Genomic DNA, 57671 nt, shown 5'->3' on the forward strand with positions numbered 1-57671 from the left:
CCCCGCGGGTGCCGGCTCACCCGCGCAGGCCGGTGGTTGCGCCCTCCCGGGAGGGCGCAACCGGTCAGTCCAGTTCGTGTTCCGGTCCGCCGAAATCGGGGCTGGTGAAGTCCGGGCTGGTGAAGGTCGGCCGCGGCGCCGCCTTCGGCCCGTCGTCCGGGCTGGAGAAGTCCGGCCTGCTGTAGCCGATCTTCGGGATGCGGTTGGCCGACGGGTACGGGGTGCGGGCGGCGGGCGCGGCGCCGGGGTCGGCGAGCGCGTCCCGCAGGAACGGCAGAATGCCGCGTTCCAGCAGTGCGTGCCGCCAGGCCTCCCTGGCGCGCGCCACGTCCTCCGGCAGCTCCTCGCCCGGGTCCTCGGCGGCCAGGGACGTGGAGCCATTGCGCAGGGCGGTGATGAGGAGCCCGATGGCGGCGATCAGGATGGCGGCCGCGGTGACGGCCGCGAAGAACCAGCCCGCGCCGACCATCGTCCCCGCGAAGGTCGGCGGAGGGCTGAGCATCTTCAGGATGTAGCCGACCAGCAGGAATATCGCCGCGGCCGTGCCCGCCAGCACCGGTGCCAGAACGGTGACGACGGCTCCTATGCCGGCGCCCGACTGGCGGGGGTCGACGGCGCCGGTCCCCAGGTACGGGTCCTGGTCCGGATCGTCGGCCGTGGCGGCCCGCAGATCCTCGCGGGCCTTCACATAGTGCTCATACTCGGTGGCGGCCGTGGCGGTGATCAGGGCCGTGGCGGCTATCGCCATGGTGCGCAGCTGCACCGGGTTGAGCCGTTCCCCGACTGCGGCCAGATCTGGTCGTTCATGGGCGTGACGCAGCGCGTCGTCGAGGATCCGCTCGTACTCGGGGCGGTCCTCGGTCAGCAGGTGCGGAGCGCTGTTCATGTGCATCCCCCGATGCTCCGTAGGGCCTGTATGCCCGATCGGACCGGGCAGTTGGGCGGAAACGGAGGAGAGCCTGCTACTGGTACGCCGATGGTAGAGCGCCCACGGCACAGGGTGACAGGGGGTTTCCGGAAATAGGCCCAGTGGTCGGCATGGTCAGGTCGTGGATGCGTCTTCCCCGAAGACCGTCAGTCATGCAGCGGCAGTTGGACGACCAGTAGCTTTCCGGCCATGGTCACTCCGCCGTCCATGGCGATGGCGAGTCCGTCCGCGTACACATGGGGACCGTCCACCCGCGGTCCGGCGTTGTCCTCGCCGTCCTCGGAGCCGACCTCGCCGAGCAGATACGGAATGGGGCTGTGACCATGGACGACGCGTCGGCCGCCGTAGGCAGCCATGAGCTCCTGGACGGCCTGCGGGCCCGATTCGTCGCGGAAGGCGAACCGCTTGGTGAGCTTGCGGAAGAGGTCCCAGCACTCATCGGCGTCGTTCCGGGTGAGAATGGCGTGCACCGTGTCGTTGACGTCCTCGATGGTGGAGCCGTAGTCGAGGTAGGCCGTCGTGTCCGAGTGCATCAGCAGGTGCCCGTCCTCCTCGACGACCGCGTCGAGCCGGGACATCCACTGGAGGTGGACGTCCTGGAGCCGTTCCATGTCGGACTTCTGCCCGCCGTTGAGCAGCCAGGCCGCCTGGAAGGTGGCGGTGCCGGCGCCGGAGTTCACCGGGGTGTCGCCGAACCGCTTGGCGCCGAGGAGCAGCAGCTCGTGGTTGCCCATCAGGGCCTTGCAGTAGCCGCCCGCGGCCGCGGCCTCGGCGGACAGCCGCATCACCAGGTCGATGACGCCGATTCCGTCGGGCCCCCGGTCGGTGAAGTCGCCGAGGAACCAGAGCCGTGCGTTGCCCGCGGACCAGTTGCCGTCGGCGTCGATCAGGTCCTGTTCGGCGAGGGCCGCGTGCAGCTCGTCCAGATAGCCGTGGACGTCGCCGACCACGTACAGCGGTCCGAGCTCCGGATCCGTGGCCGGCCGGGGTTCGGGCACGGCCCGCACCTTGACCGTCTCGTCGACGCTGATCACCGGAAGGTCGCGTGCGGTGGGGGTGTACCCCTCCGGCGGCTCGCCCTCCGGGAAGGCAGCCCCCGGGTGCGGCGCCGCAGGCGGCACCGGGGACTGCGCATAGGGCGGTACGCGGAAGTCGCGCAACGTCGCCGTCCGCACCGCGGGTTCCTGACCGGCCCCCTGTGTCATCGACCCCTCCACCACCGTCGCGCCGCCGTACACCTGACGGGCCCTGCTGGTCGGGGTCGTCCGCGGTGTCGTGCGCCCATCATAGGAATGCGAAACGTGCTCTGTGACGCACCAGGGGTGGTGAATCCGAACGCACGCCGGGTTCGCCGGTCGATTAATCCCGATTGGTCTGATCAATCCCCTGCCGGAGAGCGCGGCGCGCTGACCGTGGTGCGGGGCGGACGGCGTTGCGAGGAGGTCCGGACGATGAGTTCCGTCGGTATCACCTGCTCCACAGGTCCGTCCTGGTCGACTCCTTCGATGGCGTCGATGAGCAGTTGTACGACCGCCGTGCCGATCCTGCGCGGTTTCAGCGAGAGTGTGGTGATGGGCGGCTCGGTCGTCGCGTAGACCATGGACTCGCTGCAGCAGACCAGCAGCAGGTCCTCCGGGACGCGCAGACCGTACCGGCGGGCCGCCGCGAGCAGATCGGTGCCATTGGGGTCGAAGAGCCCGTAGACGGCGTCCGGGCGGTCCGGACGGGCCAGCAGACGGTCGGCGGCCACCGCACCCGCGCACGGGTCGTGGGCGGGGTAGGACTCGTACACCGGATCCTGGCCCACCCGCTCGCACCAGTGGAGGTAGGCGGTGGTGGACAGCCGGGTGTACGTGTCGGTGGTGGTGCCGGTCAGCAGCCCGATGCGGCGGGCCCCGGCGGCGGCGAGATGGTCGAGGAGGTCGAGGACGGCGGCCCGGTGGTCGTTGTCGACCCAGGCGGTCACCGGGAGGGTTCCGGCCGGCCGGCCGTCGGACACGACGGGCAGACCCTGGCGGACCAGCTCGGTGACGACCGGGTCCTGGTCGGAGGGGTCGATGACGACGGTGCCGTCGAGCGCGACGTTCGACCAGACGTCGTGGCGTGAGGTGGCGGGCAGGATGACGAGGGCGTAGCCGCGGGCCAGCGCGGCGGAGGTGGCCGCTCTGGCCATCTCGGCGAAGTACGCGAATTCGGTGAAGGTGAAAGGTTCGTCCCCGTAGGTCGTCACGGTCAGGCCGATCAGGCCGGACTTGCCGGTACGGAGCGTTCGGGCCGCGGCGGAAGGGCGGTAGCCCAGGCGCTCGGCGACCTCGCGGACATGTCGGCGGGTGGCGTCCGGGAGCCTGCCCTTGCCGTTGAGCGCGTCGGAGACAGTCGTGATGGAGACTCCGGCGGCGGCGGCCACATCCCGGATGCCTGCTCGTCCCCGCCTGCCGCCGCGCCGGGGGGTCTCCGTCCGGCTCACCTGGTGCTTCCCTGCTGCTGTCATGGCGAGCCGATAGTAGGGCTCTGACAGGCAGTTGGTCCGATCGCATATGCAGGCGTTGACAGGCACGTTTCTGCATGATCGTTAAGCGTCAATAGCCTTGTGAACCAAGGACGTTGCCCGCCTGGACCATCGGGTGTCGGGTGTCGGAACGGAAGGGCCTGCCAAAGGGGTCATGTCTCGAAGAGGTCTCAACTCACCTCTTCGAGGGACGCGCGCCACGGAGTGAGCCACCGGCGCGCGCCAGGGCGAGGAGCGCTCCCCCTCATTCCGGGGCTCACCGGACGAATCCGCTGTCCTGCTGTTCGCAGCGGCGCCCAATCCTCATATGGTGAGCAGTATTGATGTGCACGGACGGTCGAGGAGGACCTGCGGTGAGCGAGACGAGCCCCAAGCTGCGCCCCGAACTGGACGGCGTTCCCGCCTATGTGCCGGGCAAGCCGGCCGCGGCGGGCGGACCGGTCGCCTTCAAGCTGTCCTCCAACGAGAATCCGTATCCGCCGCTGCCGGGGGTGATGGAGTCCGCGATGGCCGCGGTCGCGCATTTCAACCGCTACCCGGACATGGCGTGCACCGGCCTGATGAACGAGCTGTCCGACCGCTTCGGTGTGCCGGTCGCGCACCTGGCCACCGGAACCGGCTCGGTCGGGGTGGCGCAGCAGCTGCTGCAGGCCACATCGGGTCCGGGCGACGAGGTCATCTACGCCTGGCGCTCCTTCGAGGCGTACCCGATCATCACGCAGGTCAGCGGTGCGAAGTCGGTCAAGGTGCCCCTGACCGACGGTGAGGTGCACGACCTGGACGCGATGGCGGGGGCGATCACCGACCGGACCCGGATGATCTTCGTCTGCAATCCGAACAACCCGACCGGCACGGTGGTGCGCAGGGCGGAGCTGGAGCGGTTCCTCGACCGGGTGCCGAGCGATGTGCTCGTGGTGCTGGACGAGGCGTACAAGGAGTTCATCCGGGACACCGAGGTGCCTGACGGCATCGAGATCTACCGGGACCGGCCCAATGTGGCGGTGCTGCGGACGTTCTCCAAGGCCTACGGACTGGCCGGGCTGCGGGTCGGCTTCGCCGTGGCCCACGAGCCGGTGGCGGCCGCGCTGCGCAAGACCGCGGTGCCCTTCGGTGTCAGCCAGCTCGCCCAGGACGCGGCGGTGGCGTCGCTGCGCGCCGAGGACGAACTCCTGGGCCGGGTGGGGTCCTTGGTGTGTGAGCGGCAGCGCGTACAGGAGACGCTGCTGCGGCAGGGGTGGACGGTGCCGGAGTCCCAGGCGAACTTCGTCTGGTTGCGGCTGGGGGACCGTACCGCCGATTTCGCCGCGGTCTGCGAGAAGGCCGGTGTGGTGGTCCGGCCGTTCGCGGGCGAGGGCGTGCGGGTCACGATCGGCGAGGACGAGGCGAACGACCTGTTCCTGAAGGTGACGGAGTCGTACCGCAAGGAGCTGTAGCCCAGGAACCCGCCTGCCGGGCCCCGTATCTCGTTCGCGAGGTGCGGGGCCCGTTCGCGTATCCGGACCGGGAGGGGCGGGAGTGTGCCCGCTACGGGGGGAATGGTCGCTGAGTCCCGAAGGGGCACCCCCCCTTGCTGATCCCGAAAGTCTGTGCGCCATAATTGCTTGTGAATGTGAACGCGTTCACAAGCGTGTCCTGCTCCTCCCATGATCAGCCGGATTTAAAGGACAAACTGCCGGTGACACTACGGCGACGTAAGGAGAAGACGACGTGGAGCTAGCTCTGGCGCCGGAGACCCTGGCGCGATGGCAGTTCGGAACGACCACCGTCTACCACTTCCTCTTCGTTCCCCTGACGATCTCTCTCGCGGCGCTCACCGCCGGCCTGCAGACCGCCTGGGTGCGGACGAACAAGGAGAAGTACCTCAGGGCCACCAAGTTCTGGGGAAAGCTCTTCCTGATCAACATCGCCATGGGTGTCGTCACCGGCATCGTCCAGGAGTTCCAGTTCGGGATGAACTGGTCGGACTACTCGCGGTTTGTGGGGGACATCTTCGGCGCCCCGCTCGCGTTCGAGGCGCTGATCGCGTTCTTCTTCGAGTCCACCTTCATCGGCCTGTGGATCTTCGGCTGGGACAAGCTGCCGAAGAGAATCCACCTCGCCTGCATCTGGATGGTCTCGATCGGCACCATCCTCTCCGCGTACTTCATCCTGGCGGCCAATTCCTGGATGCAGCACCCGGTCGGCTACCGCATCAACAAGGAACGCGGACGCGCCGAGCTCACCGACTTCTGGCACGTGCTCACCCAGAACACCGCGCTCGCCCAGTTCTTCCACACCATCACGGCGGCCTTCCTGGTGGGCGGGGCGTTCATGGTCGGCATCGCCGCCTTCCACCTGGCACGCAAGAAGCACATCCCGGTGATGCGGACCTCGCTGCGGCTGGGACTGATCACCGTGGTGGTCGCCGGTCTGCTCACCGCCATCAGCGGTGACCAGCTGGGCAAGGTGATGTTCAAGCAGCAGCCGATGAAGATGGCGGCGGCCGAGGCGCTGTGGGACGGCCAGAACTCCGCCCCGTTCTCGATCTTCGCCTACGGAGATGTCAGCAAGGGCCACAACTCCGTCGAGATCTCGGTCCCCGGGATACTGTCCTTCCTCGCCGACGACAACTTCAACTCGTACGTCCCCGGCATCAACGACATCAACAAGGCCGAGCAGGAGAAGTACGGGCCCGGCGACTACCGTCCCAACATCCCGGTCGCCTTCTGGAGCTTCCGGTGGATGATCGGGTTCGGCATGGCGTCCTTCGCCCTCGGGATCCTCGGACTGTGGCTCACCCGGAAGAAGTTCATGCTTCCACCGGGGATGCGGACCGGTGAGGACGAGGTGCCGCACCTGGTCCTGTTCAAGAACAAGGCGCTCAGCCCCAAGCTCGCCCGGTGCTACTGGATCGTCGCGCTGTGGACCCTGCTCTTCCCGCTGATCGCCAACTCCTGGGGCTGGATCTTCACCGAGATGGGCCGTCAGCCCTGGGTCGTCTACGGAGTGCTGCAGACCCGCAACGCGGTCTCCCCCGGCGTCTCGCAGGGCGAGGTGCTCACCTCGATGATCCTCTTCACGCTGCTCTACGCGGCGCTCGCCGTGGTCGAGGTCAAGCTGCTCGTGAAGTACATCAAGGCCGGACCTCCGGAGCTCACGGACGACGAGCTGAACCCGCCCACCAGGATCGGCGGCGACCACGACGACGCCGACCGGCCCATGGCCTTCTCCTACTGAGAGCACAGGAGCCGAGAGATGGAACTCCACGACGTCTGGTTCGTGCTCATCGCCGTCCTCTGGACCGGCTACTTCTTCCTGGAGGGATTCGACTTCGGGATCGGGGTCCTGACCAAGCTGCTGGCCAGGGACCGCAAGGAACGGCGAGTCCTGATCAACACCATCGGGCCCGTCTGGGACGGCAACGAGGTCTGGCTCCTCAGTGCCGGCGGAGCGACGTTCGCCGCGTTTCCCGAGTGGTACGCCACGCTGTTCTCGGGCTTCTACCTGCCGCTGCTGATCATCCTGCTCTGCCTGATCGTGCGGGGCGTCGCCTTCGAGTACCGGGCGAAGCGGCCCGAGGAGAAGTGGCAGAACAACTGGGAGAACGCGATCTTCTGGACCTCGCTGATCCCGGCCCTGCTCTGGGGCGTGGCCTTCGGGAACATCGTGCGTGGCGTGAAGATCGACGCGGACATGGAGTACGTGGGCAACTTCTGGAACCTGCTCAACCCGTACTCGATCCTCGGCGGGCTGGTCACGCTCTCCCTCTTCACCTTCCACGGGACGGTGTTCGCGGGGCTCAAGACGGTCGGGGACATCCGGGTCAGGGCACGCAGGCTGGCCCTGAAGCTGGGTGCGGTCACCGCTGTGCTGGCGCTGGGCTTCCTGATCTGGACCCAGGCCGACCACGGTGACGGCTGGAGCCTGATCGCGATGATCATCGCTGTGGTGTCTCTGGTCGGGGCGATCGGAGCCGTCGCGGCCGGGCGGGAGGGCTGGTCCTTCGCCCTGTCCGGTGTGACCATCACGGCCGCGGTCGCCATGCTCTTCCTGACGCTCTTCCCGAACGTCATGCCGTCCTCGCTGAACGATGCCTGGAGCCTCACGGTCACCAACGCCTCGTCCACCCCGTACACGCTGAAGATCATGACCTGGTGCGCGGGGATCGCCACTCCCGTGGTGCTGCTGTACCAGGGCTGGACCTACTGGGTGTTCCGCAAGCGGATCGGTACGCACCACATCGCCGACGCGCACTGAACGCAGTGAGTGCCCTGACCGAGCCGAGCCCTCTGGGGTGTTTCACGTGAAACCGATCGATCCGCGCCTGCTCCGTCACGCCCGTGCCACGCGCCTCTTCCTGGTGGCTGTGGTGGTACTCGGAGTGGCCGGGGCGGCGCTGGTCATCGCCCAGGCCATGCTCGTCGCCGAAGTGGTGGTGGGCGGTTTCGAGGACGGGCTCACCGGTTCGGGGCTGCGTACCCCGCTCATCCTTCTCGCCGGGGTCGCACTCGGCCGGGCCCTGGTCTCCTGGCTCACCGAGCTGGCCGCCTACCGGGCCGGTGCGGCCGTCAAGTCGGAGCTGCGCGGACGGCTGCTCGACCGGGCGGCGGCGCTGGGTCCGGAGTGGCTGAGCGGGCAGCGCACCGGTTCGCTGGTGACGCTCGCCACCCGGGGGATCGACGCCCTCGACGACTACTTCGCGCGCTATCTGCCGCAGCTCGGGCTCGCGGTGGTGGTGCCGGTGGCAGTCCTCGCCAGGGTGGTCACGGAGGACTGGATCTCGGCGGCGATCATCGTCGTCACCCTGCCGCTCATTCCGCTCTTCATGATCCTGATCGGCTGGGCGACCCAGTCGCGGATGGACCGTCAGTGGCGGCTGCTCTCGCGGCTCTCCGGGCACTTCCTGGACGTGGTCGCCGGGCTGCCGACCCTGAAGGTCTTCGGCCGGGCCAAAACGCAGGCCGAGTCCATCCGCACCATCACCTCGCAGTACCGGCAGGCGACCCTGCGCACGCTGCGGATCGCCTTCCTGTCGTCCTTCGCCCTGGAGCTGCTGGCGACGCTCTCGGTGGCACTTGTCGCCGTCACCATCGGCATGCGGCTCGTGCACGGCGAGCTCGACCTCTACACCGGTCTCGTGGTGCTGATCCTGGCGCCGGAGGCCTACCTGCCGCTGCGGCAGGTAGGGGCGCAGTACCACGCCGCCGCCGAGGGCCTCGCGGCCGCCGAGGAGATCTTCTCGGTCCTGGAGACGGAACCGCCCCCGGGCGGTACGCAGGATGTCCCCCAGACGCTGCGGCTGGCGCTGGAAGGCGTGACCGTCCGGCACGCCGGGCGCACCGAGCCCTCGCTCGCCGCAGCCTCACTGGTGGTGGACGAGGGCGAGACCGTTGCCCTGGTCGGCCCCAGCGGTGTCGGCAAGTCCACCCTGCTCAACGTGGTGCTGGGGTTCGCCGTACCCGCCGAGGGGCGGGTGCGGGTCGGCGGTACCGATCTCGCCGCCCTCTCCCCCGAACGCTGGCGTGAGCGGATCGCCTGGGTGCCGCAGCACCCGCACCTCTTCGCCGGCACGATCGCGGAGAACGTACGGCTGGCCCGGCCCGAGGCGGACGACCGTGCGGTGACGGCCGCGCTGCGCGACGCGGGGGCGTACGACTTCGTGGCGGAGCTGCCGGAGGGCATCGGCACCCTCCTCGGCGAGGACGGTGCGGGCCTCTCCGCCGGGCAGCGGCAGCGTCTGGCACTCGCCCGCGCCTTCCTCGCCGACCGGCCGGTGCTGCTGCTCGACGAACCGACCGCGAGCCTGGACGGCGAGACGGAGGCGGGCATCGTCGAGGCGGTACGCAGACTGGCGGTGGGCCGGACGGTGCTGCTGGTGGTGCACCGGCCGGCGCTCCTGTCGGTCGCCGACCGTGTGGTGACGCTGGAGCCGGTGACGACGTCCGGGCCGGCGGAGCCCGCGGCCTCCGCCGTGGTGCCGCGGCCGGCGAGCGCACCCGATGACCTCACCGGCGGCGGGGCGGTGCGGGAGCCCGAGGTACTGCGCGAGACCGTGCCCCGGACGGGACACGTGCTGACCCGGGTCAGGGAGTCCGCCGGCGCACAGCGCGGCAGGCTCGCGCTCGCGCTGCTGCTGGGCAGCCTCGCACTGGGTTCCGCGGTCGGTCTGATGGCCGTCTCCGGCTGGCTGATCTCCCGCGCATCCGAACAGCCCCCGGTGCTCTACCTGATGGTCGCCGTGACGGCGACCCGCGCCTTCGGCATCGGGCGGGCGGTCTTCCGCTACGCCGAACGCCTCGTGTCGCACGACGCGGTGCTCAGGATGCTGGCCGAACTGCGCGTCGCCGTCTACCGGGGCCTGGAGCGGATCGCACCCGCGGGTCTGCGCCGGACCCGGCGGGGGGATCTGCTCTCCCGGCTCGTCGCCGACGTGGACGCCCTGCAGGACTACTGGCTGCGCTGGCTCCTGCTGGCCGGGACCGCGGTCGTCGTGGGGGCGGCAGCCGCCGGATTCACCGGCTGGCTGCTTCCGGAAGCGGGCGCGGTGCTCGCGGCGGGACTGCTGCTGGCCGGGGTCGGGGTCCCGCTCGTCAGCGGCGCCTGTGCCCGGCACGCCGAGCGGCGGCTGGCCCCCGCCCGCGCCGATCTGGCGACCCGGATCACCGATCTGCTCGGCGGTACGGCCGAACTGACGGTCGCGGGCGCCCTTCCGGGACGCTCGGCGAGGACCGGGGAGGCCGACGGTGTGCTGACCGGGATCGCCTCCCGGGCAGCGACCGCCACCGCACTCGGCGGCGGACTCTCGGCCCTGATCGGCGGCCTCACCGTGGTCGCCGCCGCGCTCGTCGCCCTTCCCGCGGTGGCCGACGGGCGGCTGGCCGGTGTGGAACTCGCCGTCGTCGTCCTCACACCGCTCGCCGCCTTCGAGGCCGTGACCGCTCTGCCGCTCGCCGTGCAGTACCGGCAGCGGGTCAGGCGGAGCGCGGAGCGGGTGTACGAGGTGCTGGACGCCCCGGTACCGGTCCTCGAACCCGCCGCCCCGGCCGAGGCGCCGGCTTCGCCCTTCCCGCTGGAGGTACGAGGGCTGTCGGCCCGGTACGCGGGAGCGGAGCATGACGCCCTGGCCGACGTGGACCTCACGCTGGAGGCCGGCCGGCGGATCGCGGTGGTGGGCCCGTCCGGTTCCGGGAAGACCACGCTGGCCCAGGTCCTGCTCCGCTTCCTGGACGCGCGTGCCGGCACGTACCGGATCGGTGGGGTGGAGGCGTCCGCCCTGGAGGGGGACACGGTCCGGCGGTTCGTCGGGCTGTGCGCCCAGGACGCCCACATCTTCGACAGTTCCATCCGGGAGAATCTTCGGCTGGCCCGTACCGGAGCGAGCGACGCGGAACTGCGCGAGGCCCTCGCGGGGGCCCGGCTGCTCGACTGGGCCGAGTCCCTCCCGAGCGGTCTTGACACCCTGGTCGGTGAACACGGCGCCCGCCTCTCCGGCGGCCAGCGCCAGCGGCTCGCGCTGGCCCGGGCGCTGCTCGCGGACTTCCCCGTCCTCGTTCTGGACGAGCCGGCCGAGCACCTCGACCTGCCGACCGCCGATGCCCTGACAGCGGATCTGCTCGCGGCCACCCGGGGGCGTACGACCGTGCTGATCACCCACCGCCTCGAAGGCCTGGACGCCGTGGACGAGGTGGTGGTCCTGGACGCCGGCGCGGTGGTGCAGCGTGGTCCGTACGCCGCTCTCGTGTCGGTGGACGGCCCGCTCAGCCGGATGCTGGCGCGCGAGCGGGAGACCGTGCGGAAGCCGGGCGAGGTGCTGGACGTACGGGTCTGAGCCGGCCGGCCAGGCTCCCGACTTTCCCCGATAAAAGGGACTAACTACGCTCTGGGTATGTCAGAGCAGGGCCCGAAGCACCCGAAGCATCCGAAGGACTCACTCGAGGCCGCGACGGAGGCGACCCGCAGTCTGCAGGGCCTGTCCACCGAACTCACCGCCCGCGTACCGCAGCTGCTGGAAGCCATGCGCTCCGTCGGCACCGGTCTCGAACTGCACACCACCCTCGACCGGATCTGTGAGACGGCGGCCGAACTGGCCCACGCCCACTACGCAGCCATCGGCGTCGTGGACCAGGAGGGCAAGGGGCTCTCGGACTTCGTCACCTACGGAGTCCCGGAGCCGGTGGCGGAGGAGATCGGCCGCCGTCCGGACGGACACCGTGGCCTGCTCGGCGCACTGATCCACGACCCCTGCCCCGTACGTCTCGCCGATCTGACGGCCGACCCGAGGTTCGCCGGTTTCCCGCCCGGCCATCCCCCGATGCGGACCTTCCTCGGCGTACCGATCCGGGTCCAGGGCGAGATCTTCGGCAACCTCTATCTGGCGGAGAAGGACGGCGGGGGCGAGTTCACCGACTACGACCTCCACATGGTGCGGGTACTGGCCACCGAGGCCGGCATCGCCATCGGCAACGCCCGGCTGTACGAGGCCGCCCGCCAGCGCGAGCGGTGGATCGACGGCTCGGTTGCGGTGACCACCGCCCTGCTCTCCGGAGGGGACGCCGACGAGGCGCTCGTCGTCGTCGCCGAACAGGCCCGCCGGCTCGCCGCGTCGGCCGCCGGGATCGTGCTGCTGCCGGCCGAGGGCGGCGGCCTGGAGATCGTCGCCGTGTCCGCCGAGGAGCCGTCGGCGGTGCTCGGGGTGATCATCCCGGCGCAGAGCCCGGTGGTGGGGATGCTGCTCGGCGGCGAGGCCGTCTTCGTGGACGACTCGGCCACCGACTCCCGCATGATCACCAGGTTGGCGCAGCGGTTCGGCCCCAGCATGCTGCTTCCGCTGCACAGCGGGGGCCGGGTGCTCGGCGCGCTCGCCACACCGCGTGAGCGGGGCGCCCGGCCGTTCACGGAGCCGGAGCGGACCCTCGCCTCCCAGTTCGCCTCGCAGGCCGCGCTGGCGCTGATGATGGCCGAGGCGCAGCGCGACCGGGAACGGCTCGCGGTCTACGAGGACCGCGACCGGATCGCCAGGGACCTGCACGACCTGGTCATCCAGCGGCTGTTCGCCACCGGGATGATGCTGGAGAGCGCACAGCGCCGGTCACAGGTGCCGGAGGTGCAGACCGGCGTAGGCCGGGCGGTCGACGAACTGGACGTGACCATCCAGGAGATCCGTACCGCCATCTTCGCGCTGCAGCAGGAGCCGGCCGAGGCACCGTCGGGGCTGCGTACCCGGGTGCTGCGCGAGATCAACATGGCGGCGGTTCCGCTGGGCTTCAAACCGTCCCACCGCTTCATCGGACCGGTCGACGCGGCCGTCGGCGAACTGACCGGGAAGAACCTGATCGCGGCACTGCGGGAGGCACTGTCCAACGCGTTCCGGCATGCCGCGGCGTCCCGGATCGACGTCGTCGTGGACGCCACCGCCACGCTTCCCGACGGTCAGGACGCGGTACGGCTCACGGTCGCCGACGACGGTGTGGGCATCCCGCCGGGCGGCCGGCGCAGCGGATTGCGGAATCTGGCCCGACGGGCGGAGTCGCTCGGCGGGGCCAGCTGGTTCGGACCCGGCCTGGGGGAGGACGGCGGCGGCACGACCGTGGTGTGGCAGGCGCCCCTGTGACGGCCCGGTGCGAGCTGCCGAACCGGCGGTCCGCGCCGGTTCAGTGCTCCCTGCGGGCCAGCGCCCGTTCGGCCAGGATGCGCTCGATGACGACCGCGACGCCGTCCTCGTTATTGGTGACGGTGCGGCCGGTGGCCGCAGCCAGGGCGGCCGGGTGGGCATTGCCCATGGCGTACGAGGTGCCGGCCCAGCTGAGCATCTCCACGTCGTTCGGCATGTCGCCGAACGCGACGACCTCGGCGGGGGAGACACCGCGCTCGGCACAGCACAGCTCCAGCGTGCTGGCCTTGGAGACGCCCAGCCCGCTGACTTCCAGGAGGGCCGTGGGGCTGGACCGGGTGAAGGAGGCACGGTCGCCCGCGGTCGTACGGGCCAGGGTGAGGAAGTCGTCCGGGGCCAGCTCGCCGTGGTGGGCGAGGAGCTTCAGCACGGGGGCACCGGTGCCCGGCGTCTCCTCGTGCAGCAGCTTCTCGGCGACGGCCACGGTGGCGCCGGGGTCGAGGTGGAAGGGCGGGTAGGCCGGCTCGTAGTGGATGCCGGTGGCCAGCTCGACGGCGAAGGAGGTGCCCGGAGCGGCCGCGCGCAGCGTGTGCACGATGTCCAGGGCGGTCTCCCGCTCCAGCGCGCGGACCTGCAGCAGCCTGCCGTCGTCGTGCAGATCGGCGACCGCTGCGCCGTTGGCGCAGATCGCCAGACCGTGGCCGTGGACGTGGTCGCTGACGACGTCCATCCAGCGTGCCGGGCGGCCGGTGACGAAGAAGACCTCGATACCGGCCTCTTCGGCGGCGGCGAGCGCCGTGACCGTACGGTCCGAGACGGTCTTGTCGTCGCGCAGGAGGGTGCCGTCCAGATCGGTGGCGATCAGCCGGGGAACGGCAGGGAGGGGCGAATCGGTAGCTGAGGTCACCACTCCATTCTCGCGTACCGAGGTGCACGGGCGTGCGTAGGGGCGCACATCTGAGTGCACACGCCCGTGAGCTGGCAAACATTCCTCTGGAATATGCCGACGGGTTCACCTGCGACGCGACCCGGGGATGCGTGATCCGGGGATGCCGAGGCCGCTTTCCGGACCTGCCCACGCCGCGCCGATGTCCTGATTTCATCGACCGACGACGGCGTACGTGCCACGTTCTGACAGGCAGCCTGGCAGAGGCGATCCGATCACCTGATGGGGAGAGTGACAGTGCAACTGTCGTTGAGGGAACTGCAGTCCAGGGGCACCGCGTTCCGGGAGCTGCACAACGGGCCCGAGCCCTTGGTGATTCCGAACCCGTGGAACGCGGGCACCGCCCAGATCCTGGCCGGGCTCGGCTTCCCGGCGCTCGCGACGACCAGCGCCGGTCTCGCCGTAGCTCTCGGGCTGCCGGACGGCGCCGATCTGCTGGACCGCGACATGGTGCTCGCGAACGCCCGCGAGATCGTCGCCGCGACTCCGCTGCCGGTCTCCGCCGACCTGGAGAGCGGATTCGCCGAGACTCCGGAGGGTGTGGCGGAGACCATCCGCGCGGCGGCGGACGCGGGGCTGGTGGGCGGCTCGATCGAGGACGCGACGGGGCGCTCCGGCGACCCGGTCCGTCCGGTCGAGGAGGCCGTGGATCGGGTGACGGCGGCGGTGGAGGCCGCGCGCGGCCTGCCTTTCCCGTTCACCGTCACCGCACGAGCGGAGAACTTCCTCTACGGACGCCCCGACCTCGACGACACGATCCGTCGTCTCCAGGCCTACGAGGAGGCGGGCGCCGATGTGCTCTACGCGCCCGCGCTGCCGTCCGCCGACGCCGTGCGTGCCGTGTGCACCTCGGTCGGGCGGCCGGTCAACGTGCTGGCGGGGAGCCAGCAGCCGGCCCTGGACGTGGCCGCGCTGGCGGAGTGCGGTGTGCGCCGGATCAGTCTCGGCTCGACACTGTCCCGGGCGGCGCTGGGCGGATTCGTCCGGGCAGCCCGTGAGGTGCTCGACCACGGGACCTTCGGGTTCGTCGCGGACGCCCCGCCCTACGGAGACGTCAACCGGTGGATGACGTCTCCGCCCGTCCTCCAGCACCCGGATCCCGAAGCCGGCACGTGACCGAACGGCTGAGCAGTCCGCGGGCTCAGCCGACGGCGCCGGGCTCCTGGCCCCCGTCCTGCTGCGGCGGCGCGGGGGTCAGCATCTCAAGGAGCAGAGTGCCCAACTGCTCGTTCGGTACGTCGGGGAGGTGGTCGAAGGCGCCGGAACCGCGGGCCAGGACGACGCCGATGAAGGCGGCGGCGATGAGTTCGGCACGCAGCTCCGGCTCGTCCACGCCGTCCGCCACCAGCCGGCGGTGCAACGGCTCGATCACGCGGCGGTGGAGTTCCGTGCGGGTGGCCAGCTGGCCGGCCGGATCTCCGTGAGGGCGGACGGCGACCTGGTAGATGGGGTTGGGGCCATGCCGCCGGGTGCGATCGAGAATGACCGCCAGCCGGTCCGGGTCGAGCAGGTCGACGATCTCGTGCGGGCCGTCGCCGGTGCGCAGCGTGGCGATGTAGAGCTGGGCCTTGCCGCCGAAGTAGCGGGCGATCATCGCCGGATCGACACCTGCGCGGCTGCCGATGGCCCGCGCGGTGGTGCGGTCGTATCCGTGCTCGGCGAACAGCTCGCTCGCGGCCTGCAGCAGCCGGTCCCGGCTGCCCGCAGCGTCACGCCTCGGCCGGCCCGCTCCGGCCGGCCGCGCAGGGGGTGGAGTCGTCGCGTTCATTCCGCAGTCGCCGTTTCGTCGCGTTCACCCAGCACCGGCCCCGGCCCCGGGGAGGGCCCCGTGCCCTTCGCCATCGACCGTACGCGCTCCTGGGACAGGGCCGTCAGAGGCGTCCGCCTGCCGCGGCGAAGCAACGGCACGGCTACGGCCACCACCGCGGTGGCGAGCCAGACGCCGCAGCTGAGCAGTCCCACGGCTGTGTACCCGCTGGAGGCGGGATACGCCGCGCCGGTGTGGGTGTGCCCCTCCAGTACGGCCGCGCTCAACGCGCTGCCGACCGCGTAACCGATGTACCGCAGCACCTGGTTGAAGCTCATCGCACTGCCGGTCTCACGGGGCGGCACCGCACGGACGAGGAAGCCCGGCACCACCGCGAAGATGATCCCGACGCCGAGGCCCGCGACGAACATGACGGCCATGATCTGTGTCATGTTCCCTCGCCACACGGTGAAGATCGCCATCGCGGCGAGCAGGACCAGGCAGCTCATCGGAAGCACTACGCGCGGCGAGGTCCGGCGCACCAGCGCAGGGGTGAGCCTGTTGGCGAGAAAACTGCCCAGGGAGAACGGGGTCAGTGCCAGGCCGGCCACGACCACCGTCCGGCCCAGCCCGTAGCCCGTGCCGGCGGGCGTCTGCACCAGCCTGGTCACGGTGGACAGCAGCAGATACATGCCGACACCGGCCAGGACCGCCGCCGCGCTCGCGGTCATCACCGAGCTCTCGCGCATCAGCCGCAGACTGACCAGCGGGTGAGGCGTCCGCAGCTCCCAGACCACCCACACGGTGAACAGCAGGACGGACGCGAGGATCATGCCGTCGACGCGCAGGGAGCCCCACCCCCAGCTCTCTCCCTCGCTGATCGCCACCAGCAGCGACGCGGTGCCCAGGGCGAGCAGCACGGCCCCGAGGACGTCGAGGGGGACGCGGGCCCGGTGCTTTGCCGCCGGCACGGTCCACGCGGCGGCGGCCAGGCCCAGCACGCTGACGAGTGCGCCGAGCCAGTAGGCCCCGCGCACACCTCCCCACTGGGCGACCAGGCCGGTGAGCGGATATCCCAGGCCCACACCTGTCACCGCCGTGATGGACAGCAGCGCGATCACCGGCACGGCCCGTGCCGAGGGCAGCTCGTCGCGGGCCACCGCGATGGTCAGCGGCGTGAGTCCCAGCCCGATCCCCTGCAGCGCGCGGCCCACCAGCAGCGTCACAAAGCCCAGCGGCAGCGCCGCCAGCACGCAGCCGATCACCACAAGCGCCAGGGTGCCTACGACGACGGTCCTGCGATGCGGCCCGTCGCCGAGCCGCCCCATCACCGGGGTCGCCACCGCCGCCACCAGCTGTGTGATCGTCAGAGACCACTGCGCGTCGGTCACCGACACGTGGTCCATGGCCGCGATGGCGGGGATCAGCGGGGCTCCGAGACTGCCGATCACAGCCGTGACCAGGCAGACGAACGCCAGGCAGGGCACCAGGGCCCGAGACCGTACCGACTCCATCTTGCTCCTCACACGCCGGGGCGCCGATGGCCGCCGGCGATGTCTACACCTGATGTCTACATCGGATGATAAGCCCGGGAACCGCGCCCGACGGAAGGCCCCGGGCGCAGCGGGTCCCGGTGGCCCATTGCCCGGGCGCGAAGCCCGCGTAGGGTCGGGAGGATGCGTCTGAGCACGGTGATCCTCCCCATCCACCGGTGGGCCGAAGGACAGACGGGCTGGCAGCGGGCCGAAGACCTCGGCTTCCATGCCGCGTACACGTACGACCATCTGTCGTGGCGGGCCTTCCGGGACGGGCCGTGGTTCGGCGCGATCCCCACGCTCACGGCCGCGGCGACGGTGACCCGGAGCATCCGCCTGGGAACCCTCGTCACCTCGGTCAAGCCTTGTTCACCTATCACGGGCTGACCTGGTCGTTCAATGCGTGAGAACGTCAACGGTCACGCCATTCCGCCCCGTTCGTTCACGGCGCCAGATGCCCCACGAAGATCCCGATGAGGATCCGGCCGTCGTACGTGGCGATCGGCAATGAGAAGTGAACCCTGTCGCGGTCCCAGAGCCGCTTGCCGTGCCACTGGCATCGGTAGGTGCCGTCGGAGTATCCGACGTTGCGTTGCTCCCACGCCTTCGCATTCTTCTTCGTGTTCGGGCTCTCGGGTGAGATGTCCAGACCCAGCGCACAGAACCCCCGGATGACCTGTGTCTGATCGCCGCCGCATTCGGCCAGTGTCCGGGTGAAGTGGTCGTTAAGCGCGCCCAGCAGTTTCACCAGCCAGGGAAGGACTTCGACATAGGCGCCCTTGAAGTGGTGCAGGCGCAGAGAGTCGGCAAAGAGCAGCCGGGGGAAGGCATCCCCGGTGAAGGTGAAGAAGCGCTCGGCCGGAACGTTCTCGTGGGTGAGGAGGCCGCGCCAGAAGACCGGTACGTCGTCGGGGTGCCGTAGGACGTGCACCTTCACCTCGTCCTGGCCGACCTTGTCGTGCCCTGGCTCCTCGTGCTGCTGGCCGGTTGTGATGGTGGCGCGAACTCGCCCAACGAGGGCAAGACCGGTGGACGAGCCCACGCATGGCGGCTCGGGTGAGTGCGCGAACGCCACCATTCGTGAGGCCCTGGCCAGGTCCTGCGACGAGAACATCGCAAAGCTGGCCACGGAACTGGGCGAGGAGAAACTGCGCGATACCGCAGAGGAATTCGGCTTCGGCGATGACGAGCTTTTGGTCCCGAACCGGGTTACGGAGAGCAGGTACGGGAGCTACGGCAACGGGGACATCACCGTCACCCCGCTCCAACTGGCCAGGGTGACGGCGGCCCTCGCCAACCGTGGCCTGCTGAAGGGCCCGCACCTGGCTGCCGAGGACGAAGGGGGACAGGTCTCGCAGAGTGTCCCGGCAGCCACGGCGGGCCTGCTGCTCCCCGCGGTGCGGGGGAAGGAGGAATGGGCGCCGACCGACGCCGGTGACGGAACCCCTTCCTCCTGGTCCCTCACCTATGCCCGGACCGAGAAGGGCGACACCGTCGCACTCGTGGTCCGCGTGGCAACCTCGGAAGCAGCCAAGGCCGGCCATGTCACGGCGGCGATGGCCGAGTCGCTTTCCTGAGGAGGTCTTGCGGAGGTGCTGAGAACGGCCTGCGAGACGGTTGTGATCAGGCTTCGCGAGCGGAAACCATCCGCGCATCCCCTCCGACCGCAATGCTGCAACCAGTCGTTGACCAGCGCTAATGAAGAAGTCCGGCTGGAGTACTAGACGCTCGGAGCAGTCGGATGCCTCCATCAGTCGCCGAGTACTCCGCGCAGGACGCCGGTACGAACCACCGGAGGCGCACGGGCGTGACCTGGCTCGGAAGGCTTGATCAATCCAGCTGGGCGAGGGCCTCGGTGGCGATGCGCTCGAAGACGGCTTGGTCGGCGGCGAAGGCCGAGTCGGGGATCGGCCAGTGGACCACGATCTCGGTGAAGCCGATCTCGCGGTGCCGGCCGGCGAAGTCCACGAAGGCGTCGACCGAGTCGAGCATCGCGGAGCGGTCAGGGGTGAACGCGGTGAGCAGGATCTTGTCCAGCTCGGCCACGTCCCGCCCGATCGTCCCGCACGCTGTGCCGAGCTTCGTAATCTGTCCGCGCAGGGCCACGTCCGACTGCGCGGATGTGCCATCCTCGTAGAGCTTCGGGTCACCAGTCGTCACCCACGCCTGCCCGTACCGCGCCGCAAGCTTGAGACCGCGCGGGCCGGTCGCGGCGACGGCAAACGGCAGCCGAGGCCGCTGTACGCAGCCAGGGATGTTCCGTGCCTCGACCGCCGAGTAGATGTCCCCGTCCTGGGTCACCGCCTCCTCGCTGAGCAGCCGGTCCAGCAGCGGCACGAACTCGCCGAACCGGTCCGCCCGCTCCTTCGGTGTCCACGCCTCCTGGCCGAGCGCCGTCGCGTCGAAGCCGTTGCCGCCGGCCCCGATGCCCAGGGTGATCCGCCCCCCGGAGATGTCGTCGAGCGAGATCAGCTCCTTGGCGAGCGTCACCGGGTGCCTGAAATTAGGCGACGTAACGAGGGTACCCAAGCGCAGGCGGCCCGTGGCCGTGGCCGCGGCGGTGAGGGTGGGCAGAGCGCCGAACCACGGGCCGTCGCGGAAGGTGCGCCAGGAGAGGTGGTCGTAGGTGTACGCGGCGTGGAAGCCCAGCTCTTCGGCACGCTGCCACTTGGCACGGCCTCCCTCGTGCCAACGGTCGACGGGAAGGATCACGGTGCTCAGGCGCAGGCTCATGCCACTGAGCCTATGCCGGACTCGGCCCTCGTCCCCTCCCGAGCGAAGACGGGCGGGGGCTGCACGGGCTGCTCGACGTTGCACGTGGCGGCGAGAGCGTCGGTTCCTTGGCGTCCGCTCATCGCGCGGCGGTGACCGACCAGCCGTAGCGGGAGAAGACGGGGCCACCGTTCCGATAGGCGGCCAGGGCTTGTGCAGAGGTCGGGAACGCAGGCTCGGGCAGCCGGTCGGCGGTGATCCACTGGGCGGCCAGGTGCTTGTCCGGTTCGGCGTTGGTCAGTTCTCCAGCCCATGTGTCGGTGGCGAAGACGAACAGGACGAACTGACCGGCCTGGTCCCGGCCCTGTTCGATGTGGATGACGTGGACGAGCGCGAGATCCGCCGGGTGGGGCCTGGGCCGGCCGGCGCTGACAGACTGGCCGGAGAACGCTTGCAGCGATGAGGGGGCAGCGGTGGACGAGAGCACTCCGGTGGTGTTCCTGCTGGTGGGTCTCACCGGTTCGGGGAAGACCACCTATGCGCAGCGTGAGCTGGAGCCTCGGGGTGCTGTGCGGCCGTCGGTGGACGAGGTCGTCTACGAGCGGCACGGCCGGTACGGCGTCGACTACCCGGAGAACACCTACTTCGAGAAGGAGTCCCCGGTCGTCGCCGAGCCGCACCGGCGGCTTGCCGAGCTGGTGGCGGAGGGCCGGGACGTGGTGTGGGACCACGGGCTGTGGCCGCGCAAGGACCGCGACGCGATGAAGGAGCCGGTGGAGCCGGCCGGCGGCCAGTGGCGGCTGCTCTACTTCCCGGTGAAGCGCGACGAACTGCTCCGTCGGCTGGTGGAACGTAACGAGCGGGCGGATGCCAACGCACTGGTCGTCACGCCGGAGGCCCTGGAGGACTTCTTCGCGCGCTTCGAAGTACCTCAGAACGAGGGCGAGGAGATCGTGGAGCCCGGCTGGTTCTGAGGCGCGTGCGGACGCCAGTTGGTGGCGATCCTGGCGGCTTCGGCGGCCCAGCCGTCCGGCAGACGGTCGAGGGTGACGTGGCGGAACCCGAGGCGGGGGTCGGAGACGTCGATGCGGCCGTGGTGACGGTCGGTGTGCAGCAGCAGGCGGGACGCCTCGCTGCGGACGGCCGGGGTGTGCTCGGCCCACTTTCCGGAAGTGCACTGCCTTACCCGCCGCTGCAGGTCGTCCAGGACGCCCGAGCGCCACTTGAAGTGATGCACGCACGCGAGCATGTCCGGGGCCGGTTTGTGGCCCGGCGCCCGGCGGTTACCGGATGCCATCGTCACCGAGGAGTGGGCGAGGACGATCTTGCGTGGGTCGCCCTTGAGGAGCCGGTGGGTGAGGTGCCCGCCGAGCGGGAAGGCCCGGTCCAGTCCGGTTTCCGGGCGCCAGAAGGCCAGGCGGCCGTCGTTCGTGACACGGTCGAGCAACACCCCGCCGATCACCTGCCGTTTCCGCCTCCCCGCCACCGCCGTAGTGGCTGCTCGCCCTCGGGACCTTCTGGGGCAGCGGACCCGAGATATGTCCGCTGCCCCGTGTGAATGAGCGTTTGAGTTGGTCTCTGAGTGCTCAAGAGCTGAGCCGTCGAAGCGGTGCTGTAGAGCCCTACTCGTGAGCCGGGACGCGATGGCGAGCAGTGTGGTCGCCACGTGGCCCGGTCCGGGCGCGCGACGGGGTGGCAGGATGACGCGGTGTCCGACTTTCTGCGTGAACACTGGCTGCGCGGCGTCGCCTTCAATCCGGCGGCGCCCTCCGACGTACTGGTACGCCTGATGGATCAAGCTGCCGGTGAGCTCGGCCAGCTGATGTGTAAGGACCGCGACCTGCCCGACGCCGTCATCGACGCAGCCCTGAGCCACCCGGAGTGGCGGATCCGCGGAGCGCTCGCCCGCAACCAGCACGTAGATCCTTCGCGACTCGCCCCCTTGGCAACGGACCCGTCGGGACTCGTCCGCGGGCGGCTCGCCAACCCCCACCTCGGGCGCCGGCCCCGCTGGGTCCGGCCGCTGCCGGACGACATTCTCGTCACCCTTCTGACCGCCCAGGACGGGGGCGAGGACGGCAAGGTCACCGCGAACGAGATCATCTGGGAGCTCGACTCGTCCCGGCAGATCCCGCTGTCCTTCTTCCGCTCCATGGCCGGCAGCGAGGACCCCGGACTCCGGATACGGGCCACTGGGCGGTGGGAGTCGCTCACCTCGGCGCAGCGGGCGGGGCTTCTCGACGATCCCGACCCTGCGGTCCGTGGAGCGGCGCAGGACAGGAACTGGGAGCTGGACCCGGAACGGGTGGAGGCCGAGCTGTCGTCCATGCGTCCGAGCAGCAGGCCGTTCGTGCTCGGCAGGTGCGCTCTGTCGCCCGCGCTCGTCGAGCAGTGCTTCGCGGACGACATGGTGCACCCCCTGGCCCGGAACCCCCACACCCCGGCCGACGCCGTCGCCCGGCTCGCCCGGCATCCCGAGGCGAAGGTCCGTGAGTTGGTTGCCGCCCGGCCCGACCTGGGACCGGACCTGGTGGCGGAGCTGAGGGAGGATCCGGACGAGAACGTGCGGATGCGCGCACGCCTCCACCCCTTCCCCCGCACCTGGGCCGAGTACGACGTGATCGACCTGGTCATCGGGCACGGTCCTGAATGCATCTGCCCGATCACCGAGCCGGACCCCGACCCGGCCACCGTGCCGTCACCCGACTGGTTCGCAGCCTGCGCGGTGTCCGGGGAACCGGTGCTCCGCCGGGTCGCGGCGAGCTGGTCCGGCCTGCCCGCAGAACTCGTCGGGGCACTCGCGCAGGACGACGACGAGCAGGTCCGGATCCGGCTGGCCCGCAACCACCCCTCGGCTCCGCCACACCTCCTCCTGGACGTCTTCGTCACCGGCCCGGACCACCGTGCGGACCTGCTGACGCTGCCCGGCTTCCCGCGCACCGGCCGGACCCACCTCATCGGCCACCCGGATCCCGAGGTACGCGCCCTGGCCGCAGCCGATCCCACCCTGCCCGAACCCCCGGTGGACGACGCCGACGAGGCGGTGCGCCGGGCCGCCGCCGCCAACCCGAGCCTGACACCGGAGGCCCTGGAGGCCCTCCTCGCCAACCCCCGCACCGCAGAAGGCGCCGCGGCCAACCCATCCCTCCCCGTACCCCGTATGCACGCACTCCTCGACCGCTGCCTCAACGGACCCGTCACCCCACCAACCGCGGCGGGACGCCGAGAGGCGACGCCCGCGTAGCGATCACAGGCAGGGCAACCTCTGCCCGCCATCGGCCGACGTCGACATGCCGGACAGGTGTCTCGGTTCACACACGAGGTGGTCTTTCGCGACGCGACGACGCTTCTGAGGGGCGGCGAGCAGCCGTGGGCTCCGCGCGAACGGGCCGACCGCTTCGGTGAGTTCGTTCCCCTGCTGGACGGCCTGCTCCGCGAGCCGGCCGGGATGACGTACGAGGGTGAGTTCTACGCGGCCTCCGAGGCGCGGAACCTGCCGGGGTGTGTGCAGCGGCCCCGGCTGCCGTTCGCCGTCGCCGCGACGGGGCCGCGCGGACTCATGGTTGCCGCGCGGTACGGCCAGGCCTGGGTGACCACGGGTGATCCGAAGCTGTACGAGGCGGGCAGTGCCGCCCAGTCGGTCGAGGCCTTGCGTGGTCAGTTCGCCAGGCTGGGCAAGGCCTGCACGGAGACCGGCCGGAACGTGGACGAGATCGACAAGGTCCTGCTCACCGGCTTCACGCCGGAGTTCAACCCGGAGCTTGCCGGGGGCGGCGGCCGTCCCTTCGACTCCGTCGGCGCGTTCGTGGACTTCGCGGGGCGGTACGCGGAGCTCGGCTTCACCGAGATCGTGATCCATGCGCCCGTGCCCGCAGACGGCCCACAGTTCAGCGCGGCGGTGGCGGACGAGAGGCTCTTCGAGGAGATCGTGACGCAGGCGCCCGACCAGCTCGCGTAACAGGTAACAGGTAACAGGTAACAGGTAACAGGTAACGGGCAACAGGCCCGGTACGACGGGTGACGGGCCCGGCCGTGCGGCGGTGGGGCAGCGGTACCCGAGCCGTGGTCTCCGGCTCTCCGCTCAGCCGGGCAGGCGCAGGAACTCCGGGGGCACAGCATCGGTGAGCCAGACCCCGTTGGCGCTGACGCAGAAGGTGTGGCCGGCCAGGTGCATCGCACCGGCGTCGACGGACAGTACGACGGGCCGGCCGCGCCGGGCTCCGACGCGGGTCGCCGTCTCCCGGTCGGGCGACAGGTGGACGTGGGTGCGGTTCATCGGCCGCAGTCCGTCATTCCGGATCGAGTCCAGGAACGGGACGACCGTGCCGTGGTAGAGGTACGCCGGCGGTTCGGCGGGCGGCAGGTCCAGATCCACGTCGACGGTGTGGCCCTGGCTCGCCCGGATGCGGTCTCCCTCGACGGCGAAGCGCTGCTTGTCGTTGGAGGCGACGACATGGTCGAGTTCGGAGCGGGTGAGCGGGAAGTGGTGACGGGCAGCGGCGCGGAGCAGTTCGTCGATCGTCACCCAGCCATGGGCATCGAGCTGGAGGCCGATCCGTTCCGGCTGATGCCGCAGATGTTTTGAGAGGTACTTGGACACCTTGACGGTGCGTCTTTCATCCATCCGTTCAGAGTGCCCGGGGCATCGGTCCCGGCGCATCCGGATTTTGCCCGGAATTCACAGCAGCAATTTTTGTCCACAGGTTTGATCCACAGCCAACTCGGGTTATCCACAGGTAATTTGACGTCTCTGTGGACAAGTGGCTTGTGATTTACCCCATTTGGTCAATTTGATCTGCATTTGCATGAGATGAGGCAAGTACATCTAATGTCCTTGCCTGTACCTCGCGTTCAGCGGCCGCCGCAATGAACGCTGAGGCGCCCTCCCGGCCAACCAGTCGCTCCACAGCCGTGATTGTGGTGGGCGGCAGGGCGACCACGACCGGAGTCGTCGCGTGAGCGCCCGACGTGAAGGGTTCCTCCGTCGTCAGGTGGTGCTCCAGGTGCCGGGTCGCGAACGTCCGCATTGCACGGGCAAGTTCGGCATCCACCGTCTGCTGGGCGAGCGGCCGGAGCCTGCGCACCATCGAGGCCGCTTCGGACGCGTCCGCGTCCGTCGGCGGCCGGTGGCCGAGATAGCGGGCGAAGACATGCTCGGTGGTGAACTCCAGGAAACGGGAGGCTATCTGCTCGACCTGGCCCCGAAGCTCCCGCAGATGACCGGAGATTGCGCTGAGCGGCACACCGGCCGCGTACAACTCCACCGCGACCGCCAACTCCTGGGGACTCGGTACCAGGAACTCGTCGTTCCTTCCGGGGATCCGTTCGAGTACGCCGAGGTCCACGGCTTCGGTGACCGCCTGCTCGTCGGGGACGCCCCCGAACTTCACGTTCAGCTCGGCCCGGGTGATCCGGTCGGCGCGCTCGTCGGTCCACGGTCCGTGCACCTCGGCGACGAGTCCGAGCACCCCGCCGAGACCACGGCCCGTGTCCCATGCCTCCAGCAACTCCTTGATGCTGGCGAGGGTGTAGCCCCGGTCGAGCAGGTCGGCGATCTGCCGGAGCCGCGCGAGATGGGTGTCCCGGTACACATTGGCCCGGCCCCGCCGCTCCGGGGTCGGCAGCAGACCGCGGTCCTGGTAGGCCCGGATCGTGCGGACCGTGGCACCGCTGGCATGCGCCAGGTCCTCGATCCGGTACTCCGCTACCGCCCGTCCGGCCGCCGGCGACGGCCCGGTACCGGTCACAGCGGCGGCTTCAGCCGGGCGATCCCGCGCAGCGCGCCGGGACTGAGCCGGGACAGGAACCGGGCGGCATGCGACTCCGGTGTCACCGGGACGACGGCCTGGTTGCGGACGACAGCCCGCAGGATCGCCTCGGCGACCTTCTCCGGCGGGTAGTTGCGGACTCCGTACAGCTTGGCCGTCCGTTTCCGCAGCCGGCTCTCCTCAGCCGCGTCGGTCCCGGCGAAGTGCGCCGTCGCAGTGATGTTCGTGTTGACGATGCCGGGGCAGATCGCGCTGACCCCGATCGACTTCTCGGCGAGCTCGGCGCGCAGGCATTCGCTGAGCATCAACACGGCAGCCTTCGACGTGCTGTACGCGGGCAGCGCGCGGGACGGCTGATAGGCCGCAGCAGAGGCGGTGTTGACGATGTGGCCGCCCTGACCTCGCTCGGCCATCTGCTTGCCGAAGAGCCGGCAGCCGTGGATGACGCCCCAGAGATTGACGTCCAGGACGTTCTTCCAGTCCTCACCGGTCGTCTCCAGGAACGAGCCGGACAGTCCGATCCCGGCGTTGTTGACCAGCACGTCCACGATGCCGTACTCGGCGGCGACTTTCTCGGCGAGCTTCTCCATGGCCTGTTCGTCACTGACGTCGACCGTTTCGCTCCAGGCGGCCGGGGCGCCGATCAGCCGGGCCAGCTCCGCAGTCCTGGCAGCACCTTCCGCGTCCCGGTCCACGACCACCACACGGGCACCCGCCTCGGCGAAGGCGAAAGCCGTGGCGCGGCCGATACCGCCGGCCGCACCGGTCACCAGGACGAGCTGACCGCCGAACCGGTCCGCGTACGCACCCTGCGGCGCGGTGTCCCGCACGGGTACGCCGGCCTGCAGAGCCGACTCGTTGGCGGTGGCGAACTCGTTGATCCAGGAGGCCAGCTGATCCGGCCTGGTGCGTGGCACCCAGTGCTTGGCCGGCAGTGTGCGGCGGGTCAACCGGGGAACCCACGACTCGAGTTCGTCGTAGAGCTGCTCCGACAGGAAGATGTCACCGGTCGGTGTGATCAGCTGGACCGGCACATGGGCGTAGGCGTCCGTGCGTGGCCTGCGCAGCCGGGCCCGGACATTGTCGCGGTAGAGCCAGGCCCCGTGCGCCGCGTCGTCGGGCAGGGACGCCGTCGGGTAGTCACCCGGCGGTACCTTCTCCAGCCGCTCCAGGATCCCGGGCCACCGCCTGCCGAGCGGGCCTCGCCAGGCGAGCTCCGGCAGCAGCGGCGTATGGAGCATGTACACATACCAGGACTTGGCGCCCTGGCCGAGCAGCTGGCCGATCCGGCGCGGGGTGGGTCGGGCCATCCGCCGCTTGATCCAGTGCCCGAAGTGGTCGAGGGAAGGGCCGGACATCGAGGTGAAGGAGGCGATCCGGCCCTCGGTGCGGCTGACCGTCGCGAACTCCCAGGCCTGGACGGAGCCCCAGTCGTGCCCGACCACATGCACCGGCCGGTCCGGGCTCACCGCGTGGGCAACGGCCAGGAAGTCATCGGTCAGCTTCTCCAGGGTGAAGCCGCCACGCAGCGGGAGGGGGGCCGTCGAACTGCCGTGACCCCGCACGTCGTACAGCACGACATGCCAGTCATCGGCCAGCTGCCGGGCGACCTGCGTCCAGACCTCCTTGCTGTCCGGGTAGCCGTGCACCAGCACGATCGTCGGACGCGTCGCCTCACCCAGCTCGACGACGCACAGCTCGATACCGCCCGTGGCCACCCGGCGCTCGCGCGCCCCCGGCAGATCCCGCAGACTCATGCCGCCACCCTCTCCTCGGCCCAGCGCCGCACATGCGGCAGATCGTCGTCCAGCCAGAAGGCGCTCTGTCCGGGGTCCCGTGAGTCGGTGACGACCAGGATCTCCTCGAACTTCGCGCCGGTACCCCGGAATCCGAGGTGGGGTTCGACCGCCCACAGGCCGGGCTGCGGGGGATGGTCGGAGAAACGGTACGGACTCCAGAGCGGCGACCAGCCGTCCCGGTGCCCATGGACGGCGTCGCTCAGCAGGCCCTTGAGCGACTGGGTGCCGAACCCGAACACCTCGGGTGACCAACGCCGTTCGGCCACGCGGTCGACCTTGTGGGCGATGACGCCGAAGGGATACGCGCGGTGCCGGTTGGCGTAACCCTGCCTGGTCATCAGGTGCTCGACATCCTCGTAGATCTCACGCAGCGGCCGCCGCTCACGCACCTCGCGCAGGATCAGCTCGCGATGGGACTCCAGGTCGGCGAGCAGCCGGTCCTGCAGCGGATTCAGTCCGAGGCAGCCGGAGTATCCGACGTCCGCGGTGAATCCCTTGTACACAGGGGCCATGTCGAGGATGAACGGCATGCCCGGCTCCAGCTGCCGGTTGGTCGGGAAGAACTGCAGCGGCACCTTGAAACCCGTGAAGGCCGTGCGGTCCCCGAACCAGGCGAAGGGGAGATGGAACCAGTCCCGAACCCCGCGCTCGCGCAGCCACTCGCGCTGCATCCGGGCCGCCTCCCGCTCGGTCACCCCCGGCTTCAGCCGGGCGGCGACCGCTTCCGCGCAGGCGTACGCGAGACGCTGGACGTCTCTGAACCCCCGCAGCTCCTGGGCCCGTTCGTCGTTCACTCGCGAGGCCATGCCACCGTCCGTTCCCTGCCGTGTGCGGTACGTGCCCGTAACGTGACACTGATGAATGTGACAATGTCCGGCGGCTGCGTCAAGAGGTGTGCCGGGCCTGTGGAAAAGTCCCCGGCCGGGCCCGTGGACAGCCCGGCCCGGCGACCCGGCCCCGTGCCCGGCCTCCTCCTTCGTGGGGTCCCCCTACGGGTCCGTACATCTGGAGTCTGACGAGAATCCAGCCGCCAGGTCTGACGACCGGTGTGGCCCGCGCCACTACCGTCGATGACGTGACAGTCATTGCGACCGAAAGCCTGAGCAAGCGGTTCCCACGGGTGACCGCTCTTGACCGGCTCTCCTTGGACATCGGCCCCGGTGTGACCGGACTGGTGGGCGCCAACGGAGCCGGCAAGTCCACATTGATCAAGATCCTGCTGGGTCTGTCTCCCGCCACCGAGGGACGGGCTGCGGTGCTCGGGCTCGATGTCTCGACCAGCGGCGCCGCCATCCGGGAACGGGTCGGCTACATGCCCGAGCACGACTGCCTGCCACCCGATGTCTCGGCCACCGAGTTCGTCGTCCACATGGCACGGATGTCCGGGCTGCCGCCCACCGCGGCACGCGAACGCACCGCGGACACCCTGCGCCACGTCGGCCTGTACGAGGAGCGCTACCGGCCCATCGGCGGTTACTCGACCGGTATGAAACAGCGGGTGAAGCTGGCCCAGGCGCTGGTCCACGACCCGCAGCTGGTCCTTCTCGACGAACCGACCAACGGCCTGGACCCGGTCGGCCGCGACGAGATGCTCGGCCTGATCCGGCGGGTGCACACCGACTTCGGCATCTCCGTCCTGGTCACCTCGCACCTCCTGGGCGAGCTGGAACGCACCTGCGACCACGTCGTCGTCATCGACGGCGGAGCGCTCCTGCGCTCCAGCTCCACCAGCGACTTCACGCAGACCACCACGACCCTCGCGGTCGAGGTCACCGACAGCGACACGCACCCCGACGGAACCGACGCCCTGCGCCGGTCCCTGACCGGGACCGGGGTCAAGCTGGTGGGCCTCAACGGCCTGGACGCGGAGGGGCTGCCGGGTGCGGGCCACATCCTGCTGATCGAGGCGACCGGCGAGGAGACCTACGACATCGTCCGCGACAGCGTCGCCGGCCTCGGCCTCGGCCTCGTCCGGATGGAACAGCGCCGCCACCACATCGCCGAGGTCTTCCGTACCGAAGAGGCACCGACGGCGCAGGCCGCGGCGCAGCACGCGTCCGTGGTCGCCGGGGCCGTACAGCAGAAGGGGAGCGGTAGCGATGAGCACTGAGACCGGCGCCGCCACCGGGAGCGAGACCTCCCGGATCCACAACATCGGCTACCGCGCCTACGACGGCCCGCACCTCGGCCGCGCCTACGCACGCCGCTCGCTCTACTCGCAGTCCCTGCGCGGCACCTTCGGGCTCGGCCGGTCGGCCAAGTCCAAGGTGCTCCCCATGCTGCTCTTCGGCGTGATGTGCCTGGTCGCGGCGATCATCGTGGCGGTGGCCATCAAGATCCCCGACTCGACGAAGCTGCCGGTCAAGTACACCTCCTACGCGATCTTCCTCCAGGCGGTCATCGGACTGTTCCTGGCCTCGCAGGCACCGCAGTCGGTCTCCAGGGACCTTCGTTTCAAGAGCGTGCCGCTGTACTTCTCCCGGCCGATCGAACGGGGTGACTACGTCATCGCCAAGTTCGCCGCCATGGCCTCCGCACTCTTCATCCTCACCGGAACGCCGCTCGTTGTCCTCTACGTGGGCGCCCTGCTGGCGAAGTTCGACTTCGGCGACCAGACCACGTGGTTCGCCCAGGGGATGGTCTCGGTGGCGCTGCTCTCCGTGCTCTTCTCGGGTCTCGGCCTCGTGATGGCCGCGCTCACCCCGCGCCGGGGCTTCGGTGTCGCCGCGGTGATCGCCGTGCTCACCATCTCGTACGGCGCCGTCTCCACCCTCCAGGGCATCGCCTGGACGACGGGGTCCGGCGGAGCCGTCCCGTGGCTGGGGCTCTTCTCGCCGATCACGCTGATCGACGGGGTACAGACCGCCTTCCTCGGAGCCACCTCCGCCTTCCCCGGAGGGGAAGGCCCGGGAGCCGGTGCCGGAGTGGTCTATCTGATCGTTGTCCTCGCACTCATCGCCGGCTCGTACGCCGTACTGATGCGCCGCTACCGGAGGGTCGGGCTGTGACCACCATCGAGATCGACCACACCTCCCGCTGGTTCGGCAATGTGGTCGCCGTCAACGACGTGAGCATGACCATCGGTCCGGGTGTCACCGGACTGCTGGGCCCCAACGGTGCGGGCAAGTCCACGCTGATCAACATGATGGCCGGATTCCTCGCTCCGTCGACGGGCACGGTCACGCTCGACGGCACGACGATCTGGCGCAACGAGGCCGTCTACCGGCAGATCGGCATCGTGCCCGAGCGGGAGGGCATGTACGACTTCCTGACCGGCCGCGAGTTCGTGGTGGCCAACGCGGAACTGCACGGCCTGGGCGACGCCCAGGCGGCGGCCGCGCTGTCCACGGTCCAGATGGAGTACGCGCAGGACCGCAAGATCTCCACGTACAGCAAGGGTATGCGCCAGCGCGTGAAGATGGCTTCCGCGCTGGTCCACGACCCGTCGGTGCTGCTGCTGGACGAGCCGTTCAACGGGATGGACCCGCGCCAGCGGATGCAGTTGATGGAACTGCTGCGACAGATGGGAGCGGAGGGCCGCACGGTGCTCTTCTCCTCCCACATCCTCGAAGAAGTCGAGCAACTCGCCTCGCACATCGAGGTGATCGTGGCCGGACGGCACGCCGCGTCTGGTGACTTCCGGAAGATCCGCCGGCTGATGACGGACCGCCCGCACCGCTATCTCGTACGGTCCAGCGACGACCGCGCACTCGCTGCCGCGCTCATCGCCGACCCGTCGACAGCCGGGATCGAAGTGGACCTGAGCGAACAGGCCCTGCGCGTCCAGGCGGTCGACTTCGGACGCTTCACCACGCTGCTGCCGAAGGTGGCACGCGAACAGGGCATCCGGCTGCTGACCGTTTCGCCGTCCGACGAATCCCTCGAATCGGTCTTTTCCTATCTCGTAGCGGCCTGAGTAGTGGCCTGAAAGGAGCTGTGAAGCGTCATGTACGACCCCACAGTCGCCCGGCTCACCTACCGGGCCCTGCTCGGCCGGCGCCGGGCCGCCATCCTCTTCATCCTGCCCGCACTGCTGGTGATCATCGCGGTGGCGGTACGGATGTTCGCCGGGGCCGATGACCAGGTCGCCTCGGATGTGCTGGGAGGCTTCGCCATCGCCACCATGGTGCCGCTGATCGGTGTGATCGCCGGAACGGGCGCCATCGGGCCGGAGATCGACGACGGCTCGATCGTCTATCTGCTGGCCAAGCCGGTGACGCGCCCGACGATCATCTTCACCAAGCTGATCGTGGCCATCGCTGTGACGATGGTGTTCTCGGCGGTGCCGACCCTGATCGCCGGACTGATCCTCAACGGCAACGGGCAGCAGATCGCGGTGGCCTACACGATCGCCGCCCTCGTCGCCTCGATCGCCTACAGCGCACTGTTCCTGCTGCTGGGTACGGTCAGCCGGCACGCCGTGGTCCTCGGCCTCGTCTACGCGCTGGTGTGGGAGGCCCTCTTCGGCAGCCTGGTCTCCGGTGCGCGCACGCTCAGCGTCCAGCAGTGGTCCCTCGCGCTGGCCGAGAAGGTCGGCGGGGGCGGGGCGATCAGCTCCGATGTGGGACTGCCGCTCGCGTCGGTCCTGCTGATAGTGGTCACCGTGGCGGCGACCTGGTACGCGGGCCAGAAGCTGCGGACCCTGAAGCTCGCCGGCGAGGAGTGAGCACGGGCATCCTGTGAGGCGAGAGCCCCCGTCCGTCGCCGGAGGGGGGCTCTCGCCTTTTGCATATCGGACAATCTGACGCGTAACTGTCCGTTTATCGGGTCGTTGTCCAGGGGGCGTGGAGGCAACTGGAATCTGAGGCGTCGTAGCTTTCGTGAAATTCGGGAGAGCCGATGCGGCGAGGAAACACCCGCCCGTCGGTCATTGAGTGAGTGGCAACCGTGAGCGTCCTCCGCCCCTGAAGCCCGGGGAGAGGGCTGCCTGTCCACCTGGTCCGTCCACCTGGTCTGTCCAGCACCGGATTTCACGATCGGAAGGCATGCTCATGCCCACGGAAGTCGCGCTGCTCGAATCGCGCGCTCTGCGCGTCGAACAGATGGGGCGCGTCGACGCCCTCGACAAGGTGAAGAGCCTTGTCATGCTCCCTGATGGGATTCACGTCCGCACCGAGGATGTGGCCCGTTACTTCGAAGTATCCACAGAGGTCGTCAAGAAGGTGACCCAGCGCCATCGCGCGGAGATGGAGGAGAACGGCCTGAGGCTGCTGCGTGGCTCTGACCTGCGCACTTTTAATAGGGACATGGTGTCCCTATTGGACGCCGGGCAGGGTGAAAGTTATCCACAGGCGCACGCTCAGCTCACGCTCTACACCCGCAGGACCGTCCTCAACGTCGCGATGCTTCTTCGCGACAGCGACATCGCCCGCTGCGTCCGTACGTACCTCCTGGACGCCGAGCAGGACCTGCGGGCGGGATACGCCTCGCTCGAACACCGCGTCACCCGGGTCGAAAGCTGCCTGGCCGGAGTCGGCACCGCCCTGCAGGAGCTGGGGCCGGTCCTCAACCGGATGTCGCTCAGGCTCGACAGCCTCGACCGGAGGCTGGAGCGCACGCACCAGGTGGTCGGCGCCGTGAGCGTGCGGCTGGGCGGAGTGTCCGAGGACGTCGTCCGGCTGGACGGGCGGATGGACGAGCTCGCGCGCAACCTGAAGGACCTGAGCCGCCGCAACAGGAACCGCCGAGGCGTCCTGGAGTCCTGAAGCCTTGATGTCCGGTGCCACCGGCCGCCCGCCACCCTTAAATGAGTGGCACCGGACATCGGGTGCGCGGCACAGTAGGTGGCACGGCACCCGCCGGGAACGACGCCACAGACCGGGAGAGGAGCGCGGCGATGACCGAGAGTCCGAGTCCGTCGAGCTCCCGGCACGGCGTGCCCGAGCGGGCACCGGAGTAGTCAGCGACTGCACCGACGAGCCGCTTCGAGCAGCACGCCGGGGCGGCCGTCCCTGCGCATCGCGCGCGGCCGCCCTCCCGGAGGATTGGCCGAGTGGTAAGGCAGCGGCTTGCTAAGCCGTCGTCGGGGCCGAAAACCCCGCGCGCGTTCGATCCGCGCATCCTCCGCCTCAGGCACCCCGCCGCAGCCGTGCAGCCCCCGTCGCGGGCATCAGGCGCAGCCCCCGACGTCAGGCCGCAGGCATCAGGGCTTCTGGAGCAGCTGCTCCAGGACCACGGCGATCCCGTCGTCCTCGTTCGACGCGGTGATCTCGTGTGCCACGGCCTTCAGATCCTCGTGCGCGTTGGCCATCGCCACACCGTGCTGCGACCAGGCGAACATCGGGATGTCGTTCGGCATGTCACCAAAGGCGATCGTGTCCGCCGCCTTCACTCCCAGCCGGCGGGCGGCCAGCGAGAGGCCGGTGGCCTTGCTGAGTCCCAGCGGAAGGATCTCCACGACCCCCGGGCCGGCCATGACCACGTCGACCAGATTGCCGACCGCCGCTCGTGCGGCCTTCGCAAGGGCGTCGTCGTCCAGATCCGGGTGCTGTATGTAGACCTTGTTCAGCGGGGCCGCCCACATTTCGGCGGGGTCCTGCACGAAGAGAGCCGGCAGCGGCCCCTCCTGCACGCGGTAGCCCGGACCGACCAGCACCTCGCCGTCCAGCCCGTCACGGCTGGCGGCCAGCGCCAGTGGGCCGACCTCCGCCTCGACCTTGGAGAGCGCCAGACCGGCGAGCTGCCGGTCCAGCGTCAGCGAGGTCAGCAGTTTGCGCTCGCCGGCGTGGTAGACCTGCGCGCCCTGGCCGCAGACCGCGAGGCCCTCGTAGCCCAGGTCGTCCAGGATGTGCCGGGTCCACGGGACGGCGCGGCCGGTGACGATGATGTGCGCCGCACCGGCCGCGGTGACGGCGGCCAGTGCCTCGCGCGTGCGCCCGGAGACCGTGTCGTCGTCACGCAGCAGCGTGCCGTCGAGGTCGGTCGCGACGAGCTTGTAGGGAAAGGTCACTTGGCGACCGGCTCCAGGACCTCGCGCCCGCCGAGGTACGGGCGGAGCACCTCGGGCACCCTCACCGAACCGTCGGCCAGCTGGTGGTTCTCCAGGATCGCCACGATGGTGCGCGGTACGGCGCACAGCGTGCCGTTCAGCGTGGACAGCGGCTGGAGCACCTTCTTGCCGTCACGGGTGTCACGCATCCGTACGGACAGCCGGCGTGCCTGGAAACCGTCGCAGTTGGACGCGGACGTCAGCTCGCGGTACTTGCCCTGCGTCGGGATCCAGGCCTCGCAGTCGAACTTCCTGGAGGCCGAGGACCCCAGGTCGCCGGTGGCGACATCGATCACCTGGAAGGGCAGCCCGAGAGCGGTGAGCCACTGCTTCTCCCAGTCCAGCAGGCGCTGGTGCTCGGCCTGGGCGTCAGCCGGGTCGACGTACGAGAACATCTCGACCTTGTTGAACTGGTGGACCCGGAAGATGCCACGGGTGTCCTTGCCGTACGTACCGGCCTCACGGCGGAAGCACGGCGAGAAGCCGGCGTAGCGCAGCGGCAGCTTGTCCGCATCGATGATCTCGTCCATGTGGTACGCCGCGAGCGGTACCTCGGAGGTGCCGACCAGGTAGTGGTCGTCCTTCTCCAGGTGGTACACGTTCTCCGCGGCCTGGCCGAGGAATCCGGTGCCCTCCATGGCGCGCGGGCGGACCAGCGCCGGGGTGAGCATCGGGATGAAGCCGGCCTCGGTGGCCTGGGCGATCGCCGCGTTGACGAGGGCGAGCTCCAGCAGCGCGCCGACGCCCGTCATGTAGTAGAAGCGCGAGCCGGACACCTTCGCGCCGCGCTCCACGTCGATCGCGCCGAGCGCCTCGCCGAGCTCCAGGTGGTCCTTGGGCTCGAAGCCCTCGGCACCGAAGTCGCGGATGGTGCCGTGCGTCTCCAGGACGACGAAGTCCTCCTCGCCGCCGACCGGCACGTCCTCGTGGACGATGTTGCCGAGCAGCAGCAGCAGGCTCCTGGTCTCTTCGTCGGCCTCGCCCTGTGCCGCGTCGGCCGCCTTGACGTCGACCTTGAGCTGCTCGGCCTTCTTCAGGAGTTCGGCGCGCTCTTCCGGAGAGGCCTTGGGGATGAGCTTGCCGAGCGATTTCTGCTCGGAACGGAGTTCGTCGAACCGAACCCCGGACGACCTGCGCCGCTCGTCGGCGGAGAGAAGGGCGTCGACGAGCGCGACGTCCTCTCCACGGGCGCGCTGAGAGGCGCGAACACGGTCGGGGTCCTCACGAAGCAGGCGAAGGTCAATCACCCCTCCAGGCTACCGGTGTCGGCTTCCGCAGCTCGAACCGATATTGCCAAGCGTGTCACTTTGCCCGAATTGCCGGTATTGGTAATGCTGGGCGGGAATCCCGGCAGACGCCTGGGCGGCATCGTCAATAAAGAGGCTCTATTCCCCTAAATGGGGCAGAAGGGTTCATGACTCTTGACGCACCGCCCTTGTCTGGAAGGGGAGTTGGCCGGCGCTTGTCCACAGGGGTGGGTGGTTGGGAAAAGTTATCCACAGGCTGTGAGGAAGATCTGTGGACGCAGAGAAGATCATTCCGAAAGCGGCGTGAAGGGTCATGGATTCCCGCCTCAAACCCGCTCTGGACGCTCGTTCGGGTGGGAATTCCTCGCCCTAAAGAGTTGATCAATGGAATTGGGGTGACACCGGGCGTCCTGCTGGTCTGTGGATGGGTCTGGGTGGACTGAGGAGATTTGTCGACCATGTCGCGTTGTGGTGTCGACTTGTCCCCAGGTCGAGTCGCGTGCCTGTGGATAACTTTTCCATTGATGACAATCCGCTGATCGCACCGGAACCGTGGGTGTGCGGAAGGACAGACGCACCGGTGCCTGAAGGCTGGAGGGCCCCCGACAGGCTGCGACTGTCAGGCCCGCCCGTCCTGGTTACGGGCCAGCCAGTCGGAGGCCACGGTGAACTCGGCATCCGATGTGCCGGCACGCAGCGGGCGTACGTCCGCCGGCGTCACACCGGCCCGCGGATAGGAGCCGAGGAAGCGGACGTTCGGGCAGATCCGCTTCAGCCCCATCAGCGCCTCGCCCACCCGGCGGTCGGAGATATGCCCCTCGGCGTCCACCGCGAAGCAGTAGTTCCCGATGCCCGCGCCCGTCGGCCGGGACTGGATCAGCATCAGGTTCACCCCGCGCACCGCGAACTCCTGGAGCAGTTCGAGCAGCGCACCGGGATGGTCCTCACCCAGCCAGATGACCACCGAGGTCTTGTCCGCACCGGTCGGCGCCGCAGGCCGAGCAGGGCGGCCCACCAGAACGAAACGGGTCTGGGCGTTCTCCGCGTCATGGATCTCGGTCACCAGTGGTTCGAGCCCGTAGGTCGCCGCGGCGAACTCACCGGCGAACGCGGCGTCGTAGCGCCCCTCCTGCACCAGCCGGGCACCGTCCGCGTTGGACGCCGCCGACTCCCATACGGCCTGCGGGAGATGGGCGGCCATCCAGTTGCGCACCTGCGGCTGTGCGGCCGGGTGCGCGGTGACGGTCTTGACGTCGGACAGCTTGGTGCCGGGGCGCACGAGCAGCGCGAAGGTGATGGAGAGCAGCACCTCGCGGTAGATCATCAGCGGTTCACCGCTGGTCAGCTGGTCGAGAGTGGTGGTGATGCCGCCCTCGACGGAGTTCTCGATCGGTACGAGTGCCGCGGCGGCCGTCCCGTTGCGCACCGCGTCCAGGGCCGCCGGCACGGAGACCATCGGGACAAGCTCGCGGGTGGCGGCTTCCGGGAGCGTACGGAGGGCGACCTCGGTGAAGGTGCCCTCGGGGCCGAGATAGGCGTAGCGCGTGGCGGACATACCGTCACCCTAATGCGCCGTAATGGCTTCAGGGTTCCCACAGCAATGTGCCGTATCGACTCAGGACTCCAGCAACCGCTGCCCCACGTACTCCCCCTCCGCCGCACCTCCCGGCACCGCGAAGAGGCCGCTCGCCTCGTGGCGGAGAAACGGTGAGAGGGCGTCGCCCCGGTCGAGTTTGCGCTGCACCGGCACGAAGCCCCGCAGCGGATCCGCCTGCCAGCAGATGAACAGCAGCCCGGCGTCCGGGGTGCCGTCCGTGGCGATGCCGTCGTGGTACGAGAACGGCCGGCGGAGCATGGCCGCTCCGCTGTTGCGCTCGGGCGAGGAGATCCGGGCGTGGGCGTTGTCGGGGATCAGGAGTTTCCCGTCGGGCCCTGCCTTGTCGAGGTCCATCTCGGTGTTCTCGGTACCGCCGCTCAGCGGGGCACCGTCCGCCTTGCGTCTGCCGATGACCTGTTCCTGCCGCGCCACCGGGAGCTTCTCCCAGTCGTCGAGCAGCATCCTGATCCGGCGGACGACCGCGTACGAGCCGCCGGCCAGCCATGCGTACGCCGCGTCGCCGGTGCCGGACGGAACGAAGATGCGCTGGTCGAAGTCGCTGTCGGCGGGCTTCGGGTTGCCCGTGCCGTCGATCTGGCCCATCAGATTGCGGGCGGTCATCGGCTTTGCGGTGGCTCCGGGCGTGCGGTTGAAGCCGTTCATCTGCCAGCGCACACCGGCCGTCGAAGCGGCCTCCTTCTGTACGGCTCGCAGCGCGTGGAACGCGACGAGGGAGTCGTCGGCGCCGATCTGCACCCAGAGGTCGCCGTTGGAGCGGGCGCTGTCGAGATGGTCGGCGGAGAAGGGCGGCAGGGGGTCGAGGCCGGGCGGCCGGTGAGCGACCAGGCCCGTGCGTTCGAAGAAGGTGGCGCCGAAACCGAAGGTGACGGTCAGCGAGGACGGCCCGGCATCCAGGGCGATACCGGTGTCGTGCCCCGTACCGTCCGCTGCGCCGCCGGCGGTGGGGGCGCCGGCCATCAGCCGCCGCGCGACGGCCGACCAGCGTCGCATCAGGGCGGCCGCCTCCTTCCGCCCGGCACCGGGGGCCAGGTCGAAGGCGATGAGATGGCCGCTCGCCTGAAGCGGGGTGGTGATCCCCGGTTGATGTTTCCCGTGAAACATCACCTCGGTCGAGCCGACGGAGGTGAGCGCGGTCGGAGCTTCGTCCCGCGTCGCGGCATAGCCGGTCGCACCGCCGGCTGCGCCGAGCACCAGTCCGGTGGCCCCGGCCGCGCCCGCGGTGCCGAGCAGCCGCCGCCGGGAGAGGGTGCCGCCGGTTCCTGAACTGTCGGCGCTGCGTCCGGTGTTCTTGCTGTTTGTGCTCACGTTCCTGCTCAGCCGATCTTTACGTTCTTGTCGACCGTCGTCTGGTCGATGTCCGACGTTCGCACGGTCGCCGCGACGTTCCAGTTGCCGGCCATCGGGATCTGGACGCCGCTGGATGTCCAGTGCCCCTCGGTCAGCCGGACCGGGACCACCGGAAGCGGACCGATGTCCTTGGATTTCAGGGTGAGGGCGAGTTTCACCTCGGGGACGTCCATGGCCTTCCCGTTGCTGTCCTCGATCCAGACGTGGAGCACATTGGCTCCGGTACGGCCGGGGTCGATGTCCATCCGGAGCGTGCCCTTGCCGTTCTTGCCGCCGGTGTCGAACGGGAGGGTGACGTTGACGGGACCGCTCGCGGCGGGCGCGGCAGCCGCCGTCGACGCGCGGCCCGCCTCCTCCTCCGTCCGGCCGGGCTCGGTCGAGGTCAGGATGGTGGTCACCGCCAGCAGGACCACCGCGACGCCGACTTCGGCCAGCACCGAGCGGCGGAGGCCGGAGCGGTCGGGGTCGGCGTCACGGACCCGCCTCTTCTCGGCGGTCGCCACGGCAGCCTTCTGGCGGGCGAGCTGGGTGGCCCGCGCAGGGTCGGCCGGGGATGTCACCGAGTCCGGATCGGACCGGGGCCCGGACTCGGTGGCATCCTCGCCGCCCGCTGAATCGTCTACGGGTGCCTCGGCGTCCGGTTCGGCCTTCGCCTCCGCTCCGGCCGGCGGGGCCGCAGCAGCGCCCCCGCCGACCGCCAGCCGTGCCGTCCACCTGCGGGAGATCGACGCGACCCCGACGAGGACCGCGACGAGCCCGACCTTCACGAGCAGCAGCTGCCCGTACCCGGTGCCGGTCAGCGCGGACCAGGAGCCGAGCTGACGCCAGGACTGGTAGATCCCGGTGGCGGCGAGCACGACGACACTGACGAAAGCGATCCGGGAGAAGCGTCGTACCGCGGCGGCGGTGACATCGGGTGTGCGGTACAGCGCGACCAGCAGGGCTGTGAGTCCGCCCAGCCAGGCCGCCACCGCCAGCAGGTGGAGCACGTCGACCGGCATCGCGATCCCCGGCTGGATGCCGGTCGACGCGTGTTCGGCGAGCGCCCAGGTCCCGGCGATCCCGGCGGCGATGACCGCGCCGCCGATGGCGAGGCCGAAGGTGAGGTCCTTCTTCTCGCGTTCGTCCTCGCGCTTCGCGTACGCCCCGAACAGCACGGCGATGAACAGCGCACTGGCACCGAGCAGCAGCAGCCGCGAGACGAGTGCGGCGCCGGGCTTGGTGTCGAGGACCGTCTTCAGCCCGTCGAGGTCGAAGGCGTCCGCGAGCTTCCCGGAACCGGTGTAGGGGTTGCGCAGCAGCAGCATGGCCAGCGTGGCGGCGGTGATGGTCATCCAGCCGCGCACCACGAGGCGCTGCAGCGGGCGCGCGCCCGCCCCGCGCTGCCAGCAGGCCAGCACGAAGGCGGCGCCGCCCGCCAGCACGATGAATCCGGCGTACGCGGCGTAGCGCGCGATGCCGTAGAGCGTGCCGACGAGACCGCCCCCGGCCTCGCTGTCCGGGAGGGCGACGCTGGTCTTGGAGGGGGCGCCGATGGAGAAGGTGAAGGCGCCGGAGACCGGATGGCTGTCGGCGGATACGGCCTGCCAGGCGACGGTGTACGTGCCGTCGGGCAGGCCGGTGTGCAGGGCGATGCCGTACTTCACGGTGGAGCCGCTGTGCAGATCGAGCGGTGCGGCCTCGGTGTCGGCGCGCTTGCCGTTGGGGTCCAGGATCCGGATGGAGCCCTTGCCCACGGCGACCTGCTCGGAGAAGGTCAAAGTGATCTGCTTGGGTGCGGTGTCGACCACCGCCCCGTCCTGCGGATCGCTCCCGGTGAGTGCGGCGTGAGCCGACGCGGGACCCGCGACCGCCAGCAGCAGACCGAACACCACGCCGACGAGAGCGGCGAGGAGTCCGGCCACGGCGAGCGGCCGGCGTATGGCGGAGACGGACGGAGGCGGCCCGAAGTGCGGGGCGGTGGCTGTCATGGTCTGTCAGTCCCTCACTGCTTCTTCGGGTTGTGGGTGGTCTCCTTCACGGGAAGGTCGACCTTGATGGGGTCGGCCTTCTCGAAGTGCAGCTCCATGGACACCTTCTCGCCCTGCCTGGGCTGCTGCTTGAGCTTCATGAACATGATGTGGTTTCCACCGCGTTCCAGGTCCAGCTCACCGCCCGCGGGAACCGAGAAGGATGTCACCATGCGCATCGCCTGGTTCTTCGTCTCGTGGATCGTGACGTCGTCCGAGAGCGGGCTGGTGACGGAGGTCAGCCGGTCGGAACTGCCGCCGCTGTTCTGCACGACGAGGAAGGCGGCCGCCATGTCGTTCACGGGCTGCGGCATGAACGCGCCGATGACCTTCAGCTCCGGCTTGCTGCTCGTGGAGGAGCACCCCGCCAGCGTCAGACCCGTGGAGAGGGCCAGGACGCCGGCGAGGGTGGTGCGGCGGTTCACGGCTTCTCCCCCTTGATGATCTTGGGGAGGTCCTTGGTGTAGTCGTCGGGCGTGGTGTCCTCGCTGTACAGCACGTAGCCCTGGTCGGTCTTCGGGGAGAACGCCATGACCTGCGAGCCGTGCATCGAGACGATCGTGCCGTCCTTCTCCTTCTTCGGTGCGTCGATCCCGATGCCGATCTGCCGGGCACCCGCCTGGATGGTCGGGAAGTCGCCGGTGAGACCGATGAAGGAGGGGTCCTGGGACTTGAGCCAGCTGCCCAGCGAGGACGGGGTGTCCCGCTCCGGGTCGGTGGTGACGAAGACGACCTGGAGCTTGTCCCGGTCGGCCTCGGGAAGGGACTTCTTGGCGACCGCGATGTTGCTCATGATGAGCGGGCAGACATCCGGGCAGTTGGTGTAGCCGAAGTAGATGAGCGTCGGCTTGCCCTTGGTCTTCTCACGCAGGTCGAACTTCTTGCCGTGGGTGTCGGTGAGGACGAGATTCGGCTTGGTGAACGGCTGGTCGAGCACCGTCGCGGCCTTGGTCTTCGCCTCCACCGAGACGTCGGCGACCGGCTTCTTGCTGTCGTTGTCGCTGCCGCCGCAGGCGGACAGGGTGAGCGCGGCCGCGGCGACGAGCGCCGCGGCCAGCACAGACTTCTTAACCATGGAGCACTGTTTCCTGATGGGTCGGTGTGGCGGGTGGGGCTTGTGAGTGGTCAGGCGGCACGCCGACGGCCGGCCAGGACGCCGAAGGCGACCCCTGCCACACCGATGACGATGCCGACGATGCCGAGAACACGGGCCGTCGTGTCACTGGAGGACGAGGACGCCGAAGCCGTCGTCTTCCCGTCCTTCGCGTGGTCCGCGGAATCGCTCTTGTCGCTGGAACCGGCGGCGGCTGCGGCGCCGTCCGCGGCGGCCGTCAGCTTGAGGACCGGAGCAGGGGTCTCGGGCTCTTCGGCGCCGGCCTTCTGCTCCTCGATCCAGCGGACGACTTCCTTGTTGTCGTACGTCTGGATGGCCTTGAACACCAGCTGGTCGGCGTCCTCGGGAAGCTGTCCGACGGAGAGCGGGAACTGCTGGAAGCGGCCGGGCTCGATCTTGCCGCCGTCCGCGGTCCAGGTGACCTTGGAGACGGCCTTGTTGATCTTCTCGCCGTGCATGTCGAGCGGCTTGGCCAGCTTGCTCGTGGTGACGTCGATCTTCCAGCCGGGGACCGCCTGCGGCTGGACGGACGCCAGCGGGTGGTCGGTCGGGAAGTTGACCTCGAGCTTGGTCGTCGCGGCGTCGTCGCGCTCGTTGGGAACCTTGAAGTTGATGACGGCGTATCCGCCCTTGGCGGCCTCGCCCTGCGGCTGGACGCTGACGTGGGCCGAGGCCGTGCCGGCGAGGACCAGCACGGTGGACGCGGCGACGCCGCCGGCGAGGGCGATGCGGGAAACGTTCATGTCAGGAATCACTCCACAAAGCACGAAGGAAGGTGCTCCGCCGCGCGGGTGCGCGGCGGCATCGCGACACCTCCTCCTCACGAGCGGCGTGGGTGCGCCGCCCCGTACCGGCACCGGCGAGGTGTCTGCGGGGCGCGCGTGCATCGCGTGGAGGGCGTCGCGTCAGGCTGCGAGAGCGAATACGGGCGGCGGCCCGCGCCTGATCACCATGTGCTGCAAGGGATCCCCGGTGGCCGGGGCGGGTGCGTCCACGGCCGTACGCAGGGTGCGCGGCCCGGTGGCCGGTCCGCCGGGGAGGCCGGCGCGCAGGGCGGACACCAGGGCGAGCGCCGCGCGCAGCGCCCGCAGCCGGGCTCCGGCCGCCACCTGCTGGGCGCCGTGCGCCGACAGCCGGGCGAGCCCGAACAGGGCGATCTCGCCGCGCCGCAGCAGCCAGCCGGTGGCCAGCGCGGCCAGCAGGTGACCGAGCAGCATGGGCAGGCTGGGGAACATTCCGGTGAGGCCGGCCGCTCCGGTGCCGGCCATGCCGCCGGAGGGGGCGGCGGCCATGTGCTGATGGGCCTGTCCGGTCACCGACGACGGGTCGATACCCGCGGTGGTGACGATGCGGTGGGCGTCGGCGGCGTTCAACTGCGCCGGCCCCGCCCCGCAGACGAGGCTTGCCGCGAACCGGATCAGCGAGTCGTCGCCGGCCGGGGCCTGTGGCGTGGCGGTGTGCGTACCGACACCGAAGAGCGTGTGCAGGGCGATCTGTCCGGCGGCCAGCGCCGCGGCGATCGACGGCAGCGAACGTTCGCGCCCGGCCAGCGGTACCGCCACCGCGAGGACCCCGAGGAACCCGGCGAGCAGGGACCAACCGGGCACCGTCGCACAGGCGGCCAGTGCGTGTCCGGCCGCGGACAACGCGACGCAGACCGCGGCGAACACCGCGGCCCTCAACAGCCGCAGACCGGCTCCGGCGCGTCCCACAGACGTAGACATGGCCGGGTCATCATCGCACTGCGCCCCCGGCCCCTGTACGGCAGGTCCGGAAGGTCGCCTTCCGACCGATTGGCTGTGCGGCGGGCTGTTGGGGACGGTTGCGGACGGGGTAGGAGACGCCTTGTGGGCCGGGCATACACAGGTGTGGCGAGCCCGGGTATCCGCCGAATGAGCGGTCTCACATCCCGTCCGTGCTTACGAACGGCACAGGGCGGCAATACGTATCGGTATGTCGAGCCGCAGCCAGGAGGCTGGAGCATGAGCATGTGGTGGTCACTCCATCTGCGGCGCGAAGCTGCGAGCGTTCCGCTCGCCCGTCGTTTCCTGCTGGGCACAATGGAGACCGCGGGGGTGGACCCGGACATCTCCTTCGATCTGTCGGTCGCGCTCAGCGAGGCCTGTGCGAACGCCGTCGAGCACGGCGGGGCCCACGGCGGCCCGGACGATGCCGGGGAGGCCTGGGAGGAGCCGTCCGGTACGGCCTGCGGGCAGTACCGGGTCACCGCGTATCTGGACGGCGAGAAATGCCGTATCGAAGTCGCCGATTCAGGACCCGGCTTCCCCGCGCGGCGCACGCTTCGCGATGCCGCACAGCAACACGACCCGTACGAGAAGCGGCCGGTCCAGGCGCAGAGGGCGGGGCATCAGCAGAAGGCCGGGCATCAGTACCCGTCGCTCGCGGCCGAGAGCGGACGCGGACTCTGTCTGATCGAGGAGCTCGCCGACCACGTCCACTTCGGCAACCGGCCGGGGCGCGGCGGTGCGGTGGTGAGCTTCGACAAGGTCCTGAAATGGCGGGAGGGCGCCCTGCTCATGGTGTCCTGAGCAGGGCGCCCTCCGGCGCGGGTGAAGGGGCGGACGGTCAGCCCTTGACCCGGGCCATCCACGCCTCGACCTCGTCGGCCTGCCGGGGCAGCTTGTCCGAGAGGTTCCGGTTGCCGTCCTCGGTGACGAGGATGTCGTCCTCGATCCGGACGCCGATGCCGCGGTACTCCTCGGGAACGGTCAGGTCGTCGGCCTGGAAGTAGAGGCCGGGCTCGACGGTGAGGCACACTCCGGGCTCCAGCGTTCCGTTGACGTACGACTCCGTCCGCGCGGCGGCGCAGTCGTGCACGTCCATGCCGAGCATGTGACCCGTGCCGTGCAGGGTCCAGCGGCGCTGCAGGCCCAGCTCCAGGACCTTGTCCACGGTCAGGTCGCCGAGCAGACCCCACTCGACGAGCTTCTCGGTGAGGACGCGTTGAGCGGCGTCGTGGAAGTCGCGGAAGCCGGCGCCGGGCTTCACCGCCGCGATGCCGGCCTCCTGAGCCTCGTAGACCGCGTCGTAGATCTTCCGCTGCAGCGGCGTGAACGTGCCGTTGATGGGAAGAGTGCGGGTCACATCGGCGGTGTAGAGGTCGTTGGTCTCCACGCCGGCGTCGAGCAGCAGCAGCTCGCCGGAGCGCACCGCGCCGTCGTTGCGTACCCAGTGCAGGGTGGTGGCGTGCGGGCCCGCGGCGCAGATCGATCCGTAGCCGATGTCGTTGCCCTCGATGCGGGCGCGCAGGAAGAACGTTCCCTCGATGTAGCGCTCGCTCGTCGCCTCGGCCTTGTCGAGGACCTTCACGACGTCCTCGAAGCCGCGCGCGGTGATGTCGCAGGCCTTCGTCAGCTCGGCGATCTCGAAGGCGTCCTTGACCAGGCGGGCCTCGGAGAGGAAGACCCGAAGCTCCTCGTCGCGCTCCGCGGTGACCTTGTCGGTCAGCGCGGCCTCGATACCGGCGTCGTGGCCCCGGACGTTGCGGACCGGGCCGGTGGCCTCGGCCAGCGCGGCGGGCAGCTCCCGTACGTCCTTCGCCGGGATGCCGAGCAGCTGCTCGGCCTCGGTGAGGGAGTGGCGGCGGCCGACCCACAGCTCGCCCTGGCCGTCGAGCCAGAACTCGCCGTTCTCGCGGTTCGAGCGCGGCAGCAGGTAGACGGTCGCCTCGTGACCGCCGGCCTCGGGCTCCAGGACGAGGACGCCGTCCTCGGTCTGGTCGCCGGTGAGGTACGCGTACTCGGTGGACGCACGGAAGGCGTACTCGGTGTCATTGGCACGGGTCTTCAGCCGGCCCGCCGGAATGACCAGCCGCTCACCGGGGAAGCGCGCGGAGAGCGCGGCGCGGCGGTCGGCTGTGTGCCGGGCCTGGGCGATCGGCTCCAGCCCGTTCAGCTCGGTGTCGGCCCAGCCGGACTTCATGCTCGCGGCGAGCTCGTCGGAGACGCCCGGGTACAGGCCGTTCTTCCGCTGCTTGACCGGCTCTGCCTCTTCGGTCTCGGTCTCCGGGTTCTCCGGGGTGAGCTCCTCAGACACGATTTGTCTCTCCTTGGTACGACACTGGGCCCCCTCCATCGTACGGGCGTACGGAAGGGGGCCCAGGGCCGGAAGACCTCTTACCGGGATGGCGCGGATCGCCGGGTACGGCCCGACAGCGGTGCGGGAGCGGAACGGGGGCCGGCTCAGTCGAACCGTGCCGCCAGCAGAACCACGTCCTCGGTCTCGTCGCTCTGCCCGGGCCCGTCCGGCAGGACGGTGCGCAGTACGTGGTCGGCGACCGATCCGGCGTCGTGGCGCAGCGCCCTGGGGACGCTCGCCGCCGCCGAGTGGAGCCGCGCGAACCCCCGGTCCATGGAGTCGCCGACGCGGCGCAGCAGGCCGTCGGTGTACAGCAGCACGGTCTCACCGGGCGCCGGGGTGATCTCCACGCTCGGCGCCTCCCAGCAGGAGAGCATGCCCAAGGGAGCGGACAGGGTGGTCTCGACGAACTCGGTACGACGGTCGCCGATGATCAGCGGCGGGGTGTGCCCGGCGCCGGCCAGCACGATCTTGCGCCGGGCGGGCTCGCAGTACGCGAAGAGCGCGGTCGCGGAACGGGCCGGCTCGGTCAGCCGCAGCAGGAGTTCGAGATCGGAGAGTACGGCGACGGGGTCCTCGCCCTCCATCACCGCGTACGCCCGCAGACCGGCGCGCAGCCGCCCCATCGCGGCCAGGGCGCTCGGACCGGAACCTCCCACCGACCCGACGGCCAGGCCGAGCGCGCCTTCCGGGAGGGCCAGAGCGTCGTACCAGTCATTGCCGCCCTGCGGTGCGGAGCGATGGCGCACGGCCAGCTCCACACCGGGGACCCGGGGCAGTCGGCTGGGCAGGAGCTCCTCGGTGACGGTGGCGACATCGGTCCTGGCTCGTTCCAGCTCCAGCAGCCGGGCCAGGTGTTCGGCGGCGTAGCCGACGTACAGCCCGGCCAGGTGGCGCTGGCGCTCCAGCGGCTCGGCGGGCTCGTCGTAGAGCCAGACGACGGCGGCGAGCCGGCCGGTCCGGTCGGTGGTGATCGGCAGTGCGTAGCTGGCGGCGTAGCCGAGCCGGGCGGCGACCTCGCGTCTGCGGGGGTCCAGGCTGGTGTCGCCGAGCAGATCGGGGGTGGTCAGCGGGCCTTCCGGGTTGGGCAGACCTTCCAGGATCCGTCCGTAGGACGTGGCGCTGCGCGGCACGGTCTCGATCTGGCCGAGCTCGGCGTGGGCCAGGCCGAGGCCGATGGTGCTGACGGGGCCTCGGCGGTCGGAGGGTTCGAACGCGATCAGCCCGCGGCGGGCTCCCACCAGAGCGGCGCCGGCGTCGAGCAGTTCGTGAAGGGCGTCGTCCAGGGTGCTGGTTCCGGCCAGCCGCTCGGTGAGTTCGTGCAGCGTGGTGAGGTCGGATACCCAGCCCGCCAAGCGGTCCTGGATGAAGGCGCCGGGGGCGGCGGGCACCTCGGAGAGAGGCCCGGCAGTTTGCTCCGAAACCGGAACTGTGGGATCGATTCCAGCCACTTTCGGCAGGTGCGGGGCGCTCATGGTCGCCGGCTTTCCGACTGGTGTGTTTCGTCGAATAGCATCGCAAACCCCCATGTCATTCTGCGCCGCTATCAGTGCATCCACATGTACACGCACAAGTAAGGCGATGTCCAGCATTGTCCCCACGGGATTTGTGGTGTCCAAGTGACAACTAACTTGGCCAAAAAATGCACCCCGTGGCCGCTATTTGCGGTCGACTGGGTCTGCTCGGGCAGGGGATGCCCTCGCGGGGCAGTCCCGGGGGAGCGTCATCCCGGGCGTGCTGGGTACGTAATCGGTAGATGACCAGGAGCGGTTCCGACCGCCCCCGGAACCTGGCAGCGGGCCCGGACGTCCTCATCTGTGACGGCCACGCCCCACCCCCGAGTGGCGAGGTTGTACGCACGGACGGCAGGCGCGATACGCGCCCTGCGCCTGGCCATGATTTCGACTGGAACCGGCTCGATTCGGCTCAGCACAGCTCACGCTCGGTACCGACGACCAACCCGTACCGCAGGCTCGACGAGCATGTACACACAGTGAAGTTCCGCACACGTGATGTGACGCACGCGTGGTGTGATGTGGACCCTCGGCGTTCAACGGAAAGGAACGAGCGCTCATGCGCGAGATCCTCGGAAGGCGACGCAGGCTCCGGTTCCGGGACAGGACCGCCCAGCTCGACGCGGCCCTGACCTGTGCCACCGAGTGGCAGTGGCCCGTGCTCCCGGGAGTGGGGCTGCGTACGGCCGACAGTCGCGGAGAACGTGGCTGTGCCTGCCCGGACCCCGAGTGCGCCGTGCCCGGCGCACACCCCTTCGATCCCGGACTGCTCGCGGCGACCACCGACCCGCGGATGGTGCGCTGGTGGTGGACGAACCGGCCCGGTGCGCCGGTCGTACTGGCCACCGGCGGGCGGGCACCGTGCGCACTGAGCCTGCCGGCCGTGGCCGGTGCCGGGGCGCTGGCCGAACTCGACCGCATGGGAATGCGGCTGGGCCCCGTGGTGGCCACGCCGACCCGGTGGGCACTGCTGGTCGCCCCGTACACCCTCGAACGTCTCGGTGAACTGCTGCATGCGCAGGACTGGGTGCCCAGTTCGCTGCGGTTCCACGGCGAGGGGGGCTATCTGATCCTTCCGCCGTCGGAGACCGGCACGGGCCAGGTGCGCTGGGAGCGGGCGCCGGACCGGATCTCCCGGCTGCGGCTGAGCGGTGGAGCGCCCGTCGCGACGGCCGCCTCGCCGTGGCTGCCGGATGTGGGCGCGGTTCTGGACGCGCTGGTCGAAGCGAGCAACAGCGCCCCGGACGGCGGAAGCCGGCTCGCCTACTGACGGGTGGCCGGTGGCAGCGTCCCGATTTTTCGGCGCACCGTCACGAATTTATTCACACCGGGCATCCGGGGATCAAGAGATCTTCAGGAATGCCCGGAACAGTGTGCTGCCGTATCTTCCGGGCGGTTCGGCCGTCCTCGGCGCCCCATGCTGACTGTGCGAAATCTGCCGGTGCAAAGGCCTTGGGGGGTCGGCTTTCTGATGCACTTTCCGAAACGCGTTCGAGGAACGTTCGAGGATCTCTTCGGGTGTTGTCCAGGTGCCCGCCCGTGCATTGTTGGCTGCTTTCCGGCGGGTGCCCGAAGCGCGGCTCCGGTCCCGGCCCGCTGTCCGATGCCGACGGGCCTGCGGCTGGGGGGCGCGGCTTCGGAGTGGGACGCAGCCGGTCGAGACGTTGCGGAGCCGCACGCGGACGCTACGGAGGCGGGCTCCAATGGGGTTTCTTCCGCGCCGGGTTGAGGCTGGGCCAGGGGCGCTGCTTCCCCCCGGCCCTTGAGGGAGAAGGTGCGGCCGGAGGCGGCGCCTGAGTGTCACCGCGGGGTTCGTCCGGGGGCCTGTGGCAGCTCTCTGCGCGGCTCGTGCGCCGCCCAGTGCGCTGTGGGCGCCGTACCCGGAAATGAGGATGCCCGATCGCTGGCGACGGGGGATGCACCAGCGACCGGGCTTCTAGAACGGTAACAAGAGATCTGCCGTTCGCAAATTCGATCTCGCGTATTCGGACAGCGATTTACCTGTCAGTACGGCGAGTTGTGACGCGAGTCACCGTAGGGTCCGGGCGGTCGTCACTGTCAGCTGAGCGTCACCTGGCGGTTGGTGAGCCCGCCGCGCGCCCGCCGCTCCTCGGGGGTGAGGGGCGCGTCCGAAGCGAGCGCCGTAGCCAGCCGCTCCGCGAACACGGCGGCGGGCTTCTCGCACTCCTGTGCCCCCATCGCGCTCGGCAGATCCCACACGGGGACCATCAGGCCGTGCGCACGGAAGGAGCCGACCAGCCGGGTCCCTTCGCCGAGCGACGAGGCACCCGCCGCGTGCAGCCGGGCGAGAGCGTCGAGGAGCTGCTCCTCGGGGTGCGGCATGACCCACCGGAGGTGGTTCTTGTCCGGGGTCTCGCACCAGTAGGCGGCGTCCACCCCGGTGAGCAGGGCGGTCGGGATCGCCGCGTCGTTCGCACGCTCCAGGGAGGCGGACACCTCGGTTGTGGCGTTCTCCGCGTCCGGCACCCAGAACTCGAAGCCCGAGTGCACGACGGGCGCGAACGGCGCATCCGGGTCCAGGACATCCTGCAGCCGGGGCCCGTCGGCCGGTACCCGGCGCGCGGCGACGGGCGAGCCGGGCTCGGCCTCCAGCGCGCGCTGCAGGGTGTCGGCGAGGTCCCGGCTGAGGTCGCCGGAAGAGGTGTCGTTCTGCAGGGCGAGCAGGACCGAGCCGTCATCGCGGCGCAGCGCGGGCCAGGCCATCGGGAGCACGGTCGCGAGCGTCACGGACGGCACTCCGTCGGGCAGTCCGCCCTTCAGCGTCAGTTCGACCGTGGCGGCGGGGACCAGCTCGCGCAGCGCGACCCAGTCGCACTCACCGGCCAGCCCCTCGAAGGGGCGCTGGACCAGCTCGGTCACGGCCTGGGCGGCAGCGCGGCCGTGACAGGCCTTGTACCGGCGGCCCGAACCGCACGGGCAGGGCTCGCGAGCCCCGACCACCGGGATCTCGCCATCCTTGAGTTGCTGCTTCCCGGCCTTGGTCTGAGGGCGCTTCTTGGCCATGGTGGGCTTTCTCCCGGTTGCGACAGTGCGGTCTGGGCCGCGAGCCTAGCCGCCCGTGCGATGTCGGGGGGCGCAGCCGCCCTTGCTGCCTTCGGGCGCGGGCGGCTGCTGCCTGGGGACCCGGGCTGGGAAAGAGTGCGGCCGCGGCCGGCACAGTCTGCGGACGCAGCCGGTAAATCGCGCGGACACGGCCGGCGAATCGCGCGGCCAGGGCTCGGTCCAGCGTGCCGGCCATGGGCAGCGAAGCCTGCGGGCAGGGGTCCGGGAAGGAGGCGGCCACGAGCCCGCGAAGGCCTGCGGCCAGGGCCCGGAAGGACGCGGCCACGAGCCCGGAAAGCCTGCGGCCAGGGCCCGGGAAGCAGGCGGGCCAGTGCCCGCCGCCTCAGCCCGCGTCGTCGAAGGCGTCGGCAAGACCCAGTCCGTCGAGCCCCGGTACGGCCGACACCCCGTTCGCGCCCGGCAGACCGGTCGTGCCCGATGCCCGTCCGTTGCCACGGCTGCCCGGTCGGTCACCCGTGCGGCCGGGTCCCTCGTTGACGAGCACCCAGACGGTGACCTCGCCGGAGGAGTCGTCGCGTACGCCCCACTTCTTCGCGAGCGCACTGATGATGTTGAGCCCCCGGCCGCCGCGCGCCGTCACCGATGGAGTGGCCGGAACCGGTCGGGTCGGACCGCCCCCGTCCGTCACCTCCACGGTCAGCCCGCCCGTTCTGTCCACGCGCCAGGCGGCGCGCACGTCGCCCTCTCCCACGTCGCTCTGCCGGCCCAGCGGCCTGCCGTGCCGGCAGGCATTGCTGAGCAGTTCGGAAAGGATCAATACAGCATCGTCGACGACCGAATCCGACACCCCGTGGCTGCGCAACTGCTCACGCATCCGGTGTCGTGCCTGACCCACGCCCGCAGGGCCATGGGGTACGGCCATGCTCGACGACGTGGGCACTTCCTGTGCCACCACCAACGCCACCCCCGAGACCTCCTTTGCCCCACGCCACGGAGTGGATGCCCCCGTGGGCTGGGCCGGAAACCGGCCAATGGTCTGCCAGTGACGCACTCGTAACGATCGAACACAGTCCGAATGCGCCGGTGTACTCCCCGTCACTGATATGAAGAGCGTCCCAGCTGTGACAGAACCTGCTTCGGGCGGTTCGTGATGATGGCCTCCACCCCGAGTCGGACGCAGAGATCGACGTCCTCCGGCTCGTTGACCGTCCACACATGGGCCCGGTGGCCCGCGCGGTGCAGGCGGTCGATGTAGCCCGGGTGACTGCGCACGATCCGCATCCCGGGGCCGGCGATCCGGCTGCCGGCCGGCAGTCGTCCGTCGCGCAGCCGAGGTGAGACGAACTGCATCAGATAGACGGTGGGCAGATCCGGCGACGCCTCCTGGATGCGGTGCAGGGAGCGCGCCGAGAAGCTCATGATGCGGACCGGTGAGGGGCCCTCGGCCGGCGGTGCGTCGAGCTCGAAGCGCTTCAGCAGATGCAGCAGCCGCTCCTCGACCTGGCCGGCCCAGCGGGTGGGGTGCTTGGTCTCGATGGCCAGTTGGAGCGGGCGCCCGGCCGCTCTCGTCTCGACGAGCAGTTCGAGCAGCCGTTCCAGGGTGAGTACGGAGGTGAGCTCGCCCGGCACCGGGTCCCAGTCCGGGGACTCCGATTCCTCGCGGTCCTTCCAGGAGCCGAAGTCGAGGGCGGCCAGCTCGGAGAGCTCCAGGGTGGAGACCGCGCCGCGGCCGTTGGACGTGCGGTTCACGCGGCGGTCGTGTACGCATACGAGATGCCCGTCGGCGGTGAGCCGTACGTCGCACTCCAGGGCATCGGCGCCGTCCTCGATCGCCTTCCGGTATGCGGCCAAGGTGTGCTCGGGGGCGTCGTCGGACGCGCCGCGGTGTGCGATGACCTGGATGGGATGCTGCATGGGGTGCTGATGCCGTGCTTGGGTCACCGCGTCATGGTGTCACCGGGAGACCAGGGGGTGCGTGCACCTTGCGACGCGGAACCGTTTTGTCCGGTGTAAGGACCCGTGCACAGATGCACAGGTCCTGCTTACAGTGGTCTGACGTGTTGTGGGAAAAGCTGTCTCCAGACACGTACACAGCGGATCTCTTGCCGAATCATGATGTGGAACCGAGGAGTACAGAGCTGTGAGCACAGAGAACGAGGGCAACGAGGGCACTGCGGCCGAGGCCGCTCCGTCCGTTCCGTCCGCACCTCCAGTGCCGGCCGATGCTCCCCAGGGACCCCCTGGAAGCACGCCTCCGGCTCCGCCGCAGCCGGATGTGACGGCCGCGCAGCCGCAGGTCCCTCCGGCGCACGACCCGGCGACCGCCCCCATGGCGCAGGTCCCGGCGGAGCCGCAGTCCCACACCCCTCCCGCACCGCAGTCGGCGGCCGATGCCGGCTGGCCCCCGCCCCCGCCCGCCGTTCCGGCCTACGCCCATGGGGCGCAGGGCGGCGGCCCGGTGTGGGGCCCGCCCGGCCAGCTGCATGGCCCCGACGCCCCTCGCAAGCGGGGCGCGGGCGGTCTGGTGGCAGCGGTGGTCGTGGCGGCTCTGGTCGCCGGCGGAATCGGCGGCGCCCTCGGTTACTGGGCCGCCGACAGCAACGACAGCTCCGGTTCGGCCGGGTCCACCACGGTCGCGGCGTCGGCCAACCCGCAGGATCTCAAGCGCGACCCGGGCACGGTCGCGGGTGTGGCGTCCAAGGCGCTGCCCAGCGTGGTCACCATCGACGCCCAGGGCGGCGACGGCGAGGGTGGCACCGGTACCGGCTTCGTGTACGACGAGGAAGGTCACATCCTCACGAACAACCACGTGGTGGCCTCCGCGGCGGACGCCGGTCAGCTCACGGCGACGTTCTCGAACGGCAAGAAGTACGGTGCCGAGGTCGTCGGCCGGGCCGAGGGCTACGATGTCGCGGTCCTGAAGCTCAAGGACCCGCCGAAGGGACTCAACCCGCTGCCACTGGGCAACTCGGAGCAGGTGGCGGTGGGCGATTCGACGATCGCGATCGGCGCCCCGTTCGGCCTGTCCAACACGGTCACCACGGGCATCATCAGCGCGAAGAACCGCCCGGTCGCCTCCGGTGACGGTTCCGGAGGCAGCAACTCGTACATGAGCGCGCTGCAGACCGACGCCTCGATCAACCCGGGCAACTCCGGCGGCCCGCTGCTGAGCGCGGGCGGCGCGGTCATCGGGATCAACTCGGCGATCCAGTCGACCGGCAGCAGCACGGGCCAGAGTCAGGCGGGCTCCATCGGCCTCGGCTTCGCCATCCCGATCAACCAGGCGAAGAACGTGGCGCAGCAGCTGATCAAGACGGGTCAGCCGGTCTACCCGGTCATCGGCGCCACGGTGACAATGGACGAGAAGACGGGCGGCGCGGTCATCTCCGACCAGGGCTCGGCCGGCACGGAGGCGGTCCCGAAGGACAGCCCTGCGGGCCGGGCCGGTCTCAAGTCGGGCGACGTCATCACGAAGTTCAACGACACCGTGGTCGACAGCGGCCCGACCCTGATCGGCGAGATCTGGACCCACAAGCCGGGCGACAAGGTCACGCTGACCTACAAGCGCGACGGCAAGACGTCGACTGCCGAAGTCACCCTGGGCGAGCGCAAGGGCGACAGCTGACCGGCTAGGCTGTCCTCGCGTCGAAAACAGGTCGATGACCACCGGCGCGGGGTGGGTTGCCCGAGCGGCCTAAGGGAACGGTCTTGAAAACCGTCGTGGCAGCGATGTCACCGTGGGTTCAAATCCCACACCCACCGCAACAGGCCAGACAAGGCGCTGATCAGAAGGGGTGTCCCGACCAGGGGCACCCCTTCTGTATGAGGGTGGGTCAGCGTTCCGCCGCGAGGATGATGCCCAGGCCGATGAACACGCTCCCGGTTGCGGCGTCCATCCGGCGGCGAACCGCCTCACGGCCGCGCAGCCAGGCACCGATACGTCCTGCCAGGACACCGACCGTGCCGTCGGCCAGGAACTCCAGGACGATCAGGATGCCGCCGAGGACGGCGAACTGCAGCCAGACCGGCCCCGTCGCAGGATCCACGAACTGGGGAAGGAAGGCGATCATGAACGCGAAGGTCTGCGGGTTGGCCATGGAGGACACCACACCGTTGAGGAAGGCCCGCCGGCCCGGCATCCCGCCGGCCACGGGAGCGCCGGCCTGACTGCTTTTGCGGTTACGGATCATCTGGACACCGAGATGGATCAGGTACGCGGCGCCCGCGATCCGTAGCAGGGTGAACACGACAGGGAACGTCGTCAGCAGCGCGCTGAGCCCGGCGGCTGCCGCGGCGATGTACAAGGCGTCCCCCGTGATCACACCCACCGTGGCCAGCAGCCCGGCGCGGGCACCGCCCCGCACGCCGCACCCGAGCACGAACAGCATGTCGGGCCCCGGGGTGACCAGGGCGACGATGGTGCTCAGTGTGAACGCGGCAAGAAGGTGCGGATCGACCGGCATCGCGCGATCGTCTCACCTGTCCCAGCAATGGCGCAGGCAATGTTCGGCACCACCATCGGTACCGGTCATTGGGGGCCTGGACGGGTGCCGGCAGCCCGGGTCGGGCCGATGCACCGCAGACCGCCGGGACTTCCGGTGGGCAATCGCGGCAGTCTGCTGCTTGCCCGTCGGCGGTACGACCGGGCCCGTCCGCGTCATCCCGGGGGCTCGCAGCGGGTCGTGGTGAGGCGGGCCGCGGAGGCGATGGTGGCGCGGGCTTCGTGCTCGGGGAGGCCGGTGTGGACGGCGGCTTCGGTGAGGTCGTCGGCCAGGCTGTCGCCGAAGCCGTGTTCGTATGCACGGCAGGCGGCCCAGAAGAGCCGGGTGTTGCGCTGGCCCTCGTCCGCCGCGAGGACGAACCGGATCAGGCCCTGACCCCGGTCGTCGGGGTGGGCCCGGTGTCGGTGGGGGCGTGCCGGGGGCGCGAGCAGGTCGAACAGAGTGCGGGGGCAGGGGGCCGGCGGGAGGCTGCCGGTGCCGGGGACGAGCCGGTAGGTGCCGTGGGTGGTGACCGAGCCCGGGCCGACCAGGTAGCCGCCGGAGCCGCGGACGTCGATGCCGGGGGCGAGGCGGCCTGCGGAGTTCGGTACGGCCGTGCCGGGCGGGCCGGACAGCCAGATGTGGCGGCCGCCGCTGGGGGTGAGCACGGTGACGGTCGGCGGGACGGTGAACGCGTGCTGGACGCCCAGATGGTGGAGGGCCGCCGCGGAATCGAGCCGGCCGGTGGTGCCGACGTCGAGGTCGATACCGATGAGGTGGTGCGGTGCGCGGCCGCAGGCGATGCCGTAGCCGGTGGCCCAGGGGGCGGCGGCGAAGAGGGCGCGTACGGCGGCGAGGTCGGTGGTGGCGTCGTGGACGCCGTGCCCGGGCAGGCCGCAGGCACCCCGGCAGCTGCTCGGCCGGTCCTCGGCGCGGTGCGGGGAGCGCAGGGCGGGGAGCTTGGTGGCGGACAACGGGATGACGGGGAGCCCGTGTTCGGCCGCGGACAGTGCGTGGGCCAGGGCCAGGGTGGAGGTGCGCCGGTCGGTGGTGGCCATGGTTCCATGTTCGTACTAACGTTCGAATAAGGGAAGGGGGAAGGGTTCCCGATAGTGGGGTGCAGGGCGCTGTGGCGGAACGCTTCTCCTCCCGCACCGCAAGGGCCGTGAGGGTGCGCCTGGCTGACCTGGGAGTTTGTGGGGTCTGGGGGTTTATCAGCTCTTCCTCACGCTTGCGAGGGAATCGAAATACATGGGTGGTTCGCCGGGGCGGCCGTGGGCAACCTTGATCTCGCGACGTCGTGACCATCACCTGGGCGGTCGGCCAACCGGCCCGGGACCAGCCTTACTTTCGGTTCCTGGAGGAATAGACATGGCAAGCATCCGTACCGCTCGCGCCCTCGCCGCCGTTGCCGCTCTGCCCCTCGCCGTCGTGCTCCTGGGCGGTGTGGCCCAGGCCGACAACGGCTCGTTCGCGAACGACGGTTCGAACGCGGGTGTGGCCGCGATCAGCGGCAGTGGCGTCGGCGGGGACAACCTCGGCAACTCGTCCACCTCGCAGCAGCAGGCTGTCGGTACGGGGGCCTCGAACACGAGCACCTCCGCCCAGGTGAGTGGGTCCGCCTTCACCGCCATCGACCAGTCCAGCCACGACGTCGCGGTGAACTTCACCAATCTCTGGTGATCCGGTGCCTGCTGCGGGCCGGTCGGGGGGCCGGGCCGCAGTTGGGGGAACGACGGCCTGCGCGGCGTCACTTCGGTGGCGGCGCGCAGGCCGTTCGTCGTTCTCGCGGGGTGAGGCGGGGTGCCGGTGCGGCATGGCGGGAGGGTGTGAACAAGGGGCTGCGCGCGAGGGGCTGCTGTCAGGTGCCTTGACAGGTATACGGAATCTGACGGACAGTCAGAAACCCTGATCCGCAGCCCTTTCCCCGGGAGGCAGCCGCCGTGCACCTGGCCCCTACGGAGCGCCAGCTCCAGCTGCGCGCCGAACTCCGCGCCTACTTCCACGACGTGATGCCGGAGCGCGGCGGGCGGGCCGGTCCGGCGGCCGGGGGCCCGGCCGAGCAACGGCGGCTGCTGCGCCGTATCGGCGCGGACGGAATGCTGGGGCTCGGCTGGCCCGTTGAGTACGGCGGTCAGGGGCGGGGTGCGGACGAACAGTTCGTCTTCTTCGACGAGGCCTACCGGGCGGGCGCCCCGGTCTCGATGGTCACGCTCAACACCGTGGGCCCCACCCTGATGAAGTACGGGACCGCCGCGCAGAAGGAGTACTTTCTGCCGCGGATCCTGGCCGGTGAGATCGTCTTCGCCATCGGCTACAGCGAGCCCGAGGCCGGTACCGACCTGGCCGCGCTCCGCACCAGGGCCGTACGGCAGGGCGACGCGTGGGTCATCGACGGCCAGAAGATCTTCACCAGCAACGCGCAGAACGCGGACTGGGTCTGGCTCGCCTGCCGCACGGATCCGGAGGCGCCCAAACACCGGGGCATCTCGATCGTCCTCGTGCCGACGGACGCGCCCGGCTTCTCGTGGACGCCCATCGAGACCGTGGGCGGACTGACCACGACCGCCACGTACTACGACGGCGTAAGGGTGCCCGCCACCGGACTGGTCGGCGAGGAGAACGACGGCTGGGGGCTGATCACCAACCAGCTGAACCACGAGCGGGTGGCGCTGGCCGCGATCGGGATGCAGGCCGA

General features: G+C 70.0%; 49 protein-coding genes, 2 tRNA genes and 2 pseudogenes (1 of these 53 running past the window's edge). 23 read left to right on the plus strand and 30 right to left on the minus strand.

Annotated elements, in window-relative coordinates; genetic code table 11:
* Window positions 1-64 precede the first annotated feature (64 nt).
* The 3 genes from ACFVW8_RS00005 to ACFVW8_RS00015 form a co-directional block, all read right to left on the minus strand.
* Entirely contained in the window at window positions 65-892 is an 828-nt protein-coding gene (locus ACFVW8_RS00005; protein WP_389685262.1) for a hypothetical protein, read from the minus strand.
* A 182-nt stretch (window positions 893-1074) separates the two neighbouring features.
* Entirely contained in the window at window positions 1075-2133 is a 1059-nt protein-coding gene (locus ACFVW8_RS00010) for a metallophosphoesterase (RefSeq protein ID WP_389685264.1), read from the minus strand.
* Between the two features lie 173 nt (window positions 2134-2306).
* Entirely contained in the window at window positions 2307-3419 is a 1113-nt protein-coding gene (locus ACFVW8_RS00015) for a LacI family DNA-binding transcriptional regulator (protein WP_384124801.1), read from the minus strand.
* A gap of 371 nt (window positions 3420-3790) precedes the next feature.
* On the opposite strand from ACFVW8_RS00015, the gene hisC reads away from it, so the two are divergent.
* From hisC to ACFVW8_RS00040, 5 genes are all read left to right on the plus strand, one after another.
* Complete coding sequence (gene hisC / locus ACFVW8_RS00020; RefSeq protein ID WP_389685267.1) at window positions 3791-4870, plus strand: histidinol-phosphate transaminase; 1080 nt, start codon at window positions 3791-3793, stop codon at window positions 4868-4870.
* Between the two features lie 274 nt (window positions 4871-5144).
* Window positions 5145-6653: a cytochrome ubiquinol oxidase subunit I gene (locus tag ACFVW8_RS00025; protein WP_389685269.1), complete on the plus strand. Its 1509-nt coding sequence runs from the start codon at window positions 5145-5147 to the stop codon at window positions 6651-6653.
* Between the two features lie 18 nt (window positions 6654-6671).
* Window positions 6672-7673 (plus strand): cytochrome d ubiquinol oxidase subunit II, encoded by a 1002-nt coding sequence (gene cydB, locus ACFVW8_RS00030; RefSeq protein WP_389685271.1) that lies wholly within the window; start codon window positions 6672-6674, stop codon window positions 7671-7673.
* Between the two features lie 46 nt (window positions 7674-7719).
* Window positions 7720-11244: a thiol reductant ABC exporter subunit CydD gene (gene cydD / locus ACFVW8_RS00035; RefSeq protein WP_389685273.1), complete on the plus strand. Its 3525-nt coding sequence runs from the start codon at window positions 7720-7722 to the stop codon at window positions 11242-11244.
* A gap of 57 nt (window positions 11245-11301) precedes the next feature.
* Window positions 11302-13026, plus strand: a complete 1725-nt coding sequence (locus ACFVW8_RS00040; RefSeq protein WP_389685275.1) for a GAF domain-containing sensor histidine kinase — start codon at window positions 11302-11304, stop codon at window positions 13024-13026.
* Between the two features lie 40 nt (window positions 13027-13066).
* Here ACFVW8_RS00040 and ACFVW8_RS00045 read toward each other — a convergent pair whose 3' ends face one another.
* Complete coding sequence (locus ACFVW8_RS00045; RefSeq protein ID WP_389685277.1) at window positions 13067-13933, minus strand: Cof-type HAD-IIB family hydrolase; 867 nt, start codon at window positions 13931-13933, stop codon at window positions 13067-13069.
* A gap of 270 nt (window positions 13934-14203) precedes the next feature.
* Between ACFVW8_RS00045 and ACFVW8_RS00050 the strand changes: the two genes are divergently transcribed.
* Window positions 14204-15088: an oxaloacetate decarboxylase gene (locus tag ACFVW8_RS00050; RefSeq protein WP_389685279.1), complete on the plus strand. Its 885-nt coding sequence runs from the start codon at window positions 14204-14206 to the stop codon at window positions 15086-15088.
* A gap of 25 nt (window positions 15089-15113) precedes the next feature.
* Here ACFVW8_RS00050 and ACFVW8_RS00055 read toward each other — a convergent pair whose 3' ends face one another.
* Window positions 15114-15740 carry a TetR/AcrR family transcriptional regulator gene (locus tag ACFVW8_RS00055; protein WP_389685281.1) on the minus strand — a complete coding sequence of 209 codons (627 nt, stop codon included), beginning with the start codon at window positions 15738-15740 and terminating at the stop codon, window positions 15114-15116.
* Window positions 15737-17233 (minus strand): MFS transporter, encoded by a 1497-nt coding sequence (locus tag ACFVW8_RS00060; protein ID WP_389685283.1) that lies wholly within the window; start codon window positions 17231-17233, stop codon window positions 15737-15739. Before ACFVW8_RS00060 ends, ACFVW8_RS00055 begins: the two co-directional genes overlap by 4 nt.
* 162 nt (window positions 17234-17395) lie before the next feature.
* On the opposite strand from ACFVW8_RS00060, the pseudogene ACFVW8_RS00065 reads away from it, so the two are divergent.
* A pseudogene (locus tag ACFVW8_RS00065) lies at window positions 17396-17635 on the plus strand (LLM class flavin-dependent oxidoreductase); the annotation flags it as partial.
* A 61-nt stretch (window positions 17636-17696) separates the two neighbouring features.
* Here ACFVW8_RS00065 and ACFVW8_RS00070 read toward each other — a convergent pair.
* Complete coding sequence (locus ACFVW8_RS00070; RefSeq protein WP_389685285.1) at window positions 17697-18296, minus strand: hypothetical protein; 600 nt, start codon at window positions 18294-18296, stop codon at window positions 17697-17699.
* Here ACFVW8_RS00070 and ACFVW8_RS00075 point away from each other — a divergent pair.
* Window positions 18283-18831 (plus strand): penicillin-binding transpeptidase domain-containing protein, encoded by a 549-nt coding sequence (locus ACFVW8_RS00075; RefSeq protein ID WP_389685287.1) that lies wholly within the window; start codon window positions 18283-18285, stop codon window positions 18829-18831. The two genes, ACFVW8_RS00070 and ACFVW8_RS00075, sit on opposite strands and share 14 nt — an antisense overlap.
* Before the next feature lie 253 nt (window positions 18832-19084).
* On the opposite strand, the gene ACFVW8_RS00080 is transcribed toward ACFVW8_RS00075, so the two are convergent.
* Complete coding sequence (locus ACFVW8_RS00080; RefSeq protein WP_389685289.1) at window positions 19085-19987, minus strand: LLM class flavin-dependent oxidoreductase; 903 nt, start codon at window positions 19985-19987, stop codon at window positions 19085-19087.
* 118 nt (window positions 19988-20105) lie between these two features.
* Window positions 20106-20453: a hypothetical protein gene (locus ACFVW8_RS00085; RefSeq protein WP_389685291.1), complete on the minus strand. Its 348-nt coding sequence runs from the start codon at window positions 20451-20453 to the stop codon at window positions 20106-20108.
* Here ACFVW8_RS00085 and ACFVW8_RS00090 point away from each other — a divergent pair.
* On the plus strand, window positions 20440-20940 hold the full coding sequence (locus ACFVW8_RS00090; RefSeq protein ID WP_389685293.1) for an AAA family ATPase: 501 nt from the start codon (window positions 20440-20442) through the stop codon (window positions 20938-20940). The genes ACFVW8_RS00085 and ACFVW8_RS00090 overlap by 14 nt on opposite strands.
* On the opposite strand, the gene ACFVW8_RS00095 is transcribed toward ACFVW8_RS00090, so the two are convergent.
* Window positions 20898-21416, minus strand: a complete 519-nt coding sequence (locus tag ACFVW8_RS00095; RefSeq protein WP_389685295.1) for a hypothetical protein — start codon at window positions 21414-21416, stop codon at window positions 20898-20900. The genes ACFVW8_RS00090 and ACFVW8_RS00095 overlap by 43 nt on opposite strands.
* Before the next feature lie 258 nt (window positions 21417-21674).
* On the opposite strand from ACFVW8_RS00095, the gene ACFVW8_RS00100 reads away from it, so the two are divergent.
* Window positions 21675-23210, plus strand: coding sequence for a hypothetical protein (locus tag ACFVW8_RS00100; RefSeq protein ID WP_389685297.1), 1536 nt, complete (start codon window positions 21675-21677; stop codon window positions 23208-23210).
* A 90-nt stretch (window positions 23211-23300) separates the two neighbouring features.
* Window positions 23301-23924, plus strand: a pseudogene (locus tag ACFVW8_RS00105) (LLM class flavin-dependent oxidoreductase); the annotation flags it as partial.
* Window positions 23925-24047: 123 nt separating this feature from the next.
* On the opposite strand, the gene ACFVW8_RS00110 reads toward ACFVW8_RS00105, so the two are convergent.
* The 4 genes from ACFVW8_RS00110 to ACFVW8_RS00125 form a co-directional block, all read right to left on the minus strand.
* Window positions 24048-24590, minus strand: coding sequence for an RNA 2'-phosphotransferase (locus ACFVW8_RS00110; RefSeq protein WP_389685299.1), 543 nt, complete (start codon window positions 24588-24590; stop codon window positions 24048-24050).
* A gap of 148 nt (window positions 24591-24738) precedes the next feature.
* Window positions 24739-25713 (minus strand): MerR family transcriptional regulator, encoded by a 975-nt coding sequence (locus ACFVW8_RS00115; RefSeq protein WP_389685301.1) that lies wholly within the window; start codon window positions 25711-25713, stop codon window positions 24739-24741.
* A complete protein-coding gene (locus tag ACFVW8_RS00120; protein WP_389685303.1) occupies window positions 25710-27491 on the minus strand; it encodes an SDR family oxidoreductase in 1782 nt (593 codons plus the stop codon). The genes ACFVW8_RS00115 and ACFVW8_RS00120 overlap by 4 nt, the downstream gene beginning before the upstream one ends.
* On the minus strand, window positions 27488-28339 hold the full coding sequence (locus ACFVW8_RS00125; protein WP_389685305.1) for a M24 family metallopeptidase: 852 nt from the start codon (window positions 28337-28339) through the stop codon (window positions 27488-27490). Before ACFVW8_RS00125 ends, ACFVW8_RS00120 begins: the two co-directional genes overlap by 4 nt.
* A gap of 269 nt (window positions 28340-28608) precedes the next feature.
* Between ACFVW8_RS00125 and ACFVW8_RS00130 the strand changes: the two genes are divergently transcribed.
* The 6 genes from ACFVW8_RS00130 (at window position 28609) to ACFVW8_RS00155 (ending at window position 33599) form a co-directional block, all read left to right on the plus strand.
* A complete protein-coding gene (locus tag ACFVW8_RS00130) occupies window positions 28609-29643 on the plus strand; it encodes an ABC transporter ATP-binding protein (RefSeq protein WP_389685306.1) in 1035 nt (344 codons plus the stop codon).
* Window positions 29633-30541 (plus strand): ABC transporter permease, encoded by a 909-nt coding sequence (locus ACFVW8_RS00135; protein WP_389685307.1) that lies wholly within the window; start codon window positions 29633-29635, stop codon window positions 30539-30541. The genes ACFVW8_RS00130 and ACFVW8_RS00135 overlap by 11 nt, the downstream gene beginning before the upstream one ends.
* Window positions 30538-31449 (plus strand): ABC transporter ATP-binding protein, encoded by a 912-nt coding sequence (locus ACFVW8_RS00140; protein ID WP_389685308.1) that lies wholly within the window; start codon window positions 30538-30540, stop codon window positions 31447-31449. The genes ACFVW8_RS00135 and ACFVW8_RS00140 overlap by 4 nt, the downstream gene beginning before the upstream one ends.
* Before the next feature lie 30 nt (window positions 31450-31479).
* Window positions 31480-32199, plus strand: a complete 720-nt coding sequence (locus ACFVW8_RS00145) for an ABC transporter permease (RefSeq protein WP_389685309.1) — start codon at window positions 31480-31482, stop codon at window positions 32197-32199.
* Window positions 32200-32524: 325 nt separating this feature from the next.
* Entirely contained in the window at window positions 32525-33238 is a 714-nt protein-coding gene (locus tag ACFVW8_RS00150; protein ID WP_389685310.1) for a hypothetical protein, read from the plus strand.
* Window positions 33239-33511: 273 nt separating this feature from the next.
* Window positions 33512-33599: transfer RNA gene (locus ACFVW8_RS00155), tRNA-Ser, on the plus strand.
* Between the two features lie 76 nt (window positions 33600-33675).
* Here the strand turns inward: ACFVW8_RS00155 and ACFVW8_RS00160 are convergent.
* The 9 genes from ACFVW8_RS00160 to ACFVW8_RS00200 form a co-directional block, all read right to left on the minus strand.
* Window positions 33676-34482 (minus strand): HAD family hydrolase, encoded by an 807-nt coding sequence (locus ACFVW8_RS00160; RefSeq protein ID WP_389685311.1) that lies wholly within the window; start codon window positions 34480-34482, stop codon window positions 33676-33678.
* On the minus strand, window positions 34479-35768 hold the full coding sequence (gene serS, locus ACFVW8_RS00165) for a serine--tRNA ligase (RefSeq protein ID WP_389685312.1): 1290 nt from the start codon (window positions 35766-35768) through the stop codon (window positions 34479-34481). The genes ACFVW8_RS00160 and serS overlap by 4 nt, the downstream gene beginning before the upstream one ends.
* 619 nt (window positions 35769-36387) lie before the next feature.
* Window positions 36388-37323: a prephenate dehydratase gene (gene pheA / locus ACFVW8_RS00170; RefSeq protein ID WP_389685313.1), complete on the minus strand. Its 936-nt coding sequence runs from the start codon at window positions 37321-37323 to the stop codon at window positions 36388-36390.
* 60 nt (window positions 37324-37383) lie between these two features.
* Window positions 37384-38691 (minus strand): iron uptake transporter deferrochelatase/peroxidase subunit, encoded by a 1308-nt coding sequence (gene efeB, locus ACFVW8_RS00175; protein ID WP_389685314.1) that lies wholly within the window; start codon window positions 38689-38691, stop codon window positions 37384-37386.
* 8 nt (window positions 38692-38699) lie between these two features.
* Window positions 38700-40703 (minus strand): copper resistance CopC/CopD family protein, encoded by a 2004-nt coding sequence (locus ACFVW8_RS00180; RefSeq protein ID WP_389685315.1) that lies wholly within the window; start codon window positions 40701-40703, stop codon window positions 38700-38702.
* 14 nt (window positions 40704-40717) lie between these two features.
* Complete coding sequence (locus ACFVW8_RS00185) at window positions 40718-41167, minus strand: copper chaperone PCu(A)C (RefSeq protein WP_389685316.1); 450 nt, start codon at window positions 41165-41167, stop codon at window positions 40718-40720.
* On the minus strand, window positions 41164-41817 hold the full coding sequence (locus ACFVW8_RS00190; RefSeq protein WP_389685317.1) for an SCO family protein: 654 nt from the start codon (window positions 41815-41817) through the stop codon (window positions 41164-41166). Before ACFVW8_RS00190 ends, ACFVW8_RS00185 begins: the two co-directional genes overlap by 4 nt.
* 50 nt (window positions 41818-41867) lie before the next feature.
* On the minus strand, window positions 41868-42599 hold the full coding sequence (locus ACFVW8_RS00195) for a YcnI family protein (RefSeq protein WP_389685318.1): 732 nt from the start codon (window positions 42597-42599) through the stop codon (window positions 41868-41870).
* A 162-nt stretch (window positions 42600-42761) separates the two neighbouring features.
* Window positions 42762-43580, minus strand: a complete 819-nt coding sequence (locus ACFVW8_RS00200) for a hypothetical protein (RefSeq protein ID WP_389685319.1) — start codon at window positions 43578-43580, stop codon at window positions 42762-42764.
* Between the two features lie 258 nt (window positions 43581-43838).
* Here ACFVW8_RS00200 and ACFVW8_RS00205 point away from each other — a divergent pair, with 258 nt between their 5' ends.
* On the plus strand, window positions 43839-44405 hold the full coding sequence (locus ACFVW8_RS00205) for an ATP-binding protein (protein WP_389685320.1): 567 nt from the start codon (window positions 43839-43841) through the stop codon (window positions 44403-44405).
* A gap of 37 nt (window positions 44406-44442) precedes the next feature.
* Here ACFVW8_RS00205 and ACFVW8_RS00210 read toward each other — a convergent pair whose 3' ends face one another.
* Both ACFVW8_RS00210 and ACFVW8_RS00215 read right to left on the minus strand, forming a co-directional pair.
* A complete protein-coding gene (locus ACFVW8_RS00210; RefSeq protein ID WP_389685321.1) occupies window positions 44443-45912 on the minus strand; it encodes an aminopeptidase P family protein in 1470 nt (489 codons plus the stop codon).
* A 146-nt stretch (window positions 45913-46058) separates the two neighbouring features.
* Complete coding sequence (locus ACFVW8_RS00215) at window positions 46059-47546, minus strand: PP2C family protein-serine/threonine phosphatase (RefSeq protein ID WP_389685322.1); 1488 nt, start codon at window positions 47544-47546, stop codon at window positions 46059-46061.
* Between the two features lie 481 nt (window positions 47547-48027).
* Between ACFVW8_RS00215 and ACFVW8_RS00220 the strand changes: the two genes are divergently transcribed.
* Window positions 48028-48738, plus strand: coding sequence for a bifunctional DNA primase/polymerase (locus tag ACFVW8_RS00220; protein WP_389685323.1), 711 nt, complete (start codon window positions 48028-48030; stop codon window positions 48736-48738).
* 788 nt (window positions 48739-49526) lie between these two features.
* On the opposite strand, the gene ACFVW8_RS00225 is transcribed toward ACFVW8_RS00220, so the two are convergent.
* The 3 genes from ACFVW8_RS00225 to ACFVW8_RS00235 all read right to left on the minus strand — a co-directional run bounded on the left by ACFVW8_RS00225 (window position 49527) and on the right by ACFVW8_RS00235 (window position 52406).
* Window positions 49527-50492, minus strand: coding sequence for a DUF5926 family protein (locus ACFVW8_RS00225; protein ID WP_389685324.1), 966 nt, complete (start codon window positions 50490-50492; stop codon window positions 49527-49529).
* A gap of 382 nt (window positions 50493-50874) precedes the next feature.
* Entirely contained in the window at window positions 50875-51543 is a 669-nt protein-coding gene (locus tag ACFVW8_RS00230; protein WP_389685325.1) for an ATP-binding protein, read from the minus strand.
* A 44-nt stretch (window positions 51544-51587) separates the two neighbouring features.
* A complete protein-coding gene (locus ACFVW8_RS00235) occupies window positions 51588-52406 on the minus strand; it encodes a glycerophosphodiester phosphodiesterase (protein WP_389685326.1) in 819 nt (272 codons plus the stop codon).
* Between the two features lie 226 nt (window positions 52407-52632).
* Between ACFVW8_RS00235 and ACFVW8_RS00240 the strand changes: the two genes are divergently transcribed.
* Together ACFVW8_RS00240 and ACFVW8_RS00245 are read left to right on the plus strand one after the other, a co-directional pair.
* Window positions 52633-54117, plus strand: coding sequence for a S1C family serine protease (locus tag ACFVW8_RS00240; protein ID WP_389685327.1), 1485 nt, complete (start codon window positions 52633-52635; stop codon window positions 54115-54117).
* 50 nt (window positions 54118-54167) lie between these two features.
* Window positions 54168-54254 (plus strand) — tRNA-Ser (locus tag ACFVW8_RS00245).
* Window positions 54255-54325: 71 nt separating this feature from the next.
* Here the strand turns inward: ACFVW8_RS00245 and ACFVW8_RS00250 are convergent.
* Both ACFVW8_RS00250 and ACFVW8_RS00255 read right to left on the minus strand, forming a co-directional pair.
* Window positions 54326-54955 carry a LysE family translocator gene (locus ACFVW8_RS00250; RefSeq protein WP_389685328.1) on the minus strand — a complete coding sequence of 210 codons (630 nt, stop codon included), beginning with the start codon at window positions 54953-54955 and terminating at the stop codon, window positions 54326-54328.
* Window positions 54956-55149: 194 nt separating this feature from the next.
* A complete protein-coding gene (locus tag ACFVW8_RS00255; RefSeq protein WP_389685329.1) occupies window positions 55150-56031 on the minus strand; it encodes a bifunctional DNA primase/polymerase in 882 nt (293 codons plus the stop codon).
* Between the two features lie 313 nt (window positions 56032-56344).
* Between ACFVW8_RS00255 and ACFVW8_RS00260 the strand changes: the two genes are divergently transcribed.
* Together ACFVW8_RS00260 and ACFVW8_RS00265 are read left to right on the plus strand one after the other, a co-directional pair.
* A complete protein-coding gene (locus tag ACFVW8_RS00260) occupies window positions 56345-56656 on the plus strand; it encodes a hypothetical protein (protein WP_389685330.1) in 312 nt (103 codons plus the stop codon).
* 260 nt (window positions 56657-56916) lie between these two features.
* Window positions 56917-57671 carry the 5' portion of an acyl-CoA dehydrogenase family protein gene (locus ACFVW8_RS00265; RefSeq protein WP_389685331.1) on the plus strand. 421 nt of this gene lie beyond the right edge of the window, so only the first 755 of its 1176 coding nucleotides appear in the window; its start codon is at window positions 56917-56919; its stop codon lies beyond the right edge, outside the window.

It is taken from the genome of Streptomyces sp. NPDC058221 (genome assembly GCF_042882365.1).
Taxonomy (GTDB): domain Bacteria; phylum Actinomycetota; class Actinomycetes; order Streptomycetales; family Streptomycetaceae; genus Streptomyces.

Coding starts and splice junctions, on each gene's coding strand:
- ACFVW8_RS00005 (WP_389685262.1), bottom strand. CDS start 892: ATGCACATGAACAGCGCTCCGCACCTGCTGACCGAGGACCGCCCCGAG.
- ACFVW8_RS00010 (WP_389685264.1), bottom strand. CDS start 2,133: ATGACACAGGGGGCCGGTCAGGAACCCGCGGTGCGGACGGCGACGTTG.
- ACFVW8_RS00015 (WP_384124801.1), bottom strand. CDS start 3,419: ATGACAGCAGCAGGGAAGCACCAGGTGAGCCGGACGGAGACCCCCCGG.
- cydB (WP_389685271.1), top strand. CDS start 6,672: ATGGAACTCCACGACGTCTGGTTCGTGCTCATCGCCGTCCTCTGGACC.
- ACFVW8_RS00040 (WP_389685275.1), top strand. CDS start 11,302: ATGTCAGAGCAGGGCCCGAAGCACCCGAAGCATCCGAAGGACTCACTC.
- ACFVW8_RS00055 (WP_389685281.1), bottom strand. CDS start 15,740: ATGAACGCGACGACTCCACCCCCTGCGCGGCCGGCCGGAGCGGGCCGG.
- ACFVW8_RS00060 (WP_389685283.1), bottom strand. CDS start 17,233: ATGGAGTCGGTACGGTCTCGGGCCCTGGTGCCCTGCCTGGCGTTCGTC.
- ACFVW8_RS00080 (WP_389685289.1), bottom strand. CDS start 19,987: ATGAGCCTGCGCCTGAGCACCGTGATCCTTCCCGTCGACCGTTGGCAC.
- ACFVW8_RS00110 (WP_389685299.1), bottom strand. CDS start 24,590: ATGGATGAAAGACGCACCGTCAAGGTGTCCAAGTACCTCTCAAAACAT.
- ACFVW8_RS00120 (WP_389685303.1), bottom strand. CDS start 27,491: ATGAGTCTGCGGGATCTGCCGGGGGCGCGCGAGCGCCGGGTGGCCACG.
- ACFVW8_RS00125 (WP_389685305.1), bottom strand. CDS start 28,339: ATGGCCTCGCGAGTGAACGACGAACGGGCCCAGGAGCTGCGGGGGTTC.
- ACFVW8_RS00135 (WP_389685307.1), top strand. CDS start 29,633: ATGAGCACTGAGACCGGCGCCGCCACCGGGAGCGAGACCTCCCGGATC.
- ACFVW8_RS00145 (WP_389685309.1), top strand. CDS start 31,480: ATGTACGACCCCACAGTCGCCCGGCTCACCTACCGGGCCCTGCTCGGC.
- ACFVW8_RS00150 (WP_389685310.1), top strand. CDS start 32,525: ATGCCCACGGAAGTCGCGCTGCTCGAATCGCGCGCTCTGCGCGTCGAA.
- pheA (WP_389685313.1), bottom strand. CDS start 37,323: ATGTCCGCCACGCGCTACGCCTATCTCGGCCCCGAGGGCACCTTCACC.
- ACFVW8_RS00180 (WP_389685315.1), bottom strand. CDS start 40,703: ATGACAGCCACCGCCCCGCACTTCGGGCCGCCTCCGTCCGTCTCCGCC.
- ACFVW8_RS00190 (WP_389685317.1), bottom strand. CDS start 41,817: ATGGTTAAGAAGTCTGTGCTGGCCGCGGCGCTCGTCGCCGCGGCCGCG.
- ACFVW8_RS00195 (WP_389685318.1), bottom strand. CDS start 42,599: ATGAACGTTTCCCGCATCGCCCTCGCCGGCGGCGTCGCCGCGTCCACC.
- ACFVW8_RS00200 (WP_389685319.1), bottom strand. CDS start 43,580: ATGTCTACGTCTGTGGGACGCGCCGGAGCCGGTCTGCGGCTGTTGAGG.
- ACFVW8_RS00205 (WP_389685320.1), top strand. CDS start 43,839: ATGAGCATGTGGTGGTCACTCCATCTGCGGCGCGAAGCTGCGAGCGTT.
- ACFVW8_RS00215 (WP_389685322.1), bottom strand. CDS start 47,546: ATGCTGGACATCGCCTTACTTGTGCGTGTACATGTGGATGCACTGATA.
- ACFVW8_RS00220 (WP_389685323.1), top strand. CDS start 48,028: ATGCGCGAGATCCTCGGAAGGCGACGCAGGCTCCGGTTCCGGGACAGG.
- ACFVW8_RS00225 (WP_389685324.1), bottom strand. CDS start 50,492: ATGGCCAAGAAGCGCCCTCAGACCAAGGCCGGGAAGCAGCAACTCAAG.
- ACFVW8_RS00235 (WP_389685326.1), bottom strand. CDS start 52,406: ATGCAGCATCCCATCCAGGTCATCGCACACCGCGGCGCGTCCGACGAC.
- ACFVW8_RS00250 (WP_389685328.1), bottom strand. CDS start 54,955: ATGCCGGTCGATCCGCACCTTCTTGCCGCGTTCACACTGAGCACCATC.
- ACFVW8_RS00255 (WP_389685329.1), bottom strand. CDS start 56,031: ATGGCCACCACCGACCGGCGCACCTCCACCCTGGCCCTGGCCCACGCA.
- ACFVW8_RS00260 (WP_389685330.1), top strand. CDS start 56,345: ATGGCAAGCATCCGTACCGCTCGCGCCCTCGCCGCCGTTGCCGCTCTG.